Annotated in this window: 50 protein-coding genes, 5 tRNA genes and 3 pseudogenes (2 of these 58 running past the window's edge); 29 read left to right on the top strand and 29 right to left on the bottom strand. The window is 61.6% G+C overall.

The features are described 5' to 3' along the window. The 3 genes from SJ05684_RS07350 to SJ05684_RS07340 form a co-directional block, all read right to left on the bottom strand. A protein-coding gene (locus SJ05684_RS07350; RefSeq protein WP_085939067.1) for an ABC transporter permease crosses the window boundary here: on the bottom strand, positions 1-524 show its 5' portion. Its footprint begins 343 nt before the window's first position; the window shows 524 of its 867 coding nt (coding positions 1-524); its start codon is at positions 522-524; its stop codon lies beyond the left edge, outside the window. A gap of 68 nt (positions 525-592) precedes the next feature. Beyond that, positions 593-1,507 carry an ABC transporter permease gene (locus tag SJ05684_RS07345; RefSeq protein WP_034854791.1) on the bottom strand — a complete coding sequence of 305 codons (915 nt, stop codon included), beginning with the start codon at positions 1,505-1,507 and terminating at the stop codon, positions 593-595. 81 nt (positions 1,508-1,588) lie between these two features. After that, the gene (locus SJ05684_RS07340) at positions 1,589-3,070 is read right to left on the bottom strand and encodes an ABC transporter substrate-binding protein (protein ID WP_374188706.1); all 1,482 of its coding nucleotides are present in this window, start codon (positions 3,068-3,070) and stop codon (positions 1,589-1,591) included. Positions 3,071-3,473: 403 nt separating this feature from the next. Between SJ05684_RS07340 and SJ05684_RS07335 the strand changes: the two genes are divergently transcribed. The 3 genes from SJ05684_RS07335 to SJ05684_RS07325 are packed head-to-tail and all read left to right on the top strand — an operon-like array spanning position 3,474 to position 6,749. Next, positions 3,474-4,670, top strand: coding sequence for a sialidase family protein (locus SJ05684_RS07335; protein ID WP_034854789.1), 1,197 nt, complete (start codon positions 3,474-3,476; stop codon positions 4,668-4,670). Next, a complete protein-coding gene (gene pdxA, locus SJ05684_RS07330; protein ID WP_034854788.1) occupies positions 4,667-5,623 on the top strand; it encodes a 4-hydroxythreonine-4-phosphate dehydrogenase PdxA in 957 nt (318 codons plus the stop codon). The genes SJ05684_RS07335 and pdxA overlap by 4 nt, the downstream gene beginning before the upstream one ends. Positions 5,624-5,630: 7 nt before the next feature. Then, on the top strand, positions 5,631-6,749 hold the full coding sequence (locus tag SJ05684_RS07325; RefSeq protein WP_034854787.1) for an iron-containing alcohol dehydrogenase: 1,119 nt from the start codon (positions 5,631-5,633) through the stop codon (positions 6,747-6,749). Positions 6,750-6,822: 73 nt separating this feature from the next. On the opposite strand, the gene SJ05684_RS07320 is transcribed toward SJ05684_RS07325, so the two are convergent. From SJ05684_RS07320 to SJ05684_RS07305, 4 genes and pseudogenes are all read right to left on the bottom strand, one after another. Then, on the bottom strand, positions 6,823-7,524 hold the full coding sequence (locus SJ05684_RS07320; RefSeq protein WP_095694229.1) for a FadR/GntR family transcriptional regulator: 702 nt from the start codon (positions 7,522-7,524) through the stop codon (positions 6,823-6,825). Positions 7,525-7,527: 3 nt separating this feature from the next. Then, positions 7,528-8,556 (bottom strand): four-carbon acid sugar kinase family protein, encoded by a 1,029-nt coding sequence (locus tag SJ05684_RS07315; RefSeq protein ID WP_034854785.1) that lies wholly within the window; start codon positions 8,554-8,556, stop codon positions 7,528-7,530. 193 nt (positions 8,557-8,749) lie between these two features. Beyond that, a pseudogene (locus SJ05684_RS07310) lies at positions 8,750-9,758 on the bottom strand (IS30 family transposase). 232 nt (positions 9,759-9,990) lie between these two features. Next, positions 9,991-10,917: pseudogene (locus tag SJ05684_RS07305) on the bottom strand (ISNCY family transposase); the annotation flags it as partial. A gap of 108 nt (positions 10,918-11,025) precedes the next feature. On the opposite strand from SJ05684_RS07305, the gene SJ05684_RS07300 reads away from it, so the two are divergent. Then, on the top strand, positions 11,026-12,057 hold the full coding sequence (locus SJ05684_RS07300; protein ID WP_034854782.1) for an IS110 family RNA-guided transposase: 1,032 nt from the start codon (positions 11,026-11,028) through the stop codon (positions 12,055-12,057). A gap of 298 nt (positions 12,058-12,355) precedes the next feature. Here SJ05684_RS07300 and SJ05684_RS07295 read toward each other — a convergent pair. The 9 genes and pseudogenes from SJ05684_RS07295 to SJ05684_RS07255 form a co-directional block, all read right to left on the bottom strand. Beyond that, positions 12,356-12,844, bottom strand: a pseudogene (locus SJ05684_RS07295) (helix-turn-helix domain-containing protein); the annotation flags it as partial. Between the two features lie 276 nt (positions 12,845-13,120). Further along, the gene (locus SJ05684_RS07290; protein ID WP_095694228.1) at positions 13,121-14,575 is read right to left on the bottom strand and encodes an ISNCY family transposase; all 1,455 of its coding nucleotides are present in this window, start codon (positions 14,573-14,575) and stop codon (positions 13,121-13,123) included. Positions 14,576-14,814: 239 nt separating this feature from the next. Next, positions 14,815-15,651: an MBL fold metallo-hydrolase gene (locus SJ05684_RS07285; RefSeq protein ID WP_034857364.1), complete on the bottom strand. Its 837-nt coding sequence runs from the start codon at positions 15,649-15,651 to the stop codon at positions 14,815-14,817. 1 nt (position 15,652) lies between these two features. Beyond that, entirely contained in the window at positions 15,653-16,432 is a 780-nt protein-coding gene (locus SJ05684_RS07280) for a TatD family hydrolase (protein WP_034857365.1), read from the bottom strand. 14 nt (positions 16,433-16,446) lie between these two features. After that, a complete protein-coding gene (gene metG, locus SJ05684_RS07275; protein WP_034857366.1) occupies positions 16,447-17,997 on the bottom strand; it encodes a methionine--tRNA ligase in 1,551 nt (516 codons plus the stop codon). A gap of 136 nt (positions 17,998-18,133) precedes the next feature. Then, entirely contained in the window at positions 18,134-19,165 is a 1,032-nt protein-coding gene (locus tag SJ05684_RS07270) for a DNA polymerase III subunit delta' (protein WP_034857367.1), read from the bottom strand. Further along, the gene (gene tmk, locus SJ05684_RS07265) at positions 19,162-19,842 is read right to left on the bottom strand and encodes a dTMP kinase (RefSeq protein WP_034857464.1); all 681 of its coding nucleotides are present in this window, start codon (positions 19,840-19,842) and stop codon (positions 19,162-19,164) included. Before tmk ends, SJ05684_RS07270 begins: the two co-directional genes overlap by 4 nt. 80 nt (positions 19,843-19,922) lie before the next feature. After that, positions 19,923-21,077, bottom strand: coding sequence for a D-alanyl-D-alanine carboxypeptidase family protein (locus tag SJ05684_RS07260; RefSeq protein WP_034857465.1), 1,155 nt, complete (start codon positions 21,075-21,077; stop codon positions 19,923-19,925). A 57-nt stretch (positions 21,078-21,134) separates the two neighbouring features. Then, the gene (locus tag SJ05684_RS07255) at positions 21,135-22,175 is read right to left on the bottom strand and encodes a septal ring lytic transglycosylase RlpA family protein (protein ID WP_034857369.1); all 1,041 of its coding nucleotides are present in this window, start codon (positions 22,173-22,175) and stop codon (positions 21,135-21,137) included. Between the two features lie 288 nt (positions 22,176-22,463). Here SJ05684_RS07255 and SJ05684_RS07250 point away from each other — a divergent pair. The 6 genes from SJ05684_RS07250 (at position 22,464) to SJ05684_RS07220 (ending at position 25,860) form a co-directional block, all read left to right on the top strand. After that, positions 22,464-22,553: transfer RNA gene (locus SJ05684_RS07250), tRNA-Ser, on the top strand. A gap of 86 nt (positions 22,554-22,639) precedes the next feature. Further along, a tRNA-Ala gene (locus tag SJ05684_RS07245) sits at positions 22,640-22,715 on the top strand. A gap of 216 nt (positions 22,716-22,931) precedes the next feature. Then, positions 22,932-23,099, top strand: coding sequence for a hypothetical protein (locus SJ05684_RS29970; RefSeq protein WP_085939122.1), 168 nt, complete (start codon positions 22,932-22,934; stop codon positions 23,097-23,099). A 180-nt stretch (positions 23,100-23,279) separates the two neighbouring features. After that, on the top strand, positions 23,280-23,990 hold the full coding sequence (gene lexA, locus SJ05684_RS07235) for a transcriptional repressor LexA (RefSeq protein WP_034857370.1): 711 nt from the start codon (positions 23,280-23,282) through the stop codon (positions 23,988-23,990). A gap of 509 nt (positions 23,991-24,499) precedes the next feature. After that, a tRNA-Cys gene (locus tag SJ05684_RS07230) sits at positions 24,500-24,573 on the top strand. Between the two features lie 519 nt (positions 24,574-25,092). Continuing rightward, positions 25,093-25,860 carry a YrbL family protein gene (locus tag SJ05684_RS07220; protein WP_083846223.1) on the top strand — a complete coding sequence of 256 codons (768 nt, stop codon included), beginning with the start codon at positions 25,093-25,095 and terminating at the stop codon, positions 25,858-25,860. Positions 25,861-25,873: 13 nt separating this feature from the next. Here SJ05684_RS07220 and SJ05684_RS07215 read toward each other — a convergent pair whose 3' ends face one another. Next, the gene (locus SJ05684_RS07215; RefSeq protein WP_034857371.1) at positions 25,874-26,167 is read right to left on the bottom strand and encodes a hypothetical protein; all 294 of its coding nucleotides are present in this window, start codon (positions 26,165-26,167) and stop codon (positions 25,874-25,876) included. 139 nt (positions 26,168-26,306) lie between these two features. Between SJ05684_RS07215 and SJ05684_RS07210 the strand changes: the two genes are divergently transcribed. From SJ05684_RS07210 to SJ05684_RS07200, 3 genes are all read left to right on the top strand, one after another. After that, a tRNA-Asn gene (locus tag SJ05684_RS07210) sits at positions 26,307-26,381 on the top strand. A 174-nt stretch (positions 26,382-26,555) separates the two neighbouring features. Further along, positions 26,556-26,891 (top strand): SMR family transporter, encoded by a 336-nt coding sequence (locus SJ05684_RS07205; protein ID WP_034857373.1) that lies wholly within the window; start codon positions 26,556-26,558, stop codon positions 26,889-26,891. Next, the gene (locus SJ05684_RS07200; RefSeq protein WP_083846224.1) at positions 26,888-27,214 is read left to right on the top strand and encodes an SMR family transporter; all 327 of its coding nucleotides are present in this window, start codon (positions 26,888-26,890) and stop codon (positions 27,212-27,214) included. Before SJ05684_RS07205 ends, SJ05684_RS07200 begins: the two co-directional genes overlap by 4 nt. On the opposite strand, the gene SJ05684_RS07195 is transcribed toward SJ05684_RS07200, so the two are convergent. Then, a complete protein-coding gene (locus tag SJ05684_RS07195) occupies positions 27,202-28,050 on the bottom strand; it encodes an SDR family NAD(P)-dependent oxidoreductase (RefSeq protein WP_034857374.1) in 849 nt (282 codons plus the stop codon). The genes SJ05684_RS07200 and SJ05684_RS07195 overlap by 13 nt on opposite strands. A 302-nt stretch (positions 28,051-28,352) precedes the next feature. On the opposite strand from SJ05684_RS07195, the gene SJ05684_RS07190 reads away from it, so the two are divergent. From SJ05684_RS07190 to SJ05684_RS07170, 5 genes are all read left to right on the top strand, one after another. Further along, positions 28,353-29,393 (top strand): cysteine synthase A, encoded by a 1,041-nt coding sequence (locus SJ05684_RS07190; RefSeq protein WP_034857468.1) that lies wholly within the window; start codon positions 28,353-28,355, stop codon positions 29,391-29,393. A gap of 3 nt (positions 29,394-29,396) precedes the next feature. Further along, complete coding sequence (locus SJ05684_RS07185) at positions 29,397-30,146, top strand: alanyl-tRNA editing protein (protein WP_034857375.1); 750 nt, start codon at positions 29,397-29,399, stop codon at positions 30,144-30,146. 108 nt (positions 30,147-30,254) lie between these two features. Next, positions 30,255-31,115, top strand: coding sequence for a 3-mercaptopyruvate sulfurtransferase (sseA, locus tag SJ05684_RS07180; protein ID WP_034857376.1), 861 nt, complete (start codon positions 30,255-30,257; stop codon positions 31,113-31,115). A gap of 5 nt (positions 31,116-31,120) precedes the next feature. Beyond that, a complete protein-coding gene (locus tag SJ05684_RS07175) occupies positions 31,121-31,684 on the top strand; it encodes a GNAT family N-acetyltransferase (RefSeq protein WP_034857377.1) in 564 nt (187 codons plus the stop codon). An 80-nt stretch (positions 31,685-31,764) separates the two neighbouring features. Then, positions 31,765-32,232, top strand: coding sequence for a DUF1203 domain-containing protein (locus SJ05684_RS07170; RefSeq protein ID WP_034857378.1), 468 nt, complete (start codon positions 31,765-31,767; stop codon positions 32,230-32,232). 104 nt (positions 32,233-32,336) lie between these two features. On the opposite strand, the gene ald is transcribed toward SJ05684_RS07170, so the two are convergent. Beyond that, the gene (gene ald, locus SJ05684_RS07165) at positions 32,337-33,455 is read right to left on the bottom strand and encodes an alanine dehydrogenase (RefSeq protein WP_034857380.1); all 1,119 of its coding nucleotides are present in this window, start codon (positions 33,453-33,455) and stop codon (positions 32,337-32,339) included. Positions 33,456-33,610: 155 nt separating this feature from the next. Here ald and SJ05684_RS07160 point away from each other — a divergent pair, with 155 nt between their 5' ends. Continuing rightward, positions 33,611-34,072 carry an Lrp/AsnC family transcriptional regulator gene (locus SJ05684_RS07160; RefSeq protein ID WP_034857381.1) on the top strand — a complete coding sequence of 154 codons (462 nt, stop codon included), beginning with the start codon at positions 33,611-33,613 and terminating at the stop codon, positions 34,070-34,072. Positions 34,073-34,079: 7 nt separating this feature from the next. Here the strand turns inward: SJ05684_RS07160 and SJ05684_RS07155 are convergent, their stop codons facing one another. After that, positions 34,080-35,327, bottom strand: a complete 1,248-nt coding sequence (locus SJ05684_RS07155; RefSeq protein WP_034857382.1) for a GGDEF domain-containing protein — start codon at positions 35,325-35,327, stop codon at positions 34,080-34,082. Positions 35,328-35,731: 404 nt separating this feature from the next. Here SJ05684_RS07155 and SJ05684_RS07150 point away from each other — a divergent pair, with 404 nt between their 5' ends. Then, the gene (locus SJ05684_RS07150) at positions 35,732-37,711 is read left to right on the top strand and encodes a bifunctional 2',3'-cyclic-nucleotide 2'-phosphodiesterase/3'-nucleotidase (RefSeq protein WP_034857383.1); all 1,980 of its coding nucleotides are present in this window, start codon (positions 35,732-35,734) and stop codon (positions 37,709-37,711) included. 172 nt (positions 37,712-37,883) lie between these two features. Here the strand turns inward: SJ05684_RS07150 and SJ05684_RS07145 are convergent, their stop codons facing one another. Continuing rightward, complete coding sequence (locus tag SJ05684_RS07145) at positions 37,884-38,204, bottom strand: HlyU family transcriptional regulator (RefSeq protein ID WP_034857384.1); 321 nt, start codon at positions 38,202-38,204, stop codon at positions 37,884-37,886. Between the two features lie 166 nt (positions 38,205-38,370). After that, positions 38,371-39,618, bottom strand: coding sequence for a threonine ammonia-lyase (gene ilvA / locus SJ05684_RS07140; protein ID WP_034857385.1), 1,248 nt, complete (start codon positions 39,616-39,618; stop codon positions 38,371-38,373). 185 nt (positions 39,619-39,803) lie between these two features. On the opposite strand from ilvA, the gene SJ05684_RS07135 reads away from it, so the two are divergent. Beyond that, on the top strand, positions 39,804-40,388 hold the full coding sequence (locus tag SJ05684_RS07135; protein WP_034857469.1) for a hypothetical protein: 585 nt from the start codon (positions 39,804-39,806) through the stop codon (positions 40,386-40,388). 30 nt (positions 40,389-40,418) lie between these two features. Here the strand turns inward: SJ05684_RS07135 and SJ05684_RS07130 are convergent. Together SJ05684_RS07130 and SJ05684_RS07125 are read right to left on the bottom strand one after the other, a co-directional pair. Continuing rightward, positions 40,419-40,504, bottom strand: a tRNA-Leu gene (locus tag SJ05684_RS07130). Positions 40,505-40,672: 168 nt separating this feature from the next. After that, positions 40,673-40,984 carry a hypothetical protein gene (locus SJ05684_RS07125; RefSeq protein WP_034857386.1) on the bottom strand — a complete coding sequence of 104 codons (312 nt, stop codon included), beginning with the start codon at positions 40,982-40,984 and terminating at the stop codon, positions 40,673-40,675. 650 nt (positions 40,985-41,634) lie between these two features. Between SJ05684_RS07125 and SJ05684_RS29965 the strand changes: the two genes are divergently transcribed. Next, complete coding sequence (locus SJ05684_RS29965; RefSeq protein ID WP_172901115.1) at positions 41,635-41,811, top strand: hypothetical protein; 177 nt, start codon at positions 41,635-41,637, stop codon at positions 41,809-41,811. A gap of 42 nt (positions 41,812-41,853) precedes the next feature. Here the strand turns inward: SJ05684_RS29965 and SJ05684_RS07115 are convergent, their stop codons facing one another. After that, positions 41,854-42,072, bottom strand: a complete 219-nt coding sequence (locus tag SJ05684_RS07115; RefSeq protein WP_034857388.1) for a hypothetical protein — start codon at positions 42,070-42,072, stop codon at positions 41,854-41,856. A gap of 86 nt (positions 42,073-42,158) precedes the next feature. Next, entirely contained in the window at positions 42,159-42,401 is a 243-nt protein-coding gene (locus tag SJ05684_RS07110) for a DUF2188 domain-containing protein (protein ID WP_034857390.1), read from the bottom strand. A gap of 477 nt (positions 42,402-42,878) precedes the next feature. Here SJ05684_RS07110 and SJ05684_RS07105 point away from each other — a divergent pair, with 477 nt between their 5' ends. Together SJ05684_RS07105 and gpt are read left to right on the top strand one after the other, a co-directional pair. Further along, positions 42,879-43,631 carry a competence/damage-inducible protein A gene (locus SJ05684_RS07105; RefSeq protein ID WP_034857391.1) on the top strand — a complete coding sequence of 251 codons (753 nt, stop codon included), beginning with the start codon at positions 42,879-42,881 and terminating at the stop codon, positions 43,629-43,631. Positions 43,632-43,800: 169 nt separating this feature from the next. Beyond that, a complete protein-coding gene (gene gpt, locus SJ05684_RS07100) occupies positions 43,801-44,298 on the top strand; it encodes a xanthine phosphoribosyltransferase (RefSeq protein ID WP_034857470.1) in 498 nt (165 codons plus the stop codon). A gap of 205 nt (positions 44,299-44,503) precedes the next feature. Here the strand turns inward: gpt and SJ05684_RS07095 are convergent, their stop codons facing one another. Further along, on the bottom strand, positions 44,504-45,982 hold the full coding sequence (locus tag SJ05684_RS07095) for a bifunctional ADP-dependent NAD(P)H-hydrate dehydratase/NAD(P)H-hydrate epimerase (RefSeq protein WP_034857392.1): 1,479 nt from the start codon (positions 45,980-45,982) through the stop codon (positions 44,504-44,506). A 347-nt stretch (positions 45,983-46,329) separates the two neighbouring features. Here SJ05684_RS07095 and SJ05684_RS07090 point away from each other — a divergent pair, with 347 nt between their 5' ends. The 3 genes from SJ05684_RS07090 (at position 46,330) to hspQ (ending at position 48,781) form a co-directional block, all read left to right on the top strand. Next, positions 46,330-46,668, top strand: a complete 339-nt coding sequence (locus tag SJ05684_RS07090; RefSeq protein ID WP_003528058.1) for a P-II family nitrogen regulator — start codon at positions 46,330-46,332, stop codon at positions 46,666-46,668. 93 nt (positions 46,669-46,761) lie between these two features. Then, positions 46,762-48,171 carry a type I glutamate--ammonia ligase gene (gene glnA / locus SJ05684_RS07085; RefSeq protein ID WP_034857398.1) on the top strand — a complete coding sequence of 470 codons (1,410 nt, stop codon included), beginning with the start codon at positions 46,762-46,764 and terminating at the stop codon, positions 48,169-48,171. A 280-nt stretch (positions 48,172-48,451) separates the two neighbouring features. Then, the gene (hspQ, locus tag SJ05684_RS07075) at positions 48,452-48,781 is read left to right on the top strand and encodes a heat shock protein HspQ (protein WP_034857399.1); all 330 of its coding nucleotides are present in this window, start codon (positions 48,452-48,454) and stop codon (positions 48,779-48,781) included. A 152-nt stretch (positions 48,782-48,933) separates the two neighbouring features. On the opposite strand, the gene SJ05684_RS07070 is transcribed toward hspQ, so the two are convergent. Then, positions 48,934-49,563 carry an invasion associated locus B family protein gene (locus SJ05684_RS07070; RefSeq protein WP_034857400.1) on the bottom strand — a complete coding sequence of 210 codons (630 nt, stop codon included), beginning with the start codon at positions 49,561-49,563 and terminating at the stop codon, positions 48,934-48,936. 245 nt (positions 49,564-49,808) lie between these two features. On the opposite strand from SJ05684_RS07070, the gene SJ05684_RS07065 reads away from it, so the two are divergent. Both SJ05684_RS07065 and SJ05684_RS07060 read left to right on the top strand, forming a co-directional pair. Further along, positions 49,809-51,626, top strand: a complete 1,818-nt coding sequence (locus SJ05684_RS07065; RefSeq protein ID WP_085939123.1) for an extracellular solute-binding protein — start codon at positions 49,809-49,811, stop codon at positions 51,624-51,626. 207 nt (positions 51,627-51,833) lie between these two features. Continuing rightward, positions 51,834-52,499, top strand: coding sequence for a DsbA family oxidoreductase (locus SJ05684_RS07060; RefSeq protein WP_034857401.1), 666 nt, complete (start codon positions 51,834-51,836; stop codon positions 52,497-52,499). Positions 52,500-52,633: 134 nt separating this feature from the next. Here the strand turns inward: SJ05684_RS07060 and mfd are convergent, their stop codons facing one another. Continuing rightward, positions 52,634-55,912 carry the 3' portion of a transcription-repair coupling factor gene (mfd, locus tag SJ05684_RS07055; RefSeq protein WP_034857402.1) on the bottom strand. 228 nt of this gene lie beyond the right edge of the window, so the window shows 3,279 of its 3,507 coding nt (coding positions 229-3,507); its start codon lies beyond the right edge, outside the window; its stop codon occupies positions 52,634-52,636.

Below are 55,912 nucleotides of genomic sequence, written 5' to 3'. Positions count from 1 at the left end.
CGGGCGGCCTGGACGAACATGCGCTCGCGGATTTCCAGCACTTCGGCGCGGGTCGTTCGTAGATAGACCGGAATGCGGGTGATCGACAGTACCAGCATAAGGTTGAGGATTGAGGAGCCGAGGATGTAAAGCACGATGACGGCAATCAGCAGCGAGGGGAACGACATGATGACATCGGCCAGCCGCATGATGACCTGATTGACGCGCGGCGAAGAAAATCCGGCGACAAGGCCAAGCACCGTGCCGATGACCGAGGAGATGATGACCGCTCCGGCGGCGACCATCATCGTATTTTGTGTCGCGACGATGATGCGGGCAAAGAGAGGCCGGCCGAGCGCGTCGGCGCCCATCCACCAGAGCCAGCCGCGGTCCCATTCAAACGGAGCGGCGTTGCGGCCGCGCAGGTTCTGCTTGATGGCGGCGTCGCCAAGCCAGGCCGGACCGATGATGGCGAGGATCAGGATGGTGACAAGGAAGAGGGCGGCGCAAAGCGCAAACTTGTCGGCCCAGAGCATGCGGGCCATGCGCACGATGAACCGTGGTTCTTCAATGAGGGCAGCGTCAGGTATCTGCAGGGTCACGGGCGGCCTCCTCAATGGCGAATGCGCGGATCGAGAAGCACATAGGCAAGGTCGATCAGGAGGTTCATCAGGAAGATCGCCAAGGCGGTGACGAGGATGGCAGCCAGGACGACATTGAAGTCGCGCTGTAAAATGGAATCGATCATCAGCTTGCCGACGCCTGGAAAGCCGAAGATGGTTTCGATGATCACGGCACCGTTCAGGAGGCTCGCAGCCTGGTCGCCAATCACGGTAATGACCGGCAGCATGGCGTTGCGCAGCGCATGAACGAAGATGATCGGACCGGATTTGACGCCCTTGGCGCGGGCGGTCTTCACATAGGCGGAAGTGAGCGCGCCGATCATCGAGCCGCGCACGACCTGAACGATGATGCCGAAGGGTCGCACAAACAGGACGGAAATCGGCAGGATCCAGTGGAGAAGCGAGCCGGTGCCCGATGTCGGCAGCCAGGCGAGGTTCACCGAGAATACGACGATGGCGACGATGGCCAGCCAGAAATCGGGGACCGACGCCCCGATGAGCGAGATGATGGAGGAAAATCTGTCGAAGAAGCCGCCGGCGCGAAAGGCGGCGAGCGAGCCGACGACGATAGCAGCGCCGGTCACCAGCGCCATGGTGATGACGGCAAGCCACAGGGTCCAGACAAATGCTTCGAGCACAACGTCGAGGGCCGGACGCGCCTTGCGCAGTGATTCACCGAAATCGCCCGTGACGACGTCCCCGGCATAGCGGATAAACTGCGTCATCACAGGGTCGTTCAGTCCATGGATTTCGCGAAACTGCGCCTTCATCTCCGCTGATGCCTCGACAGGCAGGAAGAGAGCGGCAGGGTCACCGGTCAAGCGGGAGAGGAAGAAGACCATGACGATCAGCCCGAAGAGGGAAATCAGGCTGGCGAGGGCGCGTTTCCGGAAAAAGCTCAACATGCTGGTTCTCGCTTGAAAGGGCGGCGGACTGCTCCGCCGCCTTGTGTGTCGATATCGGGCGATTACCCATCGCCGGACAGCTTACTTGATGCCGATTTCCGAAAGCTGGAGCATCGAGTTGGTCGCCATGGTGGGCTTGAATTCGAGCCGTTCGGAAACCCGCGAGAAGCCGACCATGTGGAAGAGCAGCACGTCGGCCACGACCTCATCATGCACGTAGGCGATCAGTTCTGACCAGAGCTTGGCACGCTCATCGCCAACCGCGGCGGATGCACGGGTGATCAAGTCGTCGACCTTCGGATCGGAAAAGCCCGACTGGGTGCCTTCTGATGCATATTTGAAGAACATCGAGAAGGACGGATCTCCCTTCGAATTGTCGTGCATGGCGGCAACGATCTGCGGACCGCGGCCATCCTTGAACGGCTTCGAGTAGTACTGCTCGTGCTCGGCGACCTCGACGAACTTCAGCTCGATCGTGAAGCCGGCTTCCTGGAGCTGCGCCTGGATGGCTTCCATGATTTCGGTGACATTCGGGAAGTTTGCCGAGCGCGCGACGATCGTGATCGGTGTGTCCACCTTGACGCCGTCGGCCTTGGCTTCCTCCAGGAGCTTTCTGGCGCCTTCGGTATCGAAGGCCGGAACCTTCACATTGGGGTTCCAACCGAGGGTCGGCGGCGGGACGATGGCGGTGGCAAGAACCGCGCCTTCGGGAACGAGCGTTCCAAGGAAGGCTTCGCGATCGATCGCCATGTTGAGTGCGCGGCGAACGCGGATATCGTTCAACGGCTCGATATTGTGATCGATGCGCAGGTAGACCGTTTCACTGTCGAGATACGAGAAGTCGGTCGCAGGATTGGTGGCGTCAAGTTGCGAGATCGACGGCGACAGGTCAGCCTCGCCGGTCTGGACCATGGCGGCGCGAACGGACGGATCGGCGCGGAAAAGGTAGGTCGCCTCGGTCACCTCCGGCTTCTCGCCCCAATAGTCGTCGCGGCTCGTCAGCACGATCTGCTGGCCAGGCGTCCAGTCGGTCAGCTTGTAGGGACCTGTGCCCACCGGCTCGCGAACAAATTCAAGCGGTGTTTCTTCCGGCACGATGGTGACGAGCGTCAAGAGCAGCGGCAGGATCGGCTGGACAGGATCAGCGCTGAAGTCGACAGTGTGGTCGTCGACGATGTTGGCCGTCACCGTCATGCCGCCAAAGTAACGCCGGGACTCGCAGGCGTTCTTGTCGCTCATGATGCGGTCTAAGCTATGCTTCACGTCTTTGGCGTCAAACGCCGTGCCGTCTGAAAACGTGACGCCCTGGCGAAGATGAAAACGCCAGCTGCCATCGCTGTTCTGCTCCCATTTTTCGGCGAGGCGCGGCATGACGCCCTTGTCGCCACGCACATCGAGTTCCGTCAGCGTCTCGCTGACGTTCTGCATGATGATGCGGCCGATGTTCGAACGTGTCGCCATGCAGGGCTCCAGAAGGTCGGCCTCCTCCGGCAATACGATCTTGATCGGGCCCGACCCGGCCAACGCCGAAGACGAGGCCGAGCCCAGCATCAGGGCAGCCATTAAAAGTGTCTTTCTCACTGTATTTTCCTCCCTGGTAATTTCGTTCAATTCGACGTGTGTCTGAACGGTGTCTCCGCGCTGCGTTCGGGGCGGCCGCCGCGGCAAGCAATGCTGTGCGCCCGCACACGGGCTTCGTCGCCGCCTGGCGGTTGCGGCTGCCTGTGGGAAATCCTCCCTTCCCGGCGGCCTGGCACCGGGGGTTGGAGTTGACAATCCAACTTCTGCATTAGTTTGTCAAATTATTTTGCAATGTAACATCATCGGAAAAATGTTGTGTCCAAAATAGATAATTAAAACATGCATTTGACTGCATTGTTGAAAACAACGATTGCAGGTATGAACATCGAAAAACTTGACAACTTTTGAAAATGCGTGATTTCTGTGGGCATATGAGGAGGATTTCATGCATCCCGACGAAATAGCCCGAAACATGGACGGCGTGCTTAAGGCCGTCTCCCCTGGGCGTAAAGAAGCGCTCCTATCGTCGCCGATGGTGCAGAACCATGCGGCATTCCTGCATCTGCTTGATGATGGTGCGCTCGTGTGCGCGTGGTTCGGCGGCACGCTTGAAGGCAAATCCGATATCTCGATCTTTGCCTCGGTGCTGGAAGATACGGCAACGGGGTGGGGACCGCCCCAGCGCCTGAGTTCCGATCCGTCGCACTCCGAGCAAAACCCCGTGCTTTTCACGGCACCGGACGGCAAGCTTTGGCTTTTCCACACGTCTCAGCCGGCGGGCAATCAGGACGAATGCAGGATCCGGATCGCGCAAGTTCGCCGCGATGCGGCCAACCCGCTCGCGTTGTCGGCGGAAGACGGGCGCTATCTCGATCTGCCGCGCGGCTGTTTCGTACGTGCGCCGGTGATCGTTCGCAGTGACGACGCATGGCTTTTGCCGATCTTCAGATGTGTTCAACGGCCCGGCCAGAAATGGAACGGCAGCCATGACACGGCGGCCGTCGGCGTCTCGCAAGATGATGGCGCGACCTGGCGGCTTGAGGAGATCGATCAGTCAACCGGCTGCGTGCACATGTCGCCCATTTCCATTGGCGAGAAACGCTACGCAGCCTTTTTTCGCAGGCGCCAAGCGGATTTCGTCTTCCGCACCGAAAGCACAGATGCAGGGCGCAGTTGGTCGGTGCCGCAGGCGACGGACGTGCCCAACAACAATTCCTCCATCGCGGTGACACGTCTTCGCGATGGCCGTGTCGCGATGATCTGCAACCCGGTCAACGCAGCTCTTTCTTCCGACCGTCGCCTGTCGCTCTATGACGAACTGGGTGAGGACGACGGGCGGCCCGACGCGGATCCCGCCGGCGGCTTCGCCCCGGTCTGGGGCGTGCCGCGTGCACCCGTGTCGCTCTGCCTTTCGGAAGACGGAGGGCAATCCTTTCCATTGCGCATCGTGGTCGAGGATGGACCGGGCACGTGTCTCTCGAATGATTCAACCGACGGCCGCAACAAGGAAATGTCCTATCCCTGGCTGCTGGAGGCCCGGGATGGCACCTTGCATCTCGCCTATACCTATCATCGGCGCGCCATCAAATATGTTCGTCTTGCTCCCGGATGGGACAGGGCGGTCATACGGAGTATGTCATGAGCAATATCATCGGTATAACCATGGGCGATCCGTGCGGGGTTGGCCCCGAGATCGCCGTGCGCGCGCTGGCGGAGATGTCGGCCGAAGATCGCCGGCAGACGCGTATCTATGGCAACCTGCCCACGCTTGAAGCGGCCCGGAATGCGCTTGGCATCGACACCGATCTTGCGGGCTATGTCGTTGACCTGCCCGTCGAGGGTGCGCCGCTTGCCTGGGGACAGTTGAGCCCGGTGGCAGGCGACGCCGCCTTTCGCTTCATCGAAAAAGCGGTGCGCGACGCAGAACAAGGTGCGATCGGCTGTATCGTCACCGCCCCAATCAACAAGGAAGCGCTCAATCTTGCCGGTCACCACTATGATGGTCACACCGGCATGCTACGCGCCCTGACCGGCGCCAAGTCCGCCTATATGCTGCTTGCCTCCGAACGGCTGAAGGTCATCCATGTCTCGACCCACGTGTCCCTGCAGGAAGCCATTCGCAGGGCAACGACCGAAAGAGTGCTGGCAACGATCAGGGCGGGCAACGCTCATCTGAAACGAATCGGTTATGCCGCACCCCGGATCGCCATTGCCGGGATCAATCCGCATTGCGGCGAAAACGGCCTGTTTGGCAGCGAGGACGACGATCAGATCGGGCCCGCCGTCGTGGCTGCCCGCGCCGAAGGTATCGACGCTCACGGGCCGATCTCCGCCGACACGGTTTTCCACCGCGCCTATTCCGGCGCTTTCGACCTCGTTGTCGCCCAGTACCATGACCAGGGGCACATCCCGATCAAGCTGGTCGCCTTCGATACCGCCGTCAACGTCTCAGTGGAACTGCCGATCGACCGGACCTCCGTCGATCACGGGACGGCCTTCGACATCGCCGGCAAAGGCATTGCCGACCATGGTAACCTGAACTCCGCCATCGCCTATGCCCGCAAACTCGTGGCCGGCCCCGCCAAGCAAGGATGACCAGGCTATGACGATCACTTCCATCACCCTTCATCAACCGCGCCGCCTTGTCGTCGGTGCTGGCACCGTCGGCGACGTCGGCGCCTTTGCCGGCGATGCCGGTACCGCACTGGTCATCGCCACCCCGGTGACGGTGGGTTTCACCGACCGCCTGCGTCTTTCCGGTCGCGTCACCGTGTTCGACGCGATCCCTGGCGAGCCGGATATCGCAGCACTTGACGCAGCTTTGAACGTGGCGCGCGAATGCAGGCCGCACGTGATCATCGGCCTTGGCGGCGGCTCCGTGCTCGACGTGGCAAAACTTGTCGCGGTGCTTTGGGACCGGGAGCAGACGCTTGCCGACGTCGCCGGCCAAAACCGCGTGGCCGGCCGCAACACACGCCTCGTACAGGTGGCGACGACGGCAGGCACCGGCTCGGAGGCCGGTATTCGCTCGCTGATCACCGATCCGGACAAGGGGGCGAAGATCGCTGTCGAAAGCCCGCACATGATCGCCGATCTCGCGGTGCTTGATCCGGAACTGACTTTCTCGGTGCCTCCTGCTGTCACCGCGGCCACGGGTGTCGATGCCATGGCCCATTGTGTCGAGGCCTTCACCAACCGGCGTGCGCATCCGATGATCGACGACTACGCGAGGATGGGGTTCCGTCTGGTCGGCAAATATCTCGCCCGCGCCGTGCGCGACGGGGCCGATACCGAAGCGCGCGAAGGAATGATGCTGGCTTCATTTTACGGCGGTATCTGCCTCGGGCCTGTCAATACGGCGGCCGGACACGCCATCGCCTATCCGCTTGGCACGCGCCTGCGCCTGCCGCACGGGCTGGCAAACGCCATCATCTTCCCGCATGTGCTGGCGTTTAATCAGCCCGTCGTGGCGGAAAAGACCGATGAGGTTGCCCAGGCGCTGGGGTTCGGCCCGGGGCTTCGCCAGTCCGACCTTTTGGGTGCCGCCTGTGGCTTCTGCAAGGATCTGGGGATCGAGATGTCGCTGTCGGCCCATCAGGCAAGCGAGGCTGATCTTCCGCTCTATGCCAGCGAGGCACACGCCAACCGCCGCCTGATGGACAATAACCCGATCGACATGCGCGTCGAAGACGTGCACGCCATCTATAGGGCCGCGTTTTGAAAGATGGTTTTCGCGCATCTCCCCTGCACCCTGGCCTGTGGCCGGAGTGTTTTGCGGTGAGGTAAGCGCATTCCTATTGGGTTGTCTGGAAAAGGCGTTCGCGCGAGCCGGTCAGATGGTCGAACATCAATTGCTTTGCCGCGGCCGCGTCGCCCGCGGCGATTGCGTCGCAGATGGCCTCGTGTTCGGCAAAGACGCGGCTCAGTCCCGCAGCCTCGCGCTTCACCGAGGCGCCGTGGAATTTCATCCCGACTGCAATATGGTCCTTAAGCGCCTCCATCGCGGTGGAGAAATAGCTGTTCTTGGCGGCAAGCGCGATGGCAAGGTGAAACTGGAAATCTGCGTCTTCCCGGTGAGATTGCCGGTTGGTGGCGTCGCGCATGAGTTCGAGCGCCTGGCGGATGGCGCCAAGGCTGACAGCGTTGTGGCGGGCAGCTGCCGCAGCCGCCGCCGCCGGTTCGAGGGTCAGCCGGAACTCGTAGCAATTGAGCAGATCGGCAACGTTTTCCAATTGTCCGAAACCAAGGGGCTCCTTCATGCCGAGAACCCGCACGAAACTGCCCGCGCCGCGGCGCGAATAGATCAGGCCCTGTTCACGCAGGCGCCGCAGAGCCTCGCGGATGACCGGGCGGGACACTTCGAATTCCGCCGCAAGGTCGTGTTCCGTCGGCAGGCGTTCGTCTGACTGATAGGCGCCTGACTTGATCGCTCGATGCATGCGTTCAAACACAAGATCAGCAAGGCTCTTGCGCACGGTGATATTTTCTAGCGCCATCGGTTACCTCGCGTTCCGGCGGATTATGTCTGCGATTTCTTTCAAAGTCCCCGGCGTCCCGAAACCTCCCGACTTCGTGATGATGCAATGTCCGTCGGCATGAGCAAGCCCCATGCCCGGCATGCATTCGCCGATCAGCCGGAAGTGCGTGATCGCCATTGTCTCCAGCACGGCTCCCGCTGTGGCGCCGCCGGAAAGTAGCAGTGTCGAAGCCGCGGCCGTCAAGGCGGGGCACACGCTCGCGGCCAGGCGCTTCGATACGTTCCGACCGGTCTCCGGCTCGCTTCCTGGCACGGCCTGTACGAGCGTGATCAGGCTTCCATCTGGCAATGCATCGTCACGTTCGCCATTGGGAGCCGGCAGGTATCGCAGCGCATGCGCCGCCCTCAGTTCCTCGATCTGGGCAAGGGTGATCGGGTCACGCGAGCCGACGACAAACAGCGATGGACCCGTGGGAATGTCGGTCAGCCGGGCCGGCGTCTTTTCCGTCATTTGCTGGGCAAGCGCCTCGGCAAGCCCGCGGGCGCCAACAAGCAGGTCGACGCCGGCCTCCTGGGCCTTCGCCAGTCCCTCGCTCATCTCATCTTGCGACCGCGTATCCGGGATCATTGCCAGTGAGGCATGGCGGCCAAGCGTTTCGGCAATTGAAATCGCAGTATCGACGCCGAACCCTTTCAGATGCCCCGCTTCGGCCACCCGGCCGAAGTCCGGAATTGCCGGTGCCACCAGCGCCGACCGGTACGGTGTGACGTCGAGTTCGGCTGCGACGTGACCCTTCAGGCGTGAATCGACCTTCTTGAAAAGCACGCTGCCGGCGGGAAGCTGCGCCAGCACTGCGCCGGTCGCCTTCCGTGCTGCTGCCGGGTCCATGTCACGGGAGCCGGTATCGACCGAGAGCACCTGCGGATTGTGCGCCAGCGCCGCCGGTATGGCGCCGGCGCGCAAGGCCACTTCGCAGTGAAGCCCCCGACTGGCAAACGGGGCCGCCGTGTCGAGGGCGCCGGTCAGATCGTCTGCGATAATCGCCAGCATGAAGGGCATTCCAATAAACTGTTGTAAGCAATATTTCCAATTTTAAGATTGTAATGTCAACATTTTTTGGAACTTGATAACAACTCTGTCCATGACCAGAACCAGGCGGCGGTGCGCAGCAGACGCATCGTGCCAGGGCAGATCTTGGAGAATCTAATCCAAGTGCGACATTGACGTGCGAAGGGTAGGGGGGTCACCCGCAATCTTGCAAATGCGCCATGAACACCTCGGCGGGTGAAAGGCAGTTCCTCGGCAGTGAAATGAGATGGTGGACGAGGGCGACGAGCTGTTGCTGACCGCCGGCGGATAGGTCAGTATCGATCGGCACAAAGCGGCGGATGCGCTTACTGGCGTTCTCGACCGCGCCTTTCTGCCACGGTGAATTCGGATCGCCAAACCAGCTCCTGGCACCGATCCCATCTTCCAAAGCCCTGAAGCCGCGAAACTCGGTACCACGGTCGAAGCTGAAGCTCTGGCGGGCAAAGGCGGGAAGCGGTGAGAAGGCATCGACGATCTTGTCGATGAGCGGCCGAGAGTGCCGGCTGCCATTCTTGATCATCACCGTGTAGCGGCTCTTGCGCTCAACGAGCGAAGTGACCTTCACGTCTCCGAGCGCGCGCCGAAAGATCGAGAGATCGCCCTCCCAAGTGGCCGAACTGCGAGCGATCGGCAGTGAAATCAGGACGTTGGCCGATCCTGCAGTCAAACGGGTTCAAACCGTCATCGGGTTTGCGGGAGCCGCGGCGGCGCTTGCCGCGGCCTTCCGACAGATGCCGATAGAGCGCCAGCGCATAGTCTTCCTGGCCATAGATGAAGCGATAGATCGTCTCGGTGCCGACGCGGACGGCGCTCACGCCGTCGGCGAGCAGGCGGCCGCCAATCTGCTCCGGCGACCAAAGCGCCTTCAGTCGATCGATGACCAGCTCGCACAGCTGCGGATGGCGGTGAGCCTGCGCAGCCGTCGACGACGCTCCTTGCTGATCGTTGGCGATGCCGCCGTAATAGCCGCTGTATCCCGGAAACTCGGCATCAAGAAAGGTGTTGCGCCTCAGCTCGCGATAGAACGTCGATCGATGTCGACCGAGTTGCCGGGCGATCTCAGCCACCCGGATCTTGCGTTCGATGAGCTGATGCAAGCGGCGGCGATCGGGAAGGGTGAGCTGCAAATAGCGACGCGACCTGCAAAAATCTCCAAGGGCCACGCCATTGCTTTTATTGCCAAGTCGCACTTCATCCTTGAACCCACCCGGCTACACAAGATGTGGCGGCCAGGTTGAAATGTCCGCTCCGGCCCAAAGTAGAAATGTCACGTTGCGCTGCCACACGGCGCGACGACCAGCCCCGATCCGACCGGCTGGTCCGGGTTGCAAGGGAAGATCGGGGCGGGTGGATTAGCCACTGATCGGCTTTAGCTTTGACAGCCCGATCCGTCGATCATTCTGCGGCATCGCCGTTAGAGAGCGCCTGCCGCCGCCGAGCAATGACCGCCGGATCGTTCATGGAATCCGTCCGCCGGCCGGGCTTGCGACCCCGCGGCGTGTAGCCATTCTTCTCGCTGTTGGTCTTGACCTTCGGCGACGACTGATCCTGCCGCTCCTTGATACAGGCCAGCACATCGGAAAGCCGCTTGTTCTCGGTGATCGCCGCATGCGTCACCCGCTGGTCCTTGTCAAACACCCGGTAGGGCAGGGAATACCCCTTCCAGCGCACATCCAGCCTGCCGTCGGCATAGGCGTAGGTCTCGACATAGCGGCCGACCAGTCCGCGCGTCACCCCGTTCTCTTCCAGCATGATCCGCTGGCGCTCGTAGGAGAACGTCAGCTGGGCACCGACATAACGCTGCTCCCGCTTGCACAGGATCTCCTTCAGCCGATCCGGGGCAAGGTTCAGCGACCGATGCCGATCATCAGGTCGGGCAGGGGTAATGGCAAACTGCCGGTTATAGCGCTCCATGAACCGAGGCAGGAAAGCGTTGCCGTCGTCCATGCCGCAGATGCCCTCCAGGCGCAGATCCTTAATCAAACGGTCCTGCAGCGTCCGGTTCATCCGCTCGACCCGACCCTTCGCCTGGCTCGAGTTCGCGCAAAGAATCTCAATGTTTAGCTCTGAAAGCGCGCGGCCGAACTGGGTCATGCCCTGACCGCCCTTGGCATCCTTCTTCGCCACCCGGAACACCGAATGCTTGTCGGAATAAAAGGCGACCGGAGCACCATGCGCCTGCAGATAAAGCTCCAGCGCCTCGAAATACGTAAACGCACTTTCCGAGCGCACGAACCGCAACTGCATCAGCTTGCCGGTCGCATCGTCGATGAACACCAGAAGCGAACAGGGGTCACCGCGATCCTCGAACATGGAGTAATCGCGGCGCGACCGCCCTGCCGTTTTGGCTGGCGAGGGTGGTTGCCCCCGATAAGATGGAAAAACGGGCTCTCGATTGGAACCGGGCCCAAACATCGGATGGAGGCAACCATGGACCAATATATTGGGCTTGATGTTTCATTGAAAGATACGGCGATCTCGGTTCGGGAAGACGGGAAGCGGATCTGGCGGGGGAGATGTCCTTCGGACCCCAAGCTTCTTGCAGAGATGATCCGCAAAAACGCCCCGCACGCCCGGCGCGTCGTATTCGAGACGGGGCCGTTGTCGACGTGGTTCTATCATGTGCTGACGACCGAGGGGGTTCCTGCGATCTGCATAGAAGCGCGGCACGCGCAAAAGGTATTGAACGAGACGCTCAACAAAACCGATGCCAACGATGCGGATGGTTTGGCTCAACTCGCTGACGCAGGCTTTTACAAAGCGGTTCGCGTCAAGTCGTTTGACGCTATGATGGCCCGCGCGTTGGTGGCTGCCCGCGAACAACTCCTGAACATCTCAACACAACCTGGCAATCAGATCCGCGGTCTGATGAAGACATTCGGTCTTATCATCCCCAAAGGAGCGGGTCGGGTGTTTGATGGCAATGTGAGAAGGCTTTTGGAGGGCAATGACGGGCTCGCAAAGATCATCTTGCCTCTGCTTGAGGCATGGTACGATATGCGCAATCGAGTGGCCGGCCTTGATCGCCAGTTGCTTACTGTCGCACGGGAGAGCCAGGCTACGAAGCTATTGATGACAATCCCAGGCATCGGCGCTATCACGGCTGTATCCTACGTTACGGCAGTTGAAGATCCAGAAAACTTCCGAACGTCGCGCTCCGTTGGCGCCTGGCTTGGGTTGACAACCCGGCGCTACCAGTCAGGCGAGGTCGATTATGACGGCCATATCTCGCGAAGAGGCGACAATCGTTTGCGGGGGCTGCTTTATGAAGCGGCAACAGCGCTCCTGACGAGAACCAATCCCAGGACCGAGAGCAGTCTCAAGAGTTGGGGGCTTAAGCTGCGTGAGCGGCTTGGCTTCAAACGGGCCGCTGTGGCCGTCGCCCGGAAGCTCGCGGTCATCATGCACAGCATGCTCAAGACGGGAGAAGTGTTCAACGCATCGGCTGGCGCCACCGTATAGGAGACGCTCAGCCTTCGTCCCTCAGCGCGCCATCTAACTTTTGGTGCTGAGCGTCCCTGCTGCGGACGTGGGCAGGATCATTCCGCTTTCGCTGGCTGCAGCTCGTTGAGACTGCGCCTCGAACATTAGGAAGATCCCACCTGCGAAGACCATTGTGCGGCGACATTTGTCGACCGCGGAGACAACCCTGCTCCCAGCACTGGATAGCTCTGAAGACACGGCCGGTGAGGGCAGATTTACCCAATCAGTTTTAGCCGTGTTGCCTGCGCCGCAAGCCGGCAAGGTCGCTGGATGCTCAAACCAGCTTGACGGATGGAATGCGATTAGACAACCAGCGATGCTCGGAACCGTCGATCTGCACCAGCTCGCCGTAGGCTTCTCGGCGCAGCCGCGGCTGATGGAAGCTGCGCCGCTGCTTGCGTGACAGCCACAGGCCGGCCTTCGACATCCATTTGCGTAAGGTCTCGCGCGACACCGTCAGGCCGTCGCGCTCGGCCAGCTTCTCGGCAGCCAGCGTCGGACCGAAATCGGCATAGCGCTCGCGCACGACCGCTACGGCATAGTCGCGCACGCCGTCGCTGATCCGGTTGTTCGACGGTCGGCCGATCGCCTTGTGCCGGATCGATGCTGCACCATCCGTCCGGATCCGCTCCAAGAGCCGGCGAACCTGACGCGTGCTCAAGCCCAGGACATGCGCCGCCGAAACAATCGTCATCCGGCCGTCGACGACCTTCGACAGAACCTCAATCCGCTGCAGATCGCGTTCGCTCATCGCAATCAGTCCCATCCGCAATCTCCCACGTCATTGAAAACGCGGGGAGAGTGACATTCTTACTTTGCAGAAACAGGACACTTCAACTTTGCGGCTACACAAGATGTCACAGCTATTTAAAGAAGAGACAAAGTAGTCAACTTAGAAATGCGACTTCATCCTATCCATTATTACTGCGTTTTCAAGTTGATATGTTTACAAAGTACGCAGACCCAAGCCGCCGGCCGGGTGGAGCTGGTCAGGGTTGCGCAGCCCGGTCGGCGGCGGATGGCTCCAGCTGCAAAATAAACTTCAGCTTTGAGAGCTCGAACCCGTCGGATGCTCGGCTGCCTTCAATCTTGCCAGAGACTGCTGCCGCCGGGCGATCACCACAGGATCGTTGGTGAAATCCGTCCTCCTGCCAGGCTTCGTGCCGCGCTTTTGGTAGCCATTGCTTTGGCTGCCGTCGGGAATGCCGAACATATGGTCCGTCTGGCCGGTGCGACGCGGCCCGCTTTTGCTGCGCTGTTGCTCTCGGCCGGCCTGCATCTCGGCCACTAGCGCCAGCATGTCATCGAGGCGCTTGTTCTCAACCACCTCGGATCGGTGCACCGAGCGCAGCGTGTCGAAGGTTCTGTAGGGCAGGGACGTCCCCTCGTGGGTGATCTCAAGACGGCCATCGGGATAGTCGCAGACAATGACCTTCTTGCCGGCGAGCGTCTTGGCGATATCCGTCGGATCGAGGATGAATTGCACCTTGTCATAGCGCAGCGTCAGGGCCTGCGACAGCTTGCGGATCTCCTTGCGGCACATGGCACCATCGAGGTTCTCATGCGCGGCAAACGGCCGATGCATGTCCTTCGGATTGCGCGGTTCCTTGCCAAAGCGACGATTGAAATCCGCGATGAACTCCGGCGCATAGGCATTGGCCGCCGCAATCGTGTCGATGCCGCGCAGCCGCAGTTCCTTGACCAGACGATCCTGCAGCGTCTGGTTGGCGCGCTCGACGCGTCCCTTGGCCTGCGGGGTATTGGCGCAGATGATGTCGATGTTGAGCTCATAAAGAGCCCGCCCGAACTGCGTCAGGCCACTGGTCCTGTCCTTCTTGGAAGCATGGGTCGTGCGGAAGATGCCATGCTTGTCGCTGTAGAAGGCGATCGGCTTGCCCCATTGCTGCAGATAGGCCCTCGTTGCGTGAAAATAGTCGAAGGTGTTCTCTGAAGCCGCAAAGCGCAGATGCAACAGCTTGCCGGTGGCGTCGTCGATATAGACGAGCAGGGCGCATTTGGGGCCGCGGTTCTCGAACCACCAATGATGCGAGCCATCGATCTGAATGAGTTCGCCGAAACAATCGCGCCGGCCGCGCGGCTGGAAAACCCGCTTCTTGCGTTCGCGTCGCGACACCCAGAGGCCGGCTTCCATCATCCACTGACGCAGCGTCTCCTTGCTGACGGCTATCCGGTGGCGTTCGAGCAGCTTCTCGGTGGCCAACGTTGGTCCGAAATCCACGTAATGCTCACGCACCAGGTCGAGCACCAGGTTGCGGAAGTCCTCACTGTGGCGCCGGTTGCTCGGCCGGCCGCGCTTCTTCGAGACCAGACCGTCGGCGCCGGCACGATCATAGGCCTGCAACAGCCGGTGCACCTGACTGCGACTGAGACCGAGCAACGCGGCCGCCTCGACGACAGTCAGGCTACGCCCGCGAATCTGTTGGATGAGTTCAAGACGATGCAATTCCTTCTGCGACATGGTGATCAAACAAGACATGACGACTCCGAACGCTCATGGTCTCAACCACGCTTCACGTCGCCAGTCTTCCTTCCAAACGTTGACGTTTGACCAGCATCCCAAGAGGCGACGACTGTCGCATCTCTAACTGGTGCATATGTCGCATCTCTAAAATGTCGCTACACAAGATGATCGCATAAGATAGATTATGGAACTCTCTGCGCGACGAAGCATCCCTTTCAAAACAATGGCTTGAAATCGGATGCTTGCTCGCGACGTTACGCTTCTTCGGTGCTCGGCATGACGACCTCGAACTCCAGCCGCATCATGTCGTAGGCCGGCTCGACATGATCCGGCGTCTCGTTGCGCACCGTCTCGTAGTCCAGCGGCACGTGCATATGCGTGAGCACGGCGCGTTTCGGCTCGAGCCGGTTTATCCAGCCGAGCGATTGCACCAGCGACAGATGACTCGGATGAAATTTGTACTGCAACGTGTCGATGACCAGCAGATCGAGGTCAAGAAGCTTTTCGATGGTTTCCGCGGGAAAGTCGCTGACGTCGCTGCAATAGGCGAAGTCGCCGATGCGAAAACCCAGCGAGTGAATGTTGCCGTGAAACTGCATCAGCGGCTGGAATGCGATCGGACCACCGGCGCCATGAACGGTCACGGGCGGGAGATCGTCTTCGATGACCCGAGGCTCGACGATCGGTGGATAGCCGCTGCCGGGCGGCGATTCCATGCAATAGCGAAACCCATCGCGGATCCGGGACATCGTCAGGGCATCCGCCCAGATCGGTATGCGCCGCCGGTTCTCGATGACGAAACCGCGCAGATCATCGATTCCGTGCAAGTGATCCGCGTGAGCGTGAGTGTAAAGCACCGCATCGATATGGCGCACATCGGCTGCAATCATCTGCGTGCGGAAATCCGGACCGGTGTCGATGACGACGGTGGTCTTGCCGCCGTCCGGCGCGACCTGCTCGACGAGCAGCGCAGCCCTCATGCGTCGGTTACGCGGGTTCGACGCATCGCAGGCGCCCCAATCACCGGTGATGCGCGGCACGCCCGGCGAAGAGCCGCAACCGAGAATGGTAAAGACCCGCCGGAACGCCATGTCAGAGCCTCGGCATCTTCGAGAATATCCGGAACGCGTTTTCGGTGGTGATGCCCTCGATCTCGGCCCGGCTGACGCCGATCGTCTCGGCCAGCACGTCCGCCGTATGCGCGACATAGGCCGGCTCGTTGCGCTTGCCGCGGAACGGCTTCGGCGCCAGATAGGGCGCATCCGTCTCCACGATCATCCGGTCGGGCGGAACGGTCTTGGCGATATCCCGCAGTTCCTGCGATTTGGGAAAGGTCAGAATGCCCGAGAAGGAAACGTAGCCGCCGAGTTCGATGCCGATGCGCGCCAGTTCCGGACCGGATGAAAAGCAGTGCAGGAGGAAGGGGAAAGTGCCCTTCCCCGCCTCCTCCGTCAGGATCGCCGCCATGTCTTCATCCGCCGAGCGGCTGTGGATGACGAGCGGCAGCCCGGTTTCGCGCGCTGCCTCGATGTGCCGGCGTAGGCCTTCCGCCTGCGCCTCGCGCGGCGCGTTGTCGTAGAAGTAATCGAGCCCGGCCTCGCCGATCGCCACCACTTTCGGATGTTTCGAAAGGCGAACGAGATCCTCGGCCGTGATATCCAGCTCTTCGTCGGCATTATGGGGATGAGTGCCGACCGAACAGAAGACGTTCGGATATTTTTCGGCAATCGCAAGGATCGTCTCGAAGCGCTTCACGCGGGTCGAGATCGTCACCATCTGGGTCACGCCGGCCTCACGGGCGCGTTCGATGATCGCGTCGCGTTCCGCTTCGAAATCGGGAAAGTCCAGATGGCAATGCGTGTCGATCAGCATTGATATGCTCTCGCTTACGCTTCCGGCGCCACATAGCGCGGGAAGACCGGCTTCGGTGCCTCGAGCGGCGTTCCGGACACGAGCCGCCCGGCCTCGCCGAGGCTGGCGAAATCCCGCTTTTCCGCCGGAATGGCGACGAGATCGAGCAGCTTGCCTGCCGATCCCGGCATGAAGGGCTGCAGCAGAATGGCAATCTGGCGCACGACCTCCGCCGTCACGTAGAGCACTGTCGCCATGCGCTCCGGATCGGTTTTCTTGAGCGCCCAGGGCTCCTGGCCCGCGAAATAGCGGTCCGTTTCGGAGACGACCGCGATGATGGCGGCGAGCGCGCGGTGGATGAGCTGCTTTCCCATCTCCTCGCGCGTGGTCTCGCCAAGCGCGTCGGCCGCCGCAAGCATGGCCTTGTCCTCGTCCGTCAGCGGCCCACAGGCGGGTATCTGGCCATCGCAGTTCTTCACGATCATCGAGAGCGAACGGCTGGCGAGATTGCCGATGCCGTTGGCGAGGTCGGAGTTGATACGCGTCGCTATCCCCTCCTCGCTGTAGCTGCCGTCCTGACCGAACGACACCTCGCGCAGGAAGAAGTAACGGATCTGGTCCAGGCCGAAATGCTCGACGAGGTTGAACGGATCAACCACGTTGCCGAGCGACTTCGACATCTTCTCGCCCTTGTTGAGCAGGAAGCCGTGCGCAAAGACCCGCTTCGGCAACGGCAGCCCGGCCGACATCAGAAAAGCCGGCCAGTAGACCGCGTGGAACCGGATGATGTCCTTGCCGATGACATGAATGTTCGCCGGCCAGAATTTCGCCCGCGGACCTTCGGGATCGGTGAGGTAGCCTGTGGCGGTCAGATAATTGGTCAGCGCATCCACCCAGACATACATCACATGGGCCGGATCGTTCGGCACCTTAATGCCCCAGTCGAACGTGGTGCGCGACACCGAAAGGTCCTTGAGCCCCGACTTGACGAAGGAGATTACTTCGTTGCGCCGCTCCGCAGGGCCGATGAAGTCCGGATTGTCCTCGTAGTGTTTCAGAAGCTTTTCCTGATAGGCGGAGAGGCGGAAGAAGTAGCTCTCCTCCTCCACCCACTCGACGGGTGTTCCCTGGGGGCCATAGCGAACGCCGTCGGCGCGCAGCTCCGTTTCATTCTCCTGGTAGTAGGCCTCGTCGCGGACCGAGTACCAGCCCGCATAGGAATCCTTGTAGATGTCGCCCGCCTCGCTCATTCGGGTCCAGATCGCCTGCGACGCCTCGTGATGCCGCTTTTCGGTCGTGCGGATGAAGTCGTCGTTGGACGCGTTGAGAAGGCGCGCCATGTTCTGGAACTCGGCCGAGTTGCGTTCGGCCAGCTCCTGCGGCGAAACCCCTTCCTTCTTCGCCGTCTGCTGCATCTTCTGGCCGTGTTCGTCCGTGCCGGTCAGGAAGAACACTTCGCGTCCGTCGAGCCGCTGGAACCGGGCAAGCGCATCCGTCGCGATCAACTCGTAGGCATGGCCGATATGCGGTTTACCGTTGGGATAGGAGATCGCGGTGGTGATGTAGAAGGGGGAGGTGTTTTTCATATCGGCTTCGATTGTCTCGGATCGGGAACTAAGGCTGCTATTAGCGCATCGCCCTTGGGTAGGGAACCGCCGCGCCAAGAAAAAGCCGATTGCCGCTGCCGCCGCAACCGGGCGGAAGTGGAGGTTCACCCCCTGCCTATAAGGCATCCTTCAGGTCGTCGAGAAGCGACAGGATCGTCTGCTTGCGATCGAGATTATAGGCGTCGCTCAGCGCCAGGCGTTCGGCGAATTCGCTTGAAAATCGTGCGAAACGTTCGGCCTTTTCGATGTCGCCGGCCAAAGCTGCGTCGCGGGCCGATTGCATGACTCGGCCCGTCAGCAGCGATGAGAAGAAATCGAAGATCGTCTCGCTGTCCTTCGCCGAGAGAATGTCGGCGAGCTTGTGCATCTGCTTGCGAACCGCAGGCCCCTGCCCTGCGAGAACGTCCTCGAAGGCGGCGGCAATGTCGAGGCCGCCGTAATTGATCAACTTCAGCGCCTCCGAAACGCTGCCGCCCGCCGCGGCGAGGATCTGCTCGCCGCTCGCGCCGGCAAGATCGAAACCGAGATGCGAAAGCGCCTGACGCATGGCCCCTGCATCGAGCGGCTTCAGCCGCAGCGGCAGGCAGCGCGAGCGGATCGTCGGCAGGAGTTTTCCCGGCGCGTGGGTCAGGACGAGGAACAACGACCGGCGCGGCGGCTCCTCCAATATCTTCAGGATGGCGTTGGCCGCATTGCGGTTGAGGTCGTCGGCCGGGTCGATGATGACGATCCGCCAGTTCCCCGTGCCCGACGTCTGGCCGAAGAATTTTCCGGCGCGCCGCACTTCGTCGACCGTGATCGCACCCTTGACCCTTCCGCTCTTTTCATCGACCGGACGGGTCAGGTGCAGGAGGTGATGGGAGGCTCCGGAGGCAAGCTGGCGGCTTACGATCGAACCGGGATCCGGGTCGCCAAGGCTGTCGGGCGCCTGGGTCGGCTCCGGATGGCAAAGCACGTGATTGGCGAAGCGGAAGGCGAGTGTCGCCTTGCCGATGCCCTCCGGCCCTTCGATGAGGATCGCATGATGCCCCTTGCCTGACTTATAGCTCTGCGCGAGGAAGGCTTCGGCCTCACCGTGGCCGAAGAGCCTGCTGTTTTCAGCCGGAGCAATCGCCCCGTCCAGCACCCCTGCACGTTCTGCCGTCATGTGGCCACTTCCGCGGCAGATGTGCGCGCCGCGTCCTCCTCCGGCAGCAGCGCCGCCACGAGGTCCAGCACGTCTGCCGCGATCACCTCCGGCGGGCGCGTCGCGTCCACGACCCGGCAGCGCTCCGGATCGGCCTCGGCAATATCGAGAAAGGCTCCACGCCGCTTCTCATGCGTCTCCATCTGCTCCTTTTCGAAGCGGTCCGGCCCCTCATCGGCGGCGCGGCGGAGCGCACGCTCGAGACCTACGGAGGCGGGAAGGTCGAAGATGATGGTGCGATCGGGAATGACGCCGTTGACGGCAATGCGCTCCAGCGTCTCGACGAAGCTCGACTCCAGGTTGCCGGTGATCCCCTGATAGACGCGCGAGGAATCCATGAAGCGGTCGCAAAGCACGATCGTTCCCCGCTCGAGCGCCGGCCGAATAACCTGTTCGACATGGTCGCTGCGCGCGGCGGCGAAGAGGATCGCCTCCATGCGCACGCCGAAGGGCTCCGCCGCCCCTGAAAGAAGCACGTGGCGAACCGCCTCTGCACCGGCGGACCCCCCGGGCTCGCGTGTCGTGAGCACGTCATAGCCGCGTGCGCTGAGCGAATCGGCAAGCAGGCGCATCTGGGTCGATTTGCCCGCCCCTTCTCCGCCTTCGAACGTTACGAACAAACCCTTTGTCAGCGACACATGCTCTTCCAGATCGGCGTATTCCTGCTTCCTGTTTAGCCGATTGGTCTGCCGGAAGAAACCGCCACGGCGTGCAATTGTCACAGCCAGAAGAACAGCAGTTCCTGCAGGGCGTCGAGCGCGCGGCTCGTCAGCGTGCCCGGCCCCACGGCATCGGCTGTGCGCACCGGAACTTCCTTGATGAGCCTTTCTCCGTTCCAGAGCTTGACGACGCCGACCTCCTGGCCTGCGGCCACCGGTGCGCTGAGCGGCCACCTATAGACGATGCGGGCGGTCAGCCGCTCCGGATTGTTGACCGGCAGCAGCACGTCCACCGGCCCGCCGGCGACAAGCGCGACACGGGAGGCCGTCCCACCATAGACGCTCGCTTCTCCGATCGCTTCGCCACCGGCAAAGATCCGCCGCTTCTCGAAGTTCGTCATTGCCCATTCGAGGACGCGGCGGCTCTCTTCGATTCTCTCCTTTTCGCTCTCAAGCCCGCCCATTGCGAGATAGACACGGCGATCGCCGCGCTGCATCGAAGCGGCGACCGAGAAGCCGAAACCTTCCGCAAATCCCGTCGCGAGCCCATCGACGCCGACATTGGCGGCGATCAGGGGGTTCTTGTTGCGCTGGAAGATGCCGTTCCACTCGAAATCAGGCTGGGAATAGAGGCGGTAGTAGCGCGGATGCGCCTCATGCAAATGCCGCGAGAGGGTGACGAGTTCCCGCATGGTGATCTTGTTTCCGGGATCCGGGAGTCCGGTCGCGTTCTTGAACGTCGCGACCGGCATGCCGAGCTCGCGAGCCCGCTCCGTCATCCGTTCGGCAAAGGCCGTCTCGCTGCCCGCCATTCCCTCGGCAAGGATAATGCAGGCGTCGTTCGCCAGTTGGACAATTGCACCTTGCATGAGATCCGCAACCGGAACCTCCGACTTGATCGCGGCAAACATGGTCGCGGTGCCGGAAGGCGCGCCGCCCGTGCGCCAGGCATGTTCCGAAACTTCGAAGGTCGTGTGCGGCGTCAGTTCACCTCTGTCCAAGGCCTCGAAGACCAGCTCCATCGTCATGAGCTTGGCAAGGGATGCCGGCGGCACGGGCTCGTTCTCGCCGCGCGCAAAAAGCACGGTGCCGGTCTCGGCATCAACCAGATAGATCTGCTTCGCCTTCGTGTTGAAGGCAGGCGCCTGCGCCGCCGCCTCCCCTGCGACGACCGCCGCAAGAACACCCACGATCGCCAGCCACATCATGCGCATGAGAAACTCCGGTTTCTTCACGGGCATAGCAGTGCGGCCACCCCTATTCAACCGGCGTCAATCGGGCAGAGCCCCCCGGTTCTGCCGCTTCGCATAGGCAAGAATGGACTCGGGCGTCAGCGGGTTCGGATCGGCCATGATCGCCTCGAATGGCGAAGCCCTGTCGCTGACCCGGACTTCGACATAGGCGGCGGCATAGGCCATGCTGCCGTCCGGAAGCGGGATCCACTCCGGGCGTTCGGAGGGGACCGGCCCGATCTCCGGCAGAATCATGAACTCGGCGAGCGCGGCTGAAGCCGGGGAAGCCGCAGCCGGTGCCGCGAGCGCGTTCATCGGCGTCGTTTCGCCAAGCGTCGGTTTCGCCGGAATCGTCAGGGTGCCAAGGTCCCGCGCCTGGTCGCGCAGCGGCTCGTTCGAAGCCACCATGACCCCCGTGGCGATCTGCCCTTCCGGCGCAACGCCCGGACTGCGATCGCCCTTGGTGACGTAGGACGCCATGAGATAGGGCATGTCGTTGCCCTCGAGCGGAGCCCGGCCGACATATTGCACGCGCACCTTGGCGCTTCCCTTGCGCTTGATATCGAGCAGGTCGGCGGTCTTGGAGGAAACATCGATGATCCGGCCATATTCATAGGGCCCGCGATCGTTCACACGCACGATGACCGATGTACCGTTCTCCAGATTGGTGACGCGAGCATAGCTCGGCAAAGGGAAGGTCGGGTGCGCCGCGGAAAGGTGATACTTGTCGTAGACCTCGCCATTCGCGGTCAACCGGCCATGAAAGGCCGAGCCGTACCAGGAAGCCATGCCGGTCTTGTTGTAACCCGGCTCCTCCTTCGGCTTATACCACTTGCCCTTGACCTGGTAGGCCTTGCCGACCTGGAAGCGCCCGCCGCCCTTCGGCATATTGCGCCCGGTCGCGACCCGTGGGCTCGCTTTGACGCCATAGACGGATTCGGCGAAATATTCCTTGCTCCTCGACTTGCTCTTCTTGACGCTGGACGTGGAGCCGCAGGCCGCCAGCGTAGCGCAAAGCAGTGGAATTGCAGCGAGGCGCAATCCCCTCGCAAGGCAGGCCGCATTTCTATGAGATATCATCTGTCCCACAAGGTCATTCGCAAATTCGTGGCAGAACGGTCCGCATGTCACCCCCGCGGATCTTTCGGCGTCCCGAAAAGGGACAATCGAGCAATGATGACAACATCAAGGCAAAAATACGAATTCTAGGTGAGATCGCGCCGGATTTTGCTCGTTATGGTTTACGAATGGTGAACGCGAGGCCGGTGGAATGTGGGTGCCGAGCAGCAGAGGTCCAAGAAATAATTCGTGCGGACGCCTCGCTTAAATCTTGCAACGAACCGCACTTCGCGCAATAACGCGCTGCCCGGATGGGTGGCCGAGCGGTTTAAGGCACCGGTCTTGAAAACCGGCGTAGGTGAGAGCCTACCGTGGGTTCGAATCCCACCCCATCCGCCACCTGAACCCGTCCGAACCAGAGCCCGCCGACGCAGTCGAACGGACTGGCGCGGGCTGTCGAATTCTTCTATATAGTTTGGGCCCGTGGGGTCGTAGCTCAGTTGGGAGAGCGCCGCAATCGCACTGCGGAGGTCGAGGGTTCGACTCCCTTCGACTCCACCATTCTTCCCTTTTGTCCGCCGCGCAGAAGCGCAACGGCCCTGATCAGGCCGCTCACGCAACAGGTGTTTACGCCGAGGCGCATCGCCCCAAGTCGTTTACCAGGATGGCTAAATGAGGATTTCGGCCATCGACGCTCCCTTGCCATCGCCAGCGAATTGAGGGACAGTTAAGGTCTGCAGTTTCGCATCTCGGCAACTCCCGCGAGTGGAGAAAAACATGCCCTCTAAAACTCTGATGGCGGTTGCAGCATTGGCGCTCCTGGCACTTTCGGGATGCGCCACGACCGGCGCTACGGGCAATACGACCTACACGCAATGGCACGGCCCCTACCCTGAGCCTGACTTCGACGTGCTCAGCCCCGGAGGTCTGCGTCTCGCCTATTGATCGGGCGCCACTTGAACGCCGTCGTCGCCGGACAGCCCAATGGCTCATCGGCGCCGGCACAGCGATGTCGGCCAAATATTCAGCCTGGCAAAGTTCACGGAATTTTAGGCACTTGCGGAACACAAATGGAACGGATAGTGTCTGTTCTTGATTTGTTTCGCGATTCTGGAGTGACGCGCCATGCTGACCCGCAAGCAACAGGAATTGCTTCTCTTCATTCATGAACGAATGAAGGAATCGGGAGTCCCGCCGTCCTTCGATGAAATGAAAGACGCGCTCGATCTTGCATCGAAGTCGGGCATCCACCGATTGATCACCGCGCTCGAGGAGCGCGGCTTCATTCGCCGGCTGCCCAATCGGGCCCGCGCGCTTGAAGTTATCAAGTTGCCGGAAGCTTATACGGCTCCGGCGCAGCCAAGGCGCGGCTTTTCGCCAAGCGTCATCGAGGGCAGTCTGGGCAAGACGCCTGCCGCGCCCAAGGCCGAGCCGCCGCCGGCCGAAACGGCATCGATTGCGGTTCCCGTCATGGGGCGGATCGCCGCCGGCGTTCCGATTTCAGCGATTCAGAACAATACGCACGAGGTTTCCGTACCGATCGACATGATCGGCAGCGGCGAACATTACGCCTTGGAGATCAAGGGCGACTCGATGATCGAGGCCGGCATCCTCGATGGCGACACCGTGATCATCCGCAACGCGAGCACGGCCAGCCCGGGCGATATCGTCGTGGCGCTGATCGACGATGAGGAAGCGACATTGAAGCGCTTCCGCCGGAAAGGTGCGTCGATTGCGCTCGAAGCGGCGAACCCGGCCTACGAGACCCGGATATTCGGACCGGACCGGGTGAAAATCCAGGGTAAACTCGTCGGGCTGATACGACGGTACCACTAGCGCATCGCCCCGAGATCGGCCCCGCTTTTCGGAAAGCACGAGCGCAGATTCAAAGAGCTAACAGTGTCCTTTGTGCGTCCTGAGGGACGCACAGCGCCGGAGATAATTTTGCGGTCGGACGAATTTTGGTTCGCACAATCGGCGCAAATTAACAGAGCGATACCGGCGGGTTCGGGGGCATTCCGCTCTTTGCTGCCGACCCTGTCCGGATTTCGATCGCTGCCCTGATGTGGGAAACTGCCGGGTACTGCATGTCGCCTTGAAATCGATCTCGATTTAAGGACAAATGCATGCAGCAATTCAAAATGCTACAGCCCGTTCGCGCCGCCGTCTCACTGTTTTTGCCGCGTTTTGGTGGGGCATCACCTATTCATCGGCAATCCGGCGGCTTCGCCAACGTCCTTCAAGAATGCGCCGAGACGAGGGGTGCGTTTTTCGGAAATTGCCTCTTGCGGTTCATCTCGAATGATTCTAAACGCTGGCCACGACTTGATATTTCTTGTCGGTGAGGCCTCGTGGCGGAGTGGTGACGCAGAGGACTGCAAATCCTTGTACCCCGGTTCAATTCCGGGCGAGGCCTCCAACAATTCCCCCCTGATGATCGTGATTTGATGGCGCCGATGAGCGCCGCCATGTTTTCACAAGTGGACTGAGAGCGTCCTCCTACAGAGTGTATGCTTTGCGGCGACGACCACTTGCCTAGCGCCCCGAAAATCGGAGCCGATCCTCGGAAAGCTCGATGCGCAGATTCAAAGAGTTCCAGCGACCTTTGCGCGTCTGAAAAGACGCGCGGCGCTGTAGCGGAACGTCGATTCCGTTTTGGCCGGACCAGCGACTGCTCCGGCGAAAACGGCTTCTATCTGTTTCGAGGGAGCATCCGCTTCCGAAACAACCGCCAGCCGTTAGAGCATTTTGCGGTCAGCTGAAATCATCTGACGCACCGGCAGCCTCTCGTGCCCGAGTGGCTCCTCACCGGGCGCTTGGTCGAACACAACCATACAGTCACGTTCTCAATAAATTCACCCACAAGGTTGGATTTTCCTTGATTTTCCTCCACTGACACTATTTCGTTACAAAACGGTCGCATTCCGAGGGGGAGGAAATGTTCGACGGCAAGATCTCCCTTTCCGACTGGCACCAATGCGCAGTCGGGCACCAGCGGTGTGTTTTCGAGCACGACCTATACCCGAACATTCTGATCAAGGTTCTCAGAACCAGGGGCAAGGGCGGCGAGCGCCAATCGACGCGGATGCTCCGCTTCTTCGATCGGTTCAAGCGGTTCGGCGCCTACCGCACTTTTCGACGCGAGGTCGACGAGTTCATTGAACAGGCCCGAAAGTTCACCCTGGCCGATACAGCCGATCTCCCCATCCCCGGAGTGCTGGGCTTCGTTCAGACCGAACACGGTCTCGGTCTCGTGGTCGAGAAGATCACTATGGCAGACGGACAGTTGGCCCCGACCTTGCGCGACCTGGCGCTGGCGGGGCGGTTGACGGCAAGGCACCTGGCGATGATCGAAGAGCTTTTCGATCGCTTTCGCAGGCTTCACATCGTGCTGATGGATTGCAATGCCGGCAACTTCGTCGTGACGGATCGCCGCGGTTTTGAGGAACTGCTGTGCATCGACGGGACCGGTGAAAAAAGCCCGTTGCGCATTTTCGCTCTCAGCAGCAGGGCCAACGACTTCCGACTGCGGCAAATGCGTGGGAAGCTGTTCTTAAATCTCGCCAGAGTATTGAACGATCCAGCGGCGCTACCAAACGAGGGACACGTCCACGCGGTACTAAAGCCGTATCTGCGGCCGAAGCGCAGTCGCCACCCACTCGAGGTCGTTCCGGACGCACTCGACGTTTCTTCACAGGCGAGCTAGCCCAAGTCGCATTCTACTCCCCGGATGATTTCTCGGCATTGCCGCGCCAGCGGGCCCACCACACGGCGAGCCTCCGGCGTGCGCGACGCACCACCGGTATGTCGTGCGACAGCACGAGCATCCCCAGCGGGACCATCCAGAAGCCAAGAATCGGCAGAAAGCCGAGAATACCGCCGGCGATGAGCAGCAGCCCCACCGTCACCCGCAGGGCCGGCGAGTCGGGCAGGCCGATGCGCCATTTTCCCAGGATCATCTCCCGTGTTTTCGGATCGATACCGAAATGCCTTTTTTTCTCGCCCTGCGCCATTGCTTCCTTCCTGCGACTTTCCCAGAATTGGTGCTTTCTCCACAGCCGAGCAAGCGGCGCTCTCGATTTTTTTTGAAAAATCGCTTGGCAAATCGAAAAAGCATTTGTATTAGCAGCCTCACTTCTGCGGCGCAGATGATCCCTGGTAGCTCAGCGGTAGAGCACTCGACTGTTAATCGATAGGTCGCCGGTTCGAATCCGGCCCGGGGAGCCAGTTTCGAAGAGCCATTCGCGGCGAAGGCCCGAATGGCTCTTTTCGTTTGTTTGCGCATCGGTGCGAAAATCGGACCCGATTTTCGGAAAGCACAATGCGTGGATTCAAAGATTTAGAGCGTCCTTTGCGCGTCCCGAAGGACGCTCGGCGCTGCAGGTCTCTCAGAGGTTCCGCATGCGTCTCGCATGGTTTTTCCTGGTTCTTGCCATTGCCACCGAAATCGCCGGCCTTACCGCGCTGAAGGCCGCCGGCGCCTATGTCGGCCACGCGGTCATGTATGGCTCGATCGCGCTCTCCTACGTGTTTCTCGCAAGGGCGGTGAAGACGATTCCCGTCGGCGTCGCCTACGCGATCTGGGAAGGCTCGGGCGTCGCCCTGATCACGCTCGTCTCCGTGCTTGTCTTCGATCACGTGCTGACCGGTCGCGAGATGCTCGGCCTCTCCATGGCCGTTGCCGGCATCCTTCTCGTCAATGCCGGCAAGGTGCAGGACGAGGAAGGCGAGCGATGAGCATGTCCAGTTTCTCCTTTGCCTTCGCCGTGCTGGCCGGCATTTTCGACGTGGCCGCCAATCTCGCCTCCACGAAGTCCAACGGCTTCAGCCACCGCGGCTGGGGGGCGATTTCGATTGTCCTCGTGCTCGCCGCCTTCGCGCTGCTCGCGGAGGCCGTCAAAGGCATGGAGCTGGCGATCGCCTATGCCGTGCTGGGCGCCACCGGCATATTCGGAACGGCGATCTCAGGACGCCTTCTCTTCGGTCAGAGATTGAAGCCGGTCGGATGGATCGGCCTCTGCCTGGTCTTCGGTGCGGTGCTGGTGCTTCACACCGCCTGACGCGACTGCCCTTTCGAAGGGGACTCCTCGTGCTTGGGCGCCGTGCTCCGCGGCGCCCGCCACGGTACAAGCCAGCTGAGAAGCGGAAAATAGACGCCATAGGGCAAAAACGTGAGCAGCTTCACCAAATATGTGAAGCGTTTGGGGAAGGTGATCTCGAAGCGCCCGGACTTCAACCCCTGCGAAATCCGAGCCGCCGCCGTCTCGGTGCTGACCAGTGCGGGTCGTGGGTAATCGCCCTTAGCCGAGCCGCGCGTGTCGACGAAGCCCGGACAAATCAATTGCAGGCGTATGCCGATTGGGTCGAGATCGAATTTGAGGCTCTCGGCCATATGGATGAGAGCCGCCTTGGTAGCGCCGTAGGCGGCGCTCATGGGCAACCCGCCATAGCCCGCAACGGAGGAGACGATGGCGATCTGCCCCTGTCCCCTCGCTTTCATGTGCTCGACAAGCGGCACAAGACAATTGACCACGCCCTGGAGGTTGACGGCGACGCTCTTGTCGAAGGCGTCGTGCTGAAGATCGTCGCCGCGCACCGGGATTGCGACCCCCGCATTGAGGATCGCAAGCGCCACCTGTCCATGCTCGTATTCGATCGCCGTGATCACCCGCTCCATGTCATCCGGATGGGTGACGTCCCCGTCGAGGACGATGATTTTCCCTGGCCCTTTTGCTTCGTGCTGCAAGGCCACCAGCTTGTCGTGGCTGCGCGACGTGACGACGACGGCATAGCCTTCCTCGACGAGTTGCAAGGCCAGGGCGCGCCCGATTCCCGAGCTCGCACCGGTGATCCAGGCCAGGCCGTCTTCCGGGCGGGCGGTAAAAGCAGTCGTCATCTCCTCCTCACATCCGTTGGGACTTTGCCTCTCCCGCAAAGCCCGACGTTCAACCAGGCCGACCGCTGCGACGGCCGCTGCACCTCCGCTTCCCGCCCATCATTTGACCGCGGAGACGATTTTTGCCTAGGACAAGAAAGCTGCGAAACGCTATTTCTTGTTTATTCAACAGCCTAGGCCGAAAAGACGCCAACATTTCGGCGAGCGTGGTCCCGCACGAAATGTTTATCGGCTTGCCGTCAACCGAGGTTAGTGCTTGGCTTGGGCTCGGCATTCGTTCCGTTCAGCGCGAGGTTTTTAAGATGCGTGTTCTTCCGTCCGTGCTCGAAGCAATCGGCAATACGCCGCTGATCCGGCTCAAGGCCGTTTCCGAAGCCACCGGCTGCAACATTCTCGGCAAGGCGGAGTTTCTCAACCCCGGGCAGTCGGTGAAGGACCGGGCAGCGCTCTGGATCGTCCGCGCCGCCGAAAAGGCCGGCACGCTCCGACCGGGCGGCGTGATCGTCGAGGGAACGGCCGGCAATACGGGCATCGGCCTTGCCGTGGTCGGAAGCGCCTTGGGCTATCGCACGGTCATCGTCATCCCCGAGACGCAGAGCCAGGAAAAGAAGGATGCGCTCCGCCTGATGGGCGCCGAACTGGTGGAAGTCCCGGCAGTGCCCTACAAGAACCCCAATAATTACGTGAAGATCTCCGGGCGGCTGGCGGAAGAACTCGCCAAGACCGAGCCGAACGGTGCCATCTGGGCGAACCAGTTCGACAATGTCGTCAACCGGCAGGCCCATGTCGACACGACCGCGCCGGAGATCTGGCGCGACACCGATGGCAAAGTTGACGGTTTCATCTGCGCCGTCGGCTCCGGCGGCACGATCGCCGGCGTGGCCGAGGGGCTGCGCGCCCGCAATCCCAACGTCAAGATCGGCATTGCCGATCCGGAAGGCGCCGCGCTCTACAACTATTATGCGCATGGCGAGCTGAAGGCGAGCGGCAGCTCGATCACAGAGGGCATAGGCCAGGGCCGCATCACCGCCAATCTCGAGGGTTTCACGCCGGATTTCGCCTACCAGATCCCCGATTCGGAAGCCGTGCCCTACGTCTTCGACCTGATCGAGAAGGAAGGCATCTGCGTCGGCGGTTCCACCGGTATCAATATTGCCGGTGCCGTGCGGCTGGCGCGGGAGCTCGGTCCCGGGCACACGATCGTGACGATCCTGTGCGATTATGGTAACCGCTATCAGTCGAAGCTCTTCAACCCCGACTTTCTCACCTCGAAGGGCCTGCCGGTGCCCGATTGGCTTGCGCGGCCTTCGAGCATCGCAGTGCCCTATGAAGCAGTCGAGTGATCGATGACCAGAAGCGTGACCGCCCTCTTCCGTGACGATTTCTATCTCTCGACCTGCGAAGCGCATGTCACGGGTATCCTGGAGGATGGCGGAATCGAACTGGACCAAACCTGCTTCTACGCAACCTCCGGCGGCCAACCCGGCGACACGGGTTTTTTCGAGCGCGGGGACGGAAGCCGCATTCCCATCGTCGACACACGGCATGGCGCCACCAAGGACACCATCGTGCACCTGCCCGGGGCCGGGCGGCCGCGCCCCGCCATCGGCGAAAAGCTCGTCCTGCACATCGACTGGCCGCGTCGCTATAGGCTGATGCGCATGCACACGGCCTGCCACCTGCTTTCCGTCGTATGCCCCTACCCGATCACCGGCGCGGCCGTCAGCGAGGAGGAAAGCCGCGTCGATTTCGACATGAGCGAACCGATCGACAAGAACCAAGTGACCGCGGCGCTGATGAAACTCGTCGACGAGAATCACCCCGTCTACGTGCAATGGATCACCGATGAGGAACTCGCCGCCAACCCGGCCATCGTCAAATCGAAGAATGTCCGACCTCCCGTCGGGCTCGGGCGCGTGAGCCTCGTCTGCATCGGAGAGAACTCCGCCATCGACAGCCAGCCCTGCGGCGGCACCCATGTGTCGGAGACCCAGGAGGTCGGCGCGATCCACATCGCAAAGATCGAAAAGAAGGGTAAGGAAAACCGGCGGTTTCGCATACGATTCGGAACGCCGGACGATCAATCTGCCGTCTGAAGCGCATTCGTGTTACGCGCTGCGGGCCTTTGATTTTCGTGCATGTCGCTGCCTCAAACTGCTGCACATTTTTTGAGGCACCAGGCGCCGCACGTGTGGAGTGACGAGATGAACGACAAGAACAACAAGAGCACCTTCGTTGTCTCCGCCGACTGGCTGGAGCAGCGCCTCGGCGATCCGAAGGTCAGGATCGTCGATGCCGCCTGGTACCTGCCGGCGCAGAACCGCGACCCGAAGGCGGAATATGCGGCGGCCCATATACCCGGCGCCGTCTTTTTCGACCAGGATGCGATCGCCGACCAAACGAGCGGGCTGCCCCACACCCTCCCCTCGCAGCAAGCCTTTGCCGAGGCCGTCGGCGCCATGGGCATTGGCGAAGACGACACGATCGTCGTCTATGACGGCCCCGGCATCTTCACGGCGCCGAGGGTCTGGTGGATGTTCCGGATCATGGGCGCGAAAAACGTCTATGTTCTGGACGGCGGCATGGACGGCTGGAAGGCGGAAGGCCGTCCGACGACAAGCGAGGTTCCAAGCCCCGCGCCACGCAGCTTCCACCCGGCCTTGAACGCGACGGCTGTCACCGCCTTCGAGCGCATGAAGGACATCGTCGAAAACCGCCTGGCGCAGGTTGCCGATGCACGCAGTGCCGGGCGATTTACCGGCGAGGAGCCGGAGCCGCGGGCGGGCATGCGGTCGGGCCATATGCCCGGCGCCAAGAACCTGCCCTCCGGCGTCTTCTCCGAGAACGGCAAGCTGAAGGACCTCGAATCGCTGCACGCGATATTTGCGGATGCCGGTATCGACATGGCGAAGCCGGTCGTCACCACCTGCGGATCCGGCGTTACCGCCGCCATCATCACACTTGCGCTCCAATCATTGGGACATACGAACAATACGCTTTATGATGGTTCCTGGTCGGAATGGGGCGGGCGCCCCGATACGCCCGTCGCATTCGGTAGAGAGTGAAGGTCATGCAAGGATCGAAATCTGCCGCAATCACGGCACAAGTCACCAAGCTCGAAATGACGTCGCCGCCGAAGCAGAGCCTGCCGATGCCTGTGAACATCCATACGGCGATCCTCCGGGTTCTCGATATCCCGCTTGCCTATTATCGCTTTCTTTATCTGCGCGTCGGCAAGCGTTGGCACTGGACGGACCGCCTGCGCATGGGCGACGCGGAACTGGCGGCCCTGCTGCACGACAAGCGAACGTCGCTGAGCGTTCTCTACGTCAACGGCGCACCGGCCGGCTATTTCGAACTGCAGCAGCGGGATGACGACGTCGTGGAGATCACCCATTTCGGGCTCATGGAGCATGCGCTCGGGCTTGGGCTGGGGAAATGGTTCCTGCTGCAGACCCTGCTTGCCGCCTGGGCCATGGACCCGTCCAAGGTCAAGGTCTCGACCAACAGCCTCGACCACCCGCGTGCGCTGCAGCTCTATCAGCAGTTCGGCTTCTCGCCCGTTGCGACGGGAGAGGCTACGATCGAACCGCTGACGGACGAAGAACTGCTCGCAATTGCGAAGAAGCTGTAAGAAGAGCACAGCAAGTTTCGGGTGTCGCCACTGGTCACCAAGGCGCATTGTCCTCGATAATTTGATGAGGAGAATACTCGATGACTTTGCGCTACATCGCCATGCCTGACGACGAGGCACGCCGGATCTGGCAGGGCGGCCGCGACGCCTATGGCAAGCTGCCCGAGCGGCACATTTCAGACGGTGACGGTGTTCCGTGCCGGCATTGTCTTCGCAATGTCGAAGCGGGCCAAGCCTATCTGATCCTCGCATATCGGCCGTTTTCGTCAGCCCAGCCTTACGCTGAAACGGGGCCGATATTTCTGCATGCCGACAAGTGCCTTGCCCCGGACGAAGATTCTGTACCGCCGATTCTCGCTTCAAGCCGGGAATTTCTTCTTCGCGGCTACGGTGCGGATGAGCGAATCGTCTATGGGACCGGCGGGGTGGTCGCCCAGGAAGCGCTCGAACAGCGCGCCGAGGAATTGCTGGCGCGGCCCGACGTCGTCTTCGTGCATGTGCGATCCGCTAGGTACAATTGTTACCAGTGCCGCGTCGAAAGGCGCTGAACCTCCCGATGTAAAGCACGACAGCGCCGTGCGCCCGATAGGACGCACAGCGCTGTCGCAGGTTTACGGCACCCGAGAGGCCCGCGGTTCGATCGAACCCGCCGTCAGGCGACGTTCAGCACCGCCTCCGGAGCGAAGGCGTCGTAGCCGAGCGCTTCGGCCACGGCGGCGTTCGTCACGCGGCCGCGATGCACGTTGAGACCCGCCCGCAGGTGTCGATCTTCGGTGACGGCCTTCAGACCACGGTCGGCGAGTTGGAGCCCGTAGTGCAGCGTCGCATTGTTGAGCGCTTGAGCCGATGTGATCGGCACGGCCCCCGGCATATTGGCAACGCAATAATGCACGATTCCATCGACCTCATAGGTAGGTTCGGAATGCGTGGTCGCATGCGAAGTCTCGAAGCAGCCGCCCTGGTCGATGGCAACGTCGACGACAACGGCGCCCTTCTTCATGCCCGAGAGCATTTCCCGCGTGACGAGCTTGGGAGCGGCGGCGCCCGGTATGAGCACGGCACCGATCACGAGGTCGGCGGAGAACACCTCCTCCTCGAGCGCATCGATCGTCGAATAACGCGTGTGGATACGGCCGTTGAAAATATCGTCGAGCTGGCGCAGGCGGGGAATCGACCGGTCGAGGATCGAAACGTCAGCGCCGAGGCCGACCGCCATCTTCGCCGCATGCAGGCCGACAACGCCGCCGCCGATGATCGTGACCTTGGCCGGAAGCACGCCGGGCACACCGCCGAGCAGGACACCTCGGCCGCCATTTGCCTTTTGCAGGGAGGTGGCCCCAGCCTGGATCGAAAGCCTGCCGGCGACTTCCGACATCGGCGCAAGCAGCGGCAGGCCGCCGCGCTCATCCGTGACCGTCTCGTAAGCGATTGCGGTGACGCCTGAACTCAGAAGTCCCCTCGTCTGTTCGGGATCGGGTGCCAGGTGCAGGTAAGTGTAGAGGATCTGGCCTTCGCGCAACTGCGTCCATTCGGACGGTTGCGGCTCCTTGACCTTGACGACCATGTCCGACTTCTCGAACACGTCCTTGGCCGTCGGCACGATCCGCGCGCCGGCCGCACGGTAGGCGTCGTCGTCCGCCCCGATCCCCGCCCCGGCTTTGGTCTCCACGATGACCTCATGACCATGGGCGACATATTCCCTCACCGATCCGGGCGTCAGGCCGACGCGGTATTCATGATTCTTGATTTCCTTCGGGCAACCGACACGCATCCTGGCGTTCCTCTCTTATTTGTTGGCCTTCGCCGCATTGCTGAGAAGCCAGCAAAACAGATGAGGCCGCGAATGTCCTTGCAAAGAGGGGTCTGGTCCCGCATGAGATTCGTGCATTATTGCGCAGCGTGCTCTATTTTTGAAGGAAACCACCAATGAGCGACCTCGATGCCATCGATCGTTCGATCCTGCGGGTGCTTCAACAGAACGGCCGGATCTCCAATGCCGACCTCGCCGCGAAGGTCGGCCTGTCGCCGTCCGCCTGCTCCCGGCGGGTCGACCTGCTCGAGAAATCCGGCACGATCGCCGGCTACCACGCCCGCGTTGCCCACAAGGCGCTCGACTACAAGATCATGGCCATCGTGCATATTTCGCTATCGGGCCAGTTCGCCAAGACGCTCGCCGAGTTCGAGGCGGCCGTGAAGCTCTGTCCCAATGTGCTCGTGTGCTATCTGATGTCCGGGGAATACGACTACATCCTGCGGGTGGCGGCGAAGGACCTCGAAGACTACGAACGCATCCACCGCGACTGGTTGTCGGCGCTGCCGCATGTGGTGAAGATCAATTCAAGCTTCTCTCTTCGCGAGATCATCGATCGCCCGAATGTCGGAATTTGAAGGCCGTTCAGCGGCCGACGACGCGATTGCGGCCAGCGCTTTTGGCCGCATAAAGGCGAACATCCGCCTCCGACAGCAGCGCGCGAACGTCGGTGCCGTCCGCAAGCGTCGCTGAAACGCCGATGCTGATCGTCACCGGCAGGCCGGTGCTTGTCGTCACTCTCTTGGAGACCGCAAGCCTTATGTCTTCGGCACGTGCGTGCGCATCCGCATAGGCTAGACCGGGGCAAAGAACGACGAATTCCTCACCGCCGTAGCGGAATAGGCGGTCCACCGGCCGCAGTTGGTCCCTTACCGTCTCAACGAGCTTCTTCAGCACCCGATCGCCCTCAACATGGCCGAGCGCGTCGTTGACACTCTTGAAGCGATCGACGTCAATGAGCAGCAGGCTGACCGGCGCATCCTTGGCCGCAGCCTCGCGCATGACCTGCTGGCCTTCACTCTCGAAGCGCCCGCGGTCGAGCGCCCCCGTCAGCGCGTCGTGACCGGACCGGGACAAGAGATCCTCATAGCGTTCGCGGAAGGTCAGATCGTTGAAGACATCGCCCAGGGGGCGATCGGAAATCGCCAGGAATGTGTGGCGCGAGGCGTTGAGATAGAAGCCGATCGCCAGCGCATAGAAGGGCGCAGCCAGCATCTTCGCCATCCAGCCGCCCCAGAAGACGTCGAAGGGGGCACCGTTGATGTAATGAAGTGCCGTATAAAAGCCTACCTGATCGAAGGTCAGCACGGCCGCCCCGCAGATCATGAACCGGATGGTCACAAATCGGCGGAACCAGCGCCCCAGCCTCTCGTACAGCAGGATGATGATGATCGCGTCGAAATAGAGAAGCGTCGTACCCCAGACCATCAGCCATCCCATTTCGTCGATGAAGGCGATGTCGGCGACGCGATTCTGCACGATCGCCACGGTGTCATGCTGCCTCAGCAGCAGGCTTAGCGCGACTATCAAGAAATTGCCGGCAAGCAGTCCGTAGATCGGCTGGCGCACGGTCGCAGCGTCCTCCTTCACATAAAGAAGGAGGATCACCATGAGCTTGCCGGAAAAGAACACGGCCGAGCCGGGCGAAATGACGCCGAACGGTAGCTGGACGTAGAAGACCGCCGCGAGGTAGGTCTCGATGAAATGCATGACGCCGAGCGCCGCCACGAAGACGCCGAGCCCCAGTCGCGTCCGCAGATGCAGAAGCCCGATCATGGCCGCGACATAAACCAGCGCCTCACCGAGAAACAGCATCAGATTGGCGTTTGGCATGCGAGCACGTAGCTTCCGATTTCAACCGGATGGTTACTTAACGATAAAATTTGAAGAAAGCTTTACCCACCGGGTCGCAGAGGCCGGCGACCCCCAAGATTTTGCTGCTTTGGCTTATACCAACCTGCACCGATATTGACCGATTGCGTGGGACCGGCCGCGGGTGTCCGGTGAGGAGCACACCGCAGAGCGATGCTCATGCATCGGTCGAGGATTGCGACTCGGCCGGCGACCGACAGACGGCCCACCCGAAGGGCCGGGCGCTTTCGGTCAATATCGGTGCAGGTTGGTATTATGGCCGCAATTCGTCATAGTCACGCGGCGAAGTTGCAGTAACATCACGGCCTGCGCGGGGACAGCCGCAGCGAGCGCCGCCCGCGTTGAAAAACTACGGAGATCCGCCCATGCCATCCACCGCTTTGCATCCCATATCGCGCCGCGCCCTGCTTGGCGGCTTGGCCGCTACGTCCGCACTTGCCGTGCTGCACCCCTTCTCTGCCCGCGCGGCCGCGAATCAGGCGCATCTGCGCATCATGGAAACGACGGATCTCCACGTGCATGTCTTCCCCTACGATTATTATGCCGACAAGCCGAACGACACGATGGGGCTTGCGCGCACCGCCTCGATCATCGACGCGATCCGCGCCGAGGCGACGAACTCCATCCTCGTCGACAATGGCGATTTCCTGCAGGGAAATCCGATGGGCGACTATATCGCCTATCAGCGCGGAATGAAGGAAGGCGACATGCATCCGATCATCGCCGCCATGAACGTGCTCGGCTACGATTGCGGCACGCTCGGCAATCACGAGTTCAATTACGGGCTCGACTTCCTGTTCAACGTGACGAACGGCGCGAACTTCCCGCTCGTCTGCGCCAACCTGACGAAGGGCACGCTTGCCGCAAACCCGCGCGAGGATGCGCTCTTCCTCAAGCCCTATGTGATCCTCGACCGCAAAGTCAGGGACGGTAGCGGCCAGGAACACTCGATCCGCATCGGCCTGATCGGCTTCGTGCCGCCACAGATCATGACCTGGGACGCCAAGAATCTCGAGGGCAAGGCGAATGCCCGCGATATCGTCACGGCCGCGGAGGCCTGGGTGCCGCAGATGCGGGAGGAAGGCGCCGATCTCGTGGTCGCGCTTTCCCACTCCGGCATCGGACAGCAGGCCTATGCCGAAAACCTCGAGAACGCCTCCATTCCGCTGGCTGCGATCGACGGCATCGATGCCATCGTAACCGGCCATAGCCATCTCGATTTCCCCGGCCCGAAATTTGAAGGCGTGGCGGGTATCGACAATGCGAAAGGGCTGATTTCCGGAAAGCCCGGCGTGATGGGCGGCTTCTGGGGCTCGCATCTCGGCCTGATCGACCTGCTCCTCGAGCGCGACGGCGGCCAATGGCGCGTGGTGAATTCGACCAGCGAGGCGCGGCCGATCTTCAGGCGTGAGGAGAAGAAGGTGATCGCGGAAGTCGGCGACAAGCCGGAGGTGCTGGCTGCCGCCGAGAAGGACCACGAGGCGACGCTCGCCTATGTCCGCACGCCTGTCGGCAAGACTTCGGCACCACTTTATTCCTATTTCGCCCTCGTCGCCGACGACCCTTCGGTGCAGATCGTCAGCCAGGCGCAGACCTGGTACATCCGCGAGATGCTGAAAGACACCGGATACCGGGATCTGCCGGTTCTTTCGGCGGCAGCACCGTTCAAGGCCGGCGGACGCGGCGGCGCCGAGTACTATACGGACGTGCCGGCCGGCGACATCGCCATCAAGAATGTCGCCGATCTCTACCTCTACCCGAATACGGTGCAGGCCGTCGTCATCACCGGTGAGCAGGTGCGCAACTGGCTGGAAATGTCCGCCGGCATCTTCGACCAGATCGCGCCCGGATCGACGGATGCAAACCTGATCGATGGCGATTTCCCGTCCTATAATTTCGACGTGATCGACGGCGTCACCTACGAGATCGACTTGTCGCAGCCGGCGATGTTCGACAAGGACGGTACCGTCGTGAACCCGGAAACCCGCCGCATCCGCAACCTCGAATTCGACGGCAAGCCGATCGATCCCGCACAAAAGTTCGTCGTGGCGACCAACAACTATCGCGCCGGCGGCGGCGGCAATTTTCCGGAGATCGCGGCCGACAAGGTCGTCTTCGTCGCGCCCGATACCAATCGTGACGTCATCGTGCGCTACATCATCGAGCAGGAAACGATCAATCCGTCGGCCGATGCCAATTGGAAATTCGCGCCGATGGAGAACACCAGCGTCGTCTTCGACAGCGGGCCCAAGGCACGGCAGTTCCTGGCCGATGTGAAGGCCATCGCGATCGAAGACGCCGGCGACGGATCCGAAGGCTTCGCCCGTTTCCGCATCCGGCTTTAAGCGTTGTATCATGGTGCGTGGCGCCCGATCGAAATCGGCGCCACGCCCCCTCAATCTCTCTTGGCAAGAGGTGCGATCGGATTCGTCTTTTCAGACGCGCAAAGGTCGTTGTAACTCTTTGAATCTGCGCGTCGAGCTTTCCGAAAATCGGTTCCGATTTCGGGCCAGTGCGCTAAACCGAGCGGGTCTGGGCTTCGTCGGCAAAAAGGGCGGCGCGCTGCTCGTCGACGATCTGCCGGCCCTTCCTGAGAGCCGAATCGATGGCGTCCTGCTCGGACGAGAAAAGGTCTGCGCGGATAAAATTGCGCGTCTTCGTGGCGCCGTCGGGCATCGCCTTTTCAATGCTGCCAGCGAGCCGGAACTGCGCTCCCTCGCGAATCGGTGTCGCGCGGATCAGGCAATCCGCATAGTTCTCCGTCTTACCTGCGGCCGGTTCAGCCTCAGTTTCGGAGCCCCGCGAACGACCGAAAAGTTTCGAGAAAAACGATGCCATGCCCTATGGTTAGCCGCGACGGCCGGCCCTGTCAAAGTAAACTTGACCCGCCTCCCTGGCCTACTGCATGTCTCGTCGGACCGACTTCGGTTCAGGGACAGGGGCACGCAGTGCTACAGCGACCTCTGCACGCCTGATGAAACGCGCGGCGCTGTGGCATCGCCGATCAAATGATCAGGTTGGACAGGATCTCGTTTTCGGAAATGTCCTGGTAGCGCAGCCCCGCCGCATCGAAGCGCTGCTTCAGGATCGGGAAGTTCTCGGCATGTTTTGTCTCGATGCCGATGAGCACGGAGCCGAAATTGCGCGCCGACTTCTTCAGATATTCGAAGCGGGCAATATCGTCCTCCTCGCCAAGAAGATTCAGGAAATCGCGCAGCGCCCCCGGTCGCTGGGCCATGCGCAGGATGAAATATTTCTTGAGCCCGGCATGCCGCATCGCCCGCTCCTTCACGTCAGGCAGGCGTTCGAAGTCGAAATTGCCCCCGGAGACGACGGCAACGACGGTCTTGCCTTCAAGCCGCTCGCGACCGAGCGCCTCCAATGCGGTGATGGCGAGCGCTCCCGCCGGCTCGAGCACGACGCCTTCGACATTCAGCATCTCGGTGATCGTCAGGCAGATGGCATTTTCGGGCAGAAGCATCACCTGCTCGGGCCGGAACCCGCCAAGCGCAGCGAAATTGAGATCGCCGATCCGCGCGACGGCCGCGCCATCGACGAAGTTGTCCACCTGGTCGAGTGTGATCACGCTGCCAGCCTCGAGACTCCGCCTCAGGCTCGGAGCGCCCGCCGGCTCGCAAAACACGAAGCGGTCGGCAGACAGGCTGCCGCCGAAATAGCCGGTGACGCCCGCGGCGAGCCCGCCACCACCGACGGGCAGCACGACGAGATCGGGGGTCGTGCCGGCGGGGAGCTGCTCGGCGATCTCCGCGGCAACCGTCGCCTGGCCTTCGATGATGTCGCGATGGTCGAAGGGTGGCACCATGATCCCGCCGATCGCCTCGACATGGTCGCGCGCCGCCTGATAGCACTGGTCAAAGATATCGCCGAAGAGCCGGATGGTAATGAATTCACCGCCGAACATGCGGGTCTTATCGATCTTCTGCTGCGGCGTCGTCACCGGCATGAACACAACGCCGGGCACGCCGAAATGCCGGCAGACGAATGCGAAGCCCTGGGCGTGGTTCCCCGCCGAAGCGCAGATGAAAGTCTTGCCGGTGGCCCCGGCCGCAAGCGCCTTTCGAAAGAAGTTGAAGGCGCCGCGGATCTTGTAGGAGCGAACCGGCGACAGGTCCTCGCGCTTGAGAAACACGGACGCACCGAAGCGGGCGCTCAGGTGATCATTGAGTTGCAGCGGCGTCGCCGGGAAGATTTCGCGCATTGCCGCCGTCGCCGTTTCAACATCCTGCTTCATTTCGCATCATCCGTCCGATTGCCGTTTGCCGTCGCTATCGCACATTGTTGCAGCCGAGACCATCGATTTGAGACGGCCGCAGGCCCGCCGTCTCCCCGGCGGCGGGTAATCTAGCCCCATTGGCTTATCTTGACTTGCGGGCGCAAATGCCGAAGCTTTTTTCAGAGCGGGTCCGGGGGAACGCGATGCGAAGACACCTGCCCTTTCTTGCGGCCCTGGCGACCGCAGTCTCGATCGGCTTCGATGCCGAAGCGGGACCGCTTTCCGATGCGGCAGCGAGAGCGGAAAGCCAGGCAAACACCGGCGACACGGCGGCTGCGTGGGAGACCCTGCGCCAAGCGGTCAGCGATTTTTCCCAGACGCTTCCCTTCGCGATCGGCAAGGCCGTTTTCGTGGCCGCCGCACCGGTCGGCTACGCGATGTACGAACCGAAGCAGGATTCGACCTTCAAGGCCGGCGAGAAACTCGTCTCCTATGTGGAGCCCGTGGGGCTGACCTGGAAAAAGGCCGGCGACGAAGGCAAGGTCGAGACACGCTTCACGGTTGATCTTGAGATAATGAATCCGGACGGGGACGTTCTCGCCAGCCAAAAGGCGTTCGGCGACTTCACCTTCACCGGCTATATGCGAAACCAGGAAATCTACGCCACGCTGACCGTCGACATCAACAGCGCACCGGCCGGGGACTACGTACTGCGCTATCGCTTCAACGACATCAACAGCGGCGAAAGCGCGACCGTCGACCAACCGTTCCAGATTGCGGCGCAGTAGCGAAACCGGGAAGACAGAAACGGGTGATGCTGGTGCGGACGACGGGGGTCGAACCCGTACAGCCTAAGGCCGAGGGATTTTAAGTCCCTTGCGTCTACCAGTTTCGCCACGTCCGCCTGCGGCTTAGATCAAGCACTGAGGCGATTCAGTCAAGGAAATGTTTGCGGCAAGGTCCCGGATCGGCGGAGGGCGCGCAACTTCCACGCCTCCACGCTCCGTTGCACAGCGCCAGGCGCAATGCGCAACTCGCGTTCCGAGGCGTGGCTATCGCGTTTTACCGGCGCCTATTGCGCCGGAGCCGGTTGCGTTCCCTCTCCGCCCGAAGGTGCAGGAGTGACCTCGCCGCCCGAAGGTGCCGGAGCCGCCTCGCCGCCCGAAGGCGCTGGAGTGGCCTCGCCGCCACCAGCGGGAGCTTCGATATCGGGCGCATTCACATTGACGTCGGTGTCGCCGCCACCGCCGCCGCCGTCGAACAGATCACCGCCGAACAGGAAAAAGGCTCCGACCAGCACCAGAACCACGACTATGGCAGCCACGGCCCAACCGCCGCCGCCACTTCCGCCCGTATTGATTACGGTTGGATCTCTATCAGCCATTGACGTTCTCCTTCAATTGACGCCGCTGATTTAACCCATTTGCGATGAATAGGTTCCAACAAGAAGAGCGAAGAAGAAAGTGCATTCAGCGATGCTGATCGTGAGAAAAACACTCCAGAATACGCAACAAAAGCGGCCGAGACTCGCCGCGGACGGCGCGATATTGGCCGTTGGCGCATCATCTATTGCATTCTGATCTCCGAGAAACGGGTGACTTTGTCCCGTATCATCATGATGGCGATCGGTTTGATGCGTGGCGTGCTCGCCGACCGGCACCGCTTCCCGCTGCCCCTTAACGCCAGCGCGAAAAATCCGCACAACCCCTGATTTGGCAGGGTCTCAATCACTGCGTGTTTCTGCCATGGTGAAGGTGCGTCGAGATCGTCCTTGCACCGATGGCTGAGGGTTAAGTGCGTGCATCCAATGCGAGCGTCCAGCAACGTTCCCTTGTTTCGCGAGGATTTGGCCGCGATTCAGCGCGTATTCGACCAGCTATGCCTTGAAAACCGGTGGTCGCGCGCCAGCGCACCGGCGCAACACTACGGAAGGATGCTGATCGAGGCCTACCAGGCCGGCACGCGCGACGAGCTGCTCCTTCTCATCGCCGGACGCTCATTCGTCAGCCTCGACAGCAAGCAAAGGAGCCCAGCGTGACCAACGAAGTCCAGGTGGATTGCGATGATCCTGCCGAAATGCGCCACGCCATCGATGCAAGAAAGGTCGCTTTCGCCAATGCCATCGAAGCGCGTCAGGCGGAATTGCGCGCACGAGAGCACTTCAGCCAGCGCACGGGCTGGTTCCGAATGATCATCCGCAAGCCGCGCTGAGCGCGTCCGTGGCTCGCGATCCGGCCCGTTCGGCGGCCGATCTCAATGATAGAAGAAGCAGTCGCAATCGACTTTTTCGGCGTCCTCGCCCCGCCAGACCCGGACCGCAAGTTTTGACGAGTCGCCCGTGTCTTCCAGCCGCAATCCGAGCAGCGAAACCGCTGCTGCCTTGGCGTTTGGCGCATCGATTGCGATTGCCGATCCCACCTGATGCACACCCCGTCGAGGGCTCCAGGTGAAGATCTGAACATTGTAATGCATGGAAACCTCCGTCGCGTCACCGCCGGTGAGATCGGCGGCAGATGTCCGGGCGTGCCTGTCCGCAAGCCCTCTCAGTGCATCATCGTTCAGCCGTCCTCGACGGTTGCCTCAGGGCGATCTCCCCCATCTGCATGCTCGAAATGCCAGTTCCCCGCCTCGTCCTGAAAGCTGATTTCCTCGTCCTCGCCGCCGACCTGCTGCTCGGCAGCCGCGATCCTGGCAGCCGTTACCGCCATCTCGCGACTGGGAAAGGGCTCCGAATACGCATCGCCCGCCTTGTAAGCCCAGCCTCCGTCGTGTGGAACGATGGAATAAACGATCCGCGCCATTCTGCACTCCCGTGGTAATCCCAGCCCCCAGTTTCAGCGCCGTGCTTTTGAGGACGCACAATGACGCTGTATTCTTCGAATACGCATCGTGCTTTCCGAGAATCCGGTCCGATGTTCGGGTCGATGCGCAAGGCCGTCACGCACGGCCTGCATGCTCCTCCTTAGCCTGTGGTATTGCCAGGCGCGATCTTAGCACAAATTGGCTATTGTCGTGCCATTTTTGAGCGCCCCCTCAGCCCTTCGCAGCAGATGCTTATCCATAAGATCAGGGGAGTCAGGCAGGTATTGCGATGCAGATCTTCCGTCGCGCAGTTCCGGCGCCCGTCGACCCCCGCCTTGCGGCAAAGCGCTTGATTGCCTGGGCCGGCAGGAACTATCAAAATGCATGTGTTTCCAGAACGGGGCAGTCGACAGACCCTTCGCTATTTCCTTCGCTGAAGAGGCCGTGTTGAGCGATCCCACCACGCCGGAGTATCCATGACCAGTGCCACGATCGTCACCGCCGCCATGCTCGCCATCGGCGACGAACTTCTCTCCGGCCGGACCAAGGACAAGAATATCGGCCATCTCGCCGATATGCTGACCCTGCTCGGCATCGATCTCCGCGAAGTCCGCATCGTTGCCGATGACGAGGCGGCAATCGTCGAGGCCGTCAATGCGCTTCGCGGCCGTTACGACCACGTCTTCACCTCGGGCGGCATAGGTCCGACCCACGACGACATAACAGCCGACGCGATCGCAAAGGCATTCGGCGTCGAATGCATCCACGAACCCAAGGCGATGGAATTGCTCGGCGCAATGTACGAGCGGCGCGGCATGGAGTTCACCGAGTCGCGCAAGCGGATGGCGCGCATGCCCGCCGGGGCCGAGCACATCGTCAATCCCGTATCCACGGCACCGGGATTCCGGATCGGCAATGTCTATGTCATGGCCGGCGTTCCGCAGGTGTTCCAGGCGATGCTCGATACCCTCCTGCCCACCCTGCAAGCCGGAACTCCCATCCTGTCGCGCACGGTCCGTTCGCCGTTCGGCGAAGGGGACATAGGCGTTCCCTTGACCGATGTTCAAAAGAAGCACCCGGAGACCAGCATCGGCTCCTATCCGAAATTCGACGGCAAGAGCTTCTCAACCGACATCGTCATTCGGGCGCGCGACCCTTCGCATCTCGACGCCGCGGAAGCCGACGTGGCGGCCATGATCGACGTCATCTCCCGGACCCGCGGCGTCTAGGGTCAGGACCTAGTCATGGATCACCTGCGGTCAGAGCTTATGCAGGGCCTTGCACAGCGGGCTTCGTTGCCAGTATTGCATGCTCAAATCACTGAAGCGCCCGATGCTCCCGACCGATGGCCGGTGGCGCTCCACGAGTTTCTGTTCCATGATTGCGGAGTTCGCCCACATGTCCCTTCCCGAAAAAGCCTTTCCCGTATCCTGGGATCAGTTCCACCGCGACGCGCGTGCGCTCGCCTGGCGGCTTGCCGATAACGGGCAGGAGTGGCGCGCAATGGTCTGCATCACTCGCGGCGGTCTCGTTCCGGCAGCGATCATCAGCCGCGAGCTCAACATCCGCATGATCGAAACCGTCTGCATCGCCTCTTATCACGACTATGACACCCAGGGGCAGATGAGGGTGCTCAAAGGAATCTCGGAGGAGATCGCCCGTGACGGCGGCGAAGGCGTTCTGATCGTCGACGACTTGACCGACACCGGCAAGACGGCGGCCGAGGTACGCGCCATGCTGCCGAAGGCGCATTTCGCTGCCGTCTACGCCAAGCCCAAGGGGCGCCCGCTGGTCGACACCTTCGTGACCGAGGTGAGCCAGGACACCTGGATATACTTCCCCTGGGACCTGGGCTTCACCTACCAGGAACCGATTGCGAAGGGCACGCGCGGCTAAACTGAACGCCAGCGCGGGATGAGGAAAAGTGTGCGCGGTATTCCGCCCGCATCCCGCGCAAACTTTCTTAGAATCGATCAGGTTTTGTAGGTCGATCCGACCTAAAATCGTGAGCGGGACGCGCGTTCCCGCCGCCGCACTATCCTTTGTTCTGCCGCACTTGTGCGACGTCAGGTGATTTCCACCTGTCTGCAAAATGCTCTGGCTATTCGGGAAGCGGTGCAATGTTCTCCACAAGCGTCTCGGCCGTCGTGCCGCGGCCGGCGCGCATGCCCGCCTCGCCATGGCGCCAGACGGCGGCCGCGGCCGCTTCGAAAGCCGGCATCCCTTGCGCGAGGTGCGCGCCGATGATGCCGGTAAGCACGTCGCCTGATCCGGCTGTGGCAAGCCAGGGCGGCGCATTCGCATTGACGACGGCGCGGCCGGACGGTGCCGCGACGACCGTATCCGATCCCTTGTACAGGATCACCGCATGGCTGAGCTTGGCAGCGGCCAGCGCCTTCTCGATCTTGGAGAGCGCAGTGTCGGCGGCGATCTCGGGGAAGAGACGGGCAAACTCGCCCTCGTGCGGCGTCATGACCACCTGCCCACCCTCCGCCGCGATCCGGTCGAAAAGCTCCGTCCTCCGCTCCATGAAGGCCGTCACTGCGTCGGCATCGAGGACCAGCGCCCGGCCGCAGAGCATCAGCGCAAACTCCCTCGCCTTCTTTCCGACGCCGAAGCCAGGGCCCAGCACGAATGCGCCTAAGCGCCTGTCCTTCAGCCATTCGGCAAGATCGCCGGCCTTGCCTATTTCCTTGAGCATCACGGCCGTGAGATGCGCAGCGTTGGCCGCTAGCGCCTCCGGCGGCGAGGCGAGCGTCACCAGCCCCGCGCCGGCGTTGAGGCCGGCCATCGCCGACAGGCGCGCGGCGCCGGTGGAGGTCTGCGGTCCGGAAAATACGACGAGATGGCCGCGCTTGAATTTATGCGTCGCCGGATCTAGGCCGCGCGCATGCTGTTGCCAGACCGCCGGCGTATTGATCCTGAGGTCGCCGGCACGCGATCGCACCAAACGGTCGGGGATACCGATGTCGAACACCTCGAGCGAGCCGCAGTGTGTGCGCCCCGGCAGGAGCAGATGGCCAGGTTTTGCGGCCATGAAGGTCACCGTATGCGTGGCGGTGAAACTCGCGCCGCGTACCGCGCCGCTCCGTCCATCGATGCCGGAGGGGAGATCGACGGCGATCACGGGTAGGCACCTGTCATCGACCCGACTGATGGCCTCCTGAACTGCCTTCGGCAAATCGCGGACGAGCCCCGCTCCGAACAGAGCATCGATTACCACGTCTCCGGTTCGCGGCTCATAGGTTTCTATCGCGTGAACCTCGCCGGCATAGGTCGCGCGTGCCCGCGCCGCATCGCCCTTCAGCTTGCCGACGTCGCCCGGAGCGAAGACGGCGAGGCTCGCGCCACTCTCGGCGAGTGCGGCTGCCGCCACATAACCGTCGCCGCCATTGTTGCCGGGGCCGCAAAGCACCACGAAACGGGTGGCAGATGGAAAGAGCCGCAGGGCCGCCGCCGACACCGCCATACCCGCCGAGCGCATGAGCGAGAAACTGTCGATGCCCGAGGCGGCCGCGTCTTGGTCGACCGCCGTCATCTCCGCCGGCGTCACCAATATGTCCTGAAGTGCCTTGCGCATGAGACCGATCTAAGCGCGAGCGCGAGCACAAGACAAGAGCAACGGATCGACGGCCGGCATGCCTTCCATTTAGGCATTTGCACACTATTGTTGCTCAAACAACATGCAGTCCGCTCGAACCCACGCGGACACCGGCGCATCAGAGCGCATAAGACGATCAAGTTTCATAAAAATTAGGCAGATCGAAGCGGAGGGAAAGCGAGCCGCCCGGATGCAACCGCTTCTTTGCCCCAGGAAAATTCGCGTTCGAGGCATGATTTCCCTATAAAATTGGCACGCTACATGCATATTGGACGGCGAGCGGGCATGACCCAGCTTTAAAGGGAGAAGCGGAGAGACATTTTCTCATGAAAAAGATCGAAGCGATCATAAAACCCTTCAAGCTCGACGAAGTGAAGGAAGCCCTTCAGGAAGTCGGCCTGCAGGGTATCACCGTCACGGAAGCAAAGGGCTTCGGACGGCAGAAGGGACACACGGAACTTTACCGCGGCGCCGAATATGTCGTCGACTTCCTGCCGAAGGTAAAAGTCGAGGTGGTGCTCGCGGACGAGAATGCGGAAGCGGTAATCGAAGCGATCCGCAACGCCGCGCAAACCGGGCGCATCGGCGACGGAAAGATCTTCGTGTCCAACGTCGAAGAAGTCATTCGTATCCGTACGGGCGAAACCGGCCTCGACGCCATCTGATCACCCATTCTACTCATACCCTCGTTCGATCCTTGGGGCCGTCCGGCCCCGAATTGTCAAACCTTGGTTATCTCACACAGGGAATTACAAAAAATGACGACTGCGAGTGACGTTCTGAAGCAGATCCAGGAAAACGACGTCAAATTCGTCGACCTGCGCTTTACCGATCCAAAAGGCAAATTGCAGCATGTGACCATGGATGTTGTTGTCGTCGACGAGGACATGTTCGCCGACGGCGTCATGTTCGACGGCTCCTCGATCGCCGGCTGGAAGGCCATCAACGAGTCCGACATGGTGCTGATGCCCGACCCGGAAACGGCGCATATGGATCCGTTCTTCGCGCAGTCCACCATGGTCATCATGTGCGACATCCTCGATCCGGTTTCCGGCGAAGCCTATAACCGCGACCCGCGCGGCACCGCGAAAAAGGCCGAAGCCTACCTCAAGGCCTCCGGCGTCGGCGACACCGTCTTCGTCGGGCCGGAAGCCGAATTCTTCGTCTTCGACGACGTCCGGTACAAGGCCGATCCCTACAATACCGGCTTCAAGCTCGACTGCACCGAGCTGCCCTCCAACGACGACTCCGACTACGAAACGGGCAACCTCGGCCATCGCCCGCGCGTCAAGGGCGGTTACTTCCCGGTTCCGCCGGTCGACAGCTGCCAGGACATGCGCTCCGAGATGCTGACGGTGCTCGCCGAAATGGGTGTGACGGTGGAGAAGCACCACCACGAAGTGGCCGCCGCCCAGCACGAGCTCGGCGTCAAATTCGACGCGCTCGTCCGCAACGCCGATAAGATGCAGATTTACAAATATGTCGTGCATCAGGTCGCCAATGCCTATGGCAAGACCGCGACCTTCATGCCGAAGCCGGTCTTCGGCGACAACGGTTCGGGCATGCACGTGCACATGTCGATCTGGAAGGACGGTAAGCCGACCTTCGCCGGCGACGAGTATGCCGGCCTTTCGGAAACCTGCCTCTACTTCATCGGCGGCATCATCAAGCATGCCAAGGCGATCAACGCCTTCACCAACCCGTCGACGAACTCCTACAAGCGCCTCGTCCCGGGCTATGAAGCACCGGTTCTGCTCGCCTATTCCGCCCGCAACCGCTCGGCCTCCTGCCGCATTCCCTTCGGCAGCAACCCGAAGGCAAAGCGCGTCGAAGTCCGCTTCCCCGACCCGAGCGCGAACCCCTACCTCGCCTTCGCCGCCATGCTGATGGCCGGCCTCGACGGCATCAAGAACAAGATCCATCCGGGCAAGGCGATGGACAAGGATCTCTACGATCTGCCGCCCAAGGAACTGAAGAAGATTCCGACGGTTTGCGGCAGCCTGCGAGAAGCTCTGGAAAGCCTCGACAAGGACCGCAAGTTCCTGACCGCCGGCGGCGTCTTCGACGACGACCAGATCGACTCGTTCATCGAACTCAAGATGCAGGAAGTCATGCGCTTCGAAATGACCCCGCATCCGGTCGAGTTCGACATGTACTACTCCGTCTGATGCGGACAGACCCCGCCCGCTCCAGCGTGGACCGGACTTGACAGGAAAAGGCGGGCCTCTCGGAGGCCCGCCTTTTCTCAAATGCGACGGTACTAACGCGTCGTCACTACAGCGCCGCGCGTCTTATCAGACGCACAAAGGTCGCTGTAACACTTTAATTTGCTGCATGTCTTTGTCCTTGGAATCGAGGTCGATCAAAGGAGACATGCAGTAGGCACGCGTAGCTATTGATGTTCCACACGCGACAACCCAGATATGATCTGAAAGGATGTGTTGCGTCATGAAACAGAGAAACGCGAAATTCGAGATCGGGCAGGTGGTCCGGCACCGGTACTTCCCGTTTCGGGGCGTCATCTTCGACGTCGATCCGGAATATGCAAACACCGAGGATTGGTGGAATGCAATTCCGCAGGAGATCCGGCCAACCAAGGATCAACCTTTTTATCACCTGTTCGCCGAGAACGACGACAGCGAATATGTCGCCTACGTCTCGGAACAGAACCTCGTCTCCGACGAGACCGGGCAGCCGATCCGGCACGCTCAGGTAGACGCCCTGTTTGAAAAGGCCGACGATAGCCACTACAGGCCCAAGGCCGTCTACCAGCATTGACCACGATGATTTTGGGTCGATTCGACACAAGATCGTGAGCCAAAGCAGGTGCGAGCGGGAAGCCGCTCGCACCTTTTTCTTTTCGGCGATCGATACGAGAAACGCCCGGACAATGCCGGGCGCTTCTGAACTCGCTCGTAGGTGCTTCGCGCTTACTGCTGCTTGGCGGCCTTCTGCGCCTCTTCCAGCTTCTTGCGCGCGTCCTCGGCCTTCTTCTGCATTTCCTCCTGCAGCAGGCGCTGACGCTCTTCGAGCTGCGACTGTTCGATCGGCTCGCCGTCAAAGACGCCGGTGAAGCCTTCCAGCGTCATCTTGATGGGATTGGGAGCGCGCTGGAAATTGACCGACGTAAAGACGACCTCATTGCCCTTCTTCAGGCTGGCGATCACTGCGTCGGAAAGCGGCGCCTCGGCGACGCACTTGTCGGGCATGCAGATCGCGTAGTCGAGCTTGACGGCCTTGCCGCCGTCGATCTGCATCTGGACGCCCGGCGGGATCATGCGCGCGGACGGTACGGAAACCTGCAGCGCCTTGCGATTGACCTTGCCGGAGACGGTGATCAGGCCGACCGCAGTGACGAGCTGGCCGTTATTGGCGGTAAGCAGGTTCTGCACGATGCAGACGTCGTTGTCCTCCTGCTTTGTGCAGACCTTGAACCAACCACGCGGCGCCTTGCCCCCCGCCTGCTGCGCGGATGCAACGCCCGGCACGCCGGCGGCTGCTACGGTGAGCGCCAGCGCTGCCATACCCGCGCGTTTGGTGAAGTTCGACTTGAAGATCATTGTGATTCCGTCTCCTGAAATCCGGTCACGAAACTGCCGTTCCGCTGGTGAATATCGTCAGCCGCCGCTGTCCTGTTGGCCAAATGAGGCTTTTGAATGGCCCCGATTCCGGAAACACCTGTTACATTGGCTCGTGCCTTTTATCCAGTGTTTCGTTGCATTTTTTGAGTTTGTGGGAAATATGCGTGCGCATTGGTAACGTGCCGGGAATCGGCAGTACAGATAGGATCCCACGGGAGGTCAAGTTGCGCGCAATTCTTTCCGGCCTGGTCATGCTCCTGGCATCCGGCCTGGCGGCCCATCAAGCCGCCGCGGAACCGGTGCACGCCATCGCGATGCATGGCGAGCCTGCCCTGCCGGCCGATTTCAAGCACTTCCCCTACGTCAATCCGGATGTGAAGAAGGGGGGCAAGATCGCGTATGGCGTCGTCGGCACCTTCGACAGCCTCAATCCCTTCATCCTGAAGAGCATGCGCACCACCGCGCGCGGCATGTGGGACCCGGCATTCGGCAATCTGGTCTACGAGTCGCTGATGCAGCGCTCCCAGGATGAGCCCTTCACCATGTATGGGCTGCTTGCCGAGACTGTCGAGTGGGACGAGGATCGCACCTTCATCCAGTTCAACCTGAACCCCAAGGCGCGCTGGGCCGACGGCCGGCCGGTGACCGCCGAGGATGTCATCTTTACCTTCGAACTGCTGCGCGACAAGGGACGCGCGCCCTTCAGCAATCGCCTGTCGAAGGTGGAGAAGCTGGAAAAGGTTGGAGAGCGCAGCGTGCGCTTCTCCTTCACGGAGGAAGCGGATCGCGAATTCCCGCTGCTGCTCGCCCTTTCGCCGGTACTGCCGAAGCATGCCGTCAATGTCGAGACGTTCGACAGGACGACGCTCGAGCCGCCGCTCGGTTCCGGCCCCTATCGCGTTGGCGAGGTGAGACCGGGCGAGCGGATCGTCTACCGGCGCAATCCCGATTATTGGGGCAAGGAGCTGCCCTCGAAGATCGGCGTCGACAATTACGATGAAATTTCCGTCGAGTATTTCCTCCAGGAAAACACCCTGTTCGAGGCCTTCAAGAAGGGCGAGGTCGACGTCTACCCGGAGGGCAGCGCGACCAAATGGGCGCGCGCCTACGTTTTCCCGGCGGTTCAGTCCGGCAATGTGGTCAAGGAAAGCTTCAAGCCCAAGACCCCCTCGGGCATGCTCGGATTCGTCTTCAACAGCCGCAGGCCGATGTTCGACAACATCAAGCTTCGCCAGGGCCTCGCGCTTGTCTTCGACTTCGAGTGGGTGAACAAGAACCTCTTCGACGGAGCCTATACGCGGACGCAGAGCTACTGGCAGAACTCGTCGCTTTCCTTCCTGGGCGTCGCCGCCGACGACCGCGAGCTCGAACTGATGGGGGATGTCCGGGAGCGGATCAATCCGGCGATCCTCGACGGAACCTACCGTCTTCCCGTCACCGACGGATCCGGCCGCGACCGCAATGTGCTGAGGGAAGCGGTGACGCTGCTTCGGGAAGCCGGCTATGTCATCAAAGACGGCAAGATGGTCGATGAGAAGACGGGCACTCCGCTCACCTTCGAGATCATGAGCCAGAATGCGGGCCAGGAGAAGATCGCGCTGGCCTATCAGCGCTTCCTGGCGCCGCTCGGGATCGTCGCGACGGTGCGGACGGTTGACGATTCCCAGTACCAGCTGCGCAGCCAGTCCTTCGACTATGACGTGATCATCAAGTCCTATCCGTCGTCGCTGTCACCGGGGGTCGAACAGGTCGGCCGTTGGGGCTCCCAGTCGCGCGACAGGCCGGGCAGCGAGAACTTCGCCGGAGTTGCGAACAAGGACGTCGACAAGCTGATCAACAATATCCTGCAGGCACAAACGCTCGAGGATTTCACCGCCGCCGTGCGCGCGCATGACCGGCTGCTGGTCAACAATTCCTACGTCGTGCCGCTCTACCATCTCGATGAACAATGGATCGCCCGCTGGAAGCATATCCGCCGGCCGGCAGAAGTTCCCCTCTATGGCTACCAGCTGCCGACCTGGTGGGACGAGCGTGCGCAGTAAGCTGGTATCCATTCGGTAACGCATTGAAAGAGGCAGCGCACCGGCCTATGTCGCAGCCTTGATGCGTTGTTGCCCAGGCTTGCGAAGCTGTTCGGGCAACGTCATGCATAGAACGAGAATCGCGTCGCCGAAGCGACGCGCGTCTTTTAAGACGCCAATGTCGCTGTAACTCTTTGGCAGCGCAAGCGAAACGGGAAAGGCCGCACCATGGAAACCGTCAGTATCGATATCGTCTCCGACGTCGTCTGCCCGTGGTGCTATCTCGGCAAGAATCGCCTCGACCAGGCGATCGCCAATGTGGCCGGAGAGGTGCAGGTCGCAATCCAATGGCGCCCCTATCAGCTCAACCCCGATCTGCCACCGGAGGGCGTCGACCACAAGCGCCACCTGGCGGCAAAGCTGGGCGGCCAGGCTGCCGTCGACCGCGCGCATGAAATGCTCGAAGGACTCGGCCGCGAAGCCGGCATCGCCTTTGACTTCGATGCGGTGAAGATCAGCCCGAACACGCTCGACGCCCACCGCCTTATCCGCTGGGCTGCCACCAGCGGCCCCGCCGCACAGGCCGAGACCGTGCGCCTGCTCTTCAAGGCGAATTTCGAGGACGGCAAGAATGTCGGCGATCATACGGTCCTGCTCGACATTGCGGAAGAGGCCGGCCTCGACCGCCCCGTCATCGGCGCCCTCCTCTCCTCCGACGCCGACAAGGACGCCGTCAAGCAGGAGATCGATATGGCGCGCGACATGGGTGTGACCGGCGTGCCCTGCTTCATCCTCGATCAGCAATATGCGGTGATGGGTGCGCAGTCGGTCGATGTGCTGACCAACGCCCTGCGCGAACTCGCGGCGATGAAAGCCGCCCACCCGGCGCATTGACGGTTACAGGGGAAAAAGACCCTCCCCAACCCCTCCCGCTTGTGGTTGGGGAGGGGTCTTTCGGCAGACCGGGAATTGAATTGGAGAGAGTTTCCGCCTGCGTCGAGGCCGCACCGCACCACCCCGTCGCCCTCTCAGCCCGCCTTGGCAAGCCCGGCAAGCTGGGTCATCACCATGGCGGCGCCCGAAAGCCGCTTCTCCGGCGTTGCAAGCTCACGCTGGAAGAAAATGCTCTGATCCGGCCGGATCTTGGCGACCGTCCCCTGCTTGGCGATATAGCCGACGAGGGCAGCCGGGTTGGGGAACTCCTTGTTGCGGAACTGGACGACGACGCCCTTAGGCCCGGCATCGAGCTTTTCGACATTGGCCGTGCGGCACAGCGACTTGATATAGACGATCTTCAGGAGGTGCTGGACCTCAATCGGCAGCGGGCCGAAGCGGTCGATCAATTCGGCGCCGAAGCCGTCGATTTCCTTGAGGTCCGTCAGTTCGCCGAGACGCCGATAGAGGCCGAGGCGGAGATTGAGATCGGGCACATATTCTTCCGGGATCATCACCGGCGTCCCGACCGAGATCTGCGGCGACCAGCCGGTATCGAGGATCTCCTCCTCGCCCTTGAGTTCGGCGACCGCCTCCTCGAGCATCTGCTGGTAAAGCTCGAAGCCGACCTCCTTGATATGGCCGGACTGCTCTTCGCCGAGCAGATTGCCCGCGCCGCGAATGTCGAGGTCGTGGCTCGCAAGCTGGAAGCCGGCACCGAGCGTGTCGAGCGACTGCAGCACCTTCAGTCTGCGCTCCGCCGGCCCCGTCAGCGTCTTGTTGACGGGCAGCGTGAAGAGCGCGAAGGCGCGCACCTTCGAACGCCCGACCCGGCCGCGCAGCTGGTAGAGCTGGGCAAGGCCGAACATGTCTGCGCGGTGGACGATCAACGTGTTGGCGGTCGGCACGTCGAGACCCGATTCGACGATCGTCGTCGAGAGAAGCACGTCATAGAGGCCCTCATAGAAGGCGTTCATGATGTCCTCGAGTTCGGTTGCCGGCATCTGGCCGTGCGCCACCGCGACCTTCAATTCGGGCACGTCGGATTTCAGGAATTCGTGAACATCGGAGAGGTCGCTCACCCGGGGGCAGACGTAAAAGCTCTGGCCGCCGCGGTAGTGCTCGCGCATGAGGGTCTCGCGGATCACCAGCGCATCGAAGGGCGAGATGAAGGTGCGCACCGCCATGCGATCGACCGGCGGCGTGGTGATCAGCGACAATTCGCGAACGCCGGTCAATGCCAACTGCAGCGTGCGCGGAATCGGCGTCGCCGATAACGTCAGCACATGGATGTCGGTCTTCAGCTCCTTGAGCCGCTCCTTGTGCTTGACGCCGAAATGCTGCTCTTCGTCGATGATGAGCAGGCCGAGATTGGCGAACTTGATCGAAGAACCGAGCAGCGCATGGGTGCCGATGACAATGTCGGTCTTACCGTCCCCGACTTCCTTCTTGGTCAGCGCAAGCTCCTTCGAGCCGACAAGCCGGGACGCCTGCTGGATGCGCACCGGCAGACCGCGGAAACGCTCGGCGAAGGTCTTGAAATGCTGCCGCGCCAGCAAGGTCGTCGGCACGACGACGGCAACCTGAACGCCGTTCATTGCCGCAATGAAGGCGGCGCGCAGCGCCACCTCCGTCTTGCCGAATCCGACATCGCCGCAGACCAGGCGGTCCATCGGCCGGCCGCTGCCGAGGTCGTCGCGAACCGCATCGATCGAGTTCAACTGGTCCTCGGTCTCGTCATAGGGGAAGCGCGCTGCGAATTCGTCATAGACCCCGTCATGCGCCACGAGAACCGGGGCGTGACGCGTGTGCCGTTCGGCGGCAATGCGGATAAGGCCGCCGGCCATGTCGAGCAGCCGCTTCTTGAGCTTGGCCTTGCGGGCCTGCCAGGCGACGCCGCCGAGCTTGTCGAGGATGGCGTCGGTGCCTTCCGAGCCGTAGCGCGACAGAAGCTCGATATTTTCCACCGGCAGGAAGAGCTTGGCGTTGTCGGCATAGAGGAGCTCGAGGCAGTCATGCGGCGCGCCGGCGGCCTCGATCGTGCGCAGGCCGACAAAGCGGCCGATGCCGTGTTCCGCATGCACGACATAGCTGCCCTCGTCGAGGCCGGTCACCTCGGCAATGAAATCGGCGCCGCGCTTGCGGCGCTTCGACCGGCGTACCAGGCGGTCGCCGAGAATGTCCTGCTCGCCGATGATCACGAGATCGCCGGCTTCGAAACCCGCTTCGAGGCTGAGGACCGCGGACGCCGCCTCGCCCGGCTTCAGCGAGCCGAGATCTGACAGCGCCTTGATCGGACGTATCCTGGCAAGGCCATGCTCGGCAAGAACCTGGATGAGCCGGTCGAGCGATCCTTCCGTCCAACCGGAAATGACGACCTTCGCCCCCTTCGCCCGCTTTTCGGCGATATGCTTGACCGCCTGGTCGAAGACGTTGGCGCGTTCGCCGTCACTCTCCTCCCCTACAGCCTTGGCCCAGCGCAGGCCCTGACGCGCTTCGACGGTAACGAACTGGCGCGCCTCCCCCTCATGTTCGGTGAAGGGCGAGAGGCGCACGGCGCTTCGCTCGGTCAATGCCGCGCCAAACCCGTCGGCGCCGAGATAGAGAAGTTCCGCCGGCACGGGCTTGTAGGGCGTGCCCTGGGAGAGCTGCGTCTTGCCCGGAGATGCGGATACGAGCCGCGCGTCATAGTAGTCGAGGATCAGCTTCGCGCGTTCCGCGGCCGCTTCGCGGGCCAGGTGATCCGTGACGATACGGAAGCCGTCGAGGTAATCGAAAACCGTTTCCAGGCGATCGTAGAAGAGCGGCAGCCAATGCTCCATGCCGGCATAGCGGCGCCCTTCGGAGACGGCCTGGTAAAGCGCATCATCGCGCGTCGCCGCGCCGAAGAGCGAGAGATACTGCTTGCGGAAATGGCTGATGGTCTCCGGCGTCAGCGACACTTCGCTCATTGGATTGAGATCGAGGGAACGCACCTGCCCCGTCGTGCGCTGGCTGACCGGATCGAAGGAGCGGATCGTTTCCAGCGTGTCACCGAAGAAATCGAGACGCAGCGGCTCGCCGCCGCCGGGCACGTAGACGTCGAGAATGCCGCCCCGCACGGCAAACTCGCCAACCTCGCGCACGGTCGGAACGCGCTCGAATCCGTTTCGCTCCAGCCGCGCGGCGAGATCGTCCATGCGCACCTGGTTGCCCGGCCGCGCCGAAAAGGCGAGACCCTCGATCACCTGCCGCGGCGAAATCTTCTGAAGCGCGGCGTTGACGGTGACGAGCACGATCGCCGGATGCGGCTTTTCCCGATGCGCGATGAGCGCGCTCAGCGCCGCGAGCCTCCGCGCCGAGATATCGGCACTCGGCGACACGCGGTCGTAAGG

It is taken from the genome of Sinorhizobium sojae CCBAU 05684 (genome assembly GCF_002288525.1).
Classification (GTDB): domain Bacteria; phylum Pseudomonadota; class Alphaproteobacteria; order Rhizobiales; family Rhizobiaceae; genus Sinorhizobium; species Sinorhizobium sojae.
This window is presented reverse-complemented; position numbering and strand designations above follow the sequence as displayed.

Excerpts from the sequence above, each read along its gene's own strand:
- SJ05684_RS07345 (WP_034854791.1), bottom strand. The coding sequence starts at position 1,507 with ATGTTGAGCTTTTTCCGGAAACGCGCCCTCGCCAGCCTGATTTCCCTC.
- SJ05684_RS07340 (WP_374188706.1), bottom strand. The coding sequence starts at position 3,070 with ATGGCTGCCCTGATGCTGGGCTCGGCCTCGTCTTCGGCGTTGGCCGGG.
- SJ05684_RS07335 (WP_034854789.1), top strand. The coding sequence starts at position 3,474 with ATGCATCCCGACGAAATAGCCCGAAACATGGACGGCGTGCTTAAGGCC.
- pdxA (WP_034854788.1), top strand. The coding sequence starts at position 4,667 with ATGAGCAATATCATCGGTATAACCATGGGCGATCCGTGCGGGGTTGGC.
- SJ05684_RS07325 (WP_034854787.1), top strand. The coding sequence starts at position 5,631 with ATGACGATCACTTCCATCACCCTTCATCAACCGCGCCGCCTTGTCGTC.
- SJ05684_RS07320 (WP_095694229.1), bottom strand. The coding sequence starts at position 7,524 with ATGGCGCTAGAAAATATCACCGTGCGCAAGAGCCTTGCTGATCTTGTG.
- SJ05684_RS07315 (WP_034854785.1), bottom strand. The coding sequence starts at position 8,556 with ATGCTGGCGATTATCGCAGACGATCTGACCGGCGCCCTCGACACGGCG.
- SJ05684_RS07300 (WP_034854782.1), top strand. The coding sequence starts at position 11,026 with ATGGACCAATATATTGGGCTTGATGTTTCATTGAAAGATACGGCGATC.
- SJ05684_RS07290 (WP_095694228.1), bottom strand. The coding sequence starts at position 14,575 with ATGTCTTGTTTGATCACCATGTCGCAGAAGGAATTGCATCGTCTTGAA.
- SJ05684_RS07285 (WP_034857364.1), bottom strand. The coding sequence starts at position 15,651 with ATGGCGTTCCGGCGGGTCTTTACCATTCTCGGTTGCGGCTCTTCGCCG.
- SJ05684_RS07280 (WP_034857365.1), bottom strand. The coding sequence starts at position 16,432 with ATGCTGATCGACACGCATTGCCATCTGGACTTTCCCGATTTCGAAGCG.
- metG (WP_034857366.1), bottom strand. The coding sequence starts at position 17,997 with ATGAAAAACACCTCCCCCTTCTACATCACCACCGCGATCTCCTATCCC.
- SJ05684_RS07270 (WP_034857367.1), bottom strand. The coding sequence starts at position 19,165 with ATGACGGCAGAACGTGCAGGGGTGCTGGACGGGGCGATTGCTCCGGCT.
- SJ05684_RS07260 (WP_034857465.1), bottom strand. The coding sequence starts at position 21,077 with ATGCGCATGATGTGGCTGGCGATCGTGGGTGTTCTTGCGGCGGTCGTC.
- SJ05684_RS07255 (WP_034857369.1), bottom strand. The coding sequence starts at position 22,175 with ATGATATCTCATAGAAATGCGGCCTGCCTTGCGAGGGGATTGCGCCTC.
- SJ05684_RS29970 (WP_085939122.1), top strand. The coding sequence starts at position 22,932 with ATGCCCTCTAAAACTCTGATGGCGGTTGCAGCATTGGCGCTCCTGGCA.
- lexA (WP_034857370.1), top strand. The coding sequence starts at position 23,280 with ATGCTGACCCGCAAGCAACAGGAATTGCTTCTCTTCATTCATGAACGA.
- SJ05684_RS07220 (WP_083846223.1), top strand. The coding sequence starts at position 25,093 with ATGTTCGACGGCAAGATCTCCCTTTCCGACTGGCACCAATGCGCAGTC.
- SJ05684_RS07215 (WP_034857371.1), bottom strand. The coding sequence starts at position 26,167 with ATGGCGCAGGGCGAGAAAAAAAGGCATTTCGGTATCGATCCGAAAACA.
- SJ05684_RS07205 (WP_034857373.1), top strand. The coding sequence starts at position 26,556 with ATGCGTCTCGCATGGTTTTTCCTGGTTCTTGCCATTGCCACCGAAATC.
- SJ05684_RS07200 (WP_083846224.1), top strand. The coding sequence starts at position 26,888 with ATGAGCATGTCCAGTTTCTCCTTTGCCTTCGCCGTGCTGGCCGGCATT.
- SJ05684_RS07195 (WP_034857374.1), bottom strand. The coding sequence starts at position 28,050 with ATGACGACTGCTTTTACCGCCCGCCCGGAAGACGGCCTGGCCTGGATC.
- SJ05684_RS07190 (WP_034857468.1), top strand. The coding sequence starts at position 28,353 with ATGCGTGTTCTTCCGTCCGTGCTCGAAGCAATCGGCAATACGCCGCTG.
- SJ05684_RS07185 (WP_034857375.1), top strand. The coding sequence starts at position 29,397 with ATGACCAGAAGCGTGACCGCCCTCTTCCGTGACGATTTCTATCTCTCG.
- sseA (WP_034857376.1), top strand. The coding sequence starts at position 30,255 with ATGAACGACAAGAACAACAAGAGCACCTTCGTTGTCTCCGCCGACTGG.
- SJ05684_RS07175 (WP_034857377.1), top strand. The coding sequence starts at position 31,121 with ATGCAAGGATCGAAATCTGCCGCAATCACGGCACAAGTCACCAAGCTC.
- SJ05684_RS07170 (WP_034857378.1), top strand. The coding sequence starts at position 31,765 with ATGACTTTGCGCTACATCGCCATGCCTGACGACGAGGCACGCCGGATC.
- ald (WP_034857380.1), bottom strand. The coding sequence starts at position 33,455 with ATGCGTGTCGGTTGCCCGAAGGAAATCAAGAATCATGAATACCGCGTC.
- SJ05684_RS07160 (WP_034857381.1), top strand. The coding sequence starts at position 33,611 with ATGAGCGACCTCGATGCCATCGATCGTTCGATCCTGCGGGTGCTTCAA.
- SJ05684_RS07155 (WP_034857382.1), bottom strand. The coding sequence starts at position 35,327 with ATGCCAAACGCCAATCTGATGCTGTTTCTCGGTGAGGCGCTGGTTTAT.
- SJ05684_RS07150 (WP_034857383.1), top strand. The coding sequence starts at position 35,732 with ATGCCATCCACCGCTTTGCATCCCATATCGCGCCGCGCCCTGCTTGGC.
- SJ05684_RS07145 (WP_034857384.1), bottom strand. The coding sequence starts at position 38,204 with ATGGCATCGTTTTTCTCGAAACTTTTCGGTCGTTCGCGGGGCTCCGAA.
- ilvA (WP_034857385.1), bottom strand. The coding sequence starts at position 39,618 with ATGAAGCAGGATGTTGAAACGGCGACGGCGGCAATGCGCGAAATCTTC.
- SJ05684_RS07135 (WP_034857469.1), top strand. The coding sequence starts at position 39,804 with ATGCGAAGACACCTGCCCTTTCTTGCGGCCCTGGCGACCGCAGTCTCG.
- SJ05684_RS07125 (WP_034857386.1), bottom strand. The coding sequence starts at position 40,984 with ATGGCTGATAGAGATCCAACCGTAATCAATACGGGCGGAAGTGGCGGC.
- SJ05684_RS07115 (WP_034857388.1), bottom strand. The coding sequence starts at position 42,072 with ATGCATTACAATGTTCAGATCTTCACCTGGAGCCCTCGACGGGGTGTG.
- SJ05684_RS07110 (WP_034857390.1), bottom strand. The coding sequence starts at position 42,401 with ATGGCGCGGATCGTTTATTCCATCGTTCCACACGACGGAGGCTGGGCT.
- SJ05684_RS07105 (WP_034857391.1), top strand. The coding sequence starts at position 42,879 with ATGACCAGTGCCACGATCGTCACCGCCGCCATGCTCGCCATCGGCGAC.
- gpt (WP_034857470.1), top strand. The coding sequence starts at position 43,801 with ATGTCCCTTCCCGAAAAAGCCTTTCCCGTATCCTGGGATCAGTTCCAC.
- SJ05684_RS07095 (WP_034857392.1), bottom strand. The coding sequence starts at position 45,982 with ATGCGCAAGGCACTTCAGGACATATTGGTGACGCCGGCGGAGATGACG.
- SJ05684_RS07090 (WP_003528058.1), top strand. The coding sequence starts at position 46,330 with ATGAAAAAGATCGAAGCGATCATAAAACCCTTCAAGCTCGACGAAGTG.
- glnA (WP_034857398.1), top strand. The coding sequence starts at position 46,762 with ATGACGACTGCGAGTGACGTTCTGAAGCAGATCCAGGAAAACGACGTC.
- hspQ (WP_034857399.1), top strand. The coding sequence starts at position 48,452 with ATGAAACAGAGAAACGCGAAATTCGAGATCGGGCAGGTGGTCCGGCAC.
- SJ05684_RS07070 (WP_034857400.1), bottom strand. The coding sequence starts at position 49,563 with ATGATCTTCAAGTCGAACTTCACCAAACGCGCGGGTATGGCAGCGCTG.
- SJ05684_RS07060 (WP_034857401.1), top strand. The coding sequence starts at position 51,834 with ATGGAAACCGTCAGTATCGATATCGTCTCCGACGTCGTCTGCCCGTGG.